Consider the following 57,671-nt stretch of genomic DNA (forward strand, 5'->3'; position numbering starts at 1 on the left):
GATATTCGATGCTTTAGGCGTACGAAACCTTTCACCACAACGCCCTTAAAAGTTACCCATCAGTAACAAAAAAGTTAAATCAACCTACTGATTTTAAAAAACATCCCCTCCTGACAGTTCTTTACCCACCAGCCCTTGTTCACACTTGGCGCTAAACGCTACACTGGAAGCCGATTATTTTTGAGTGACTGACCATTTCCATGTCTATCAGCAGCAAACTTCAGCAACGAATGCATAACCTACGCGTGAGAAACGTGTGGGCGACTGTGTTAGTTGCTTGTTGGGCGTTACTGAATGCGCAGTTGGCTATTGCGGGTCACCAATGCAATATGAATGTCGATGGCCCGGCACCGATGATCCAGCATGTGACCCATATGCAAGGTGCCCCTGCCGTAGTGGCGCATCACATGCAAGTATCGGAAACCATGTGCGAGAAGCACTGTTCTCCGGACAGCATGAAGCAAGATCATGCTGAAGCGCAGTTAACGCTACATGCAATCCCCGTGAGTACTGAAATCGCGGCGATAGATCTTGCTGCCGTTGAGCTACCTGCCGATGTCGAATGGCGTCAGCCCCCTTCCATCGGCCCTCCAGCCGAAATACGCTTTTGTCGCTTTAGAGAATAACTCCTGACGTAAAACCTCAATCTGGTTTTGCTGTGCTGTTTTTACCAACGCACAGCGGGTTTTCGTCTTTTTTACAGGAGTTATTTTTATGTCTTATATCATCAATATCCGCGCCCTATGCGTGACAACCGCTGTTCTGTCTGCACTGACACTGTCTACACCGCTGCTTGCCAATACCCAACATCATGACATGAGCAATATGCATGACGGCATGCAGCATCATGACACTAACGCTACCGTCTATCATTCTTCTGGCACCGTGAAAAGCTGGAGCCAAGAGAACGGCGTCTCGCTAACCCATGCTCCTATCCCAGCACTGCATTGGCCAGCGATGACCATGACATTTTCTCTGCCGTCCACCTCCGCCATTAAGCCTGTCGAACCAGATAGCAAGGTGAATTTCAGCTTTATTCAAACCGAATCTGGTTATCAATTAACTGAAATCCGTCCAGTTCAGTAACGGGGAAACATCATGCAAAACCGAAAGCAGCGCCGTATTGCGGCGTGGCTGGCGGCGATGTTTTTCCTGCCTGCCGCTTCTCAAGCGGCAAACCTGAGCTTGGATGAAGCCCTGAATGCCGCCCAAAAATACTCGGCAGCGCTCTCGGCTAACCAGCATCAGGTTAATGCACTGGAAAACATGGCTGACTCTGCCACTCAACTTCCCGATCCAAAATTAAAGTTTGGTATCGAAAACGTCCCCGTTGGCGGGGATAACGGACGACGATTAACGCGTGAAGGGATGACCATGCAGCGCGTTGGCATTATGCAAGACTACGTCAGCAGCGAAAAACGAGAGCGTAAAGCCGATACCCTGCGCGCAGAAGCGGCTAAAACAGCGGCTAATTCGCTTGCCATTCAAGCTCAGCTACAGCGAGACACCGCACAAGCATGGCTCGATTTAGCATTAGCTCAGCGTAGCGAAGAGCAAGCCAAAAAACTGGTCAGCGAAGGGCAACGCCAACTCCCACTGCAAAATGCTAGCGTCGCCAACGGTAGCGCACCGAGCAGTGCCATTGACGCCAAACTCACCTTAGCCGCGATGCAAGATCGGGTCACCGATGCCAGCCGCGATGTACAGGTCGCGCAGGCACGCCTGATGCAGCTAACGGGCGAAAGCGACGTTCGCACGGCGGGTTCTCTGCCCCGCTATCAACGCTTGCCAGCCGATCGTGATGTGCTCATTCAAGCCATCGACCGCCATCCCGAAGTGCTACAGGCCAAACGTGAATCAGACGTCGCACATGCCCGATCGGAGCAAACTGCGCTCGCCGCCGTGCCCGATGTGGGAGTAGAGGTCTATTACGCTAAACGTGGGGATGATTATGAGGACATGGCCGGCGTTATGTTTACCGTCGATCTGCCGCTGTTTAAATCCAAACGTCAGGATAAAGACTATGCCGCTGATGTGTCTCGCAGCATGGAGGCTAACGATCAGCTCACGCTCATTCAGCGAGATCATCGCGCTCAGCTAGATACTCTCATTGCTCAATATCAGGCGGCGCAAAGCCGTTGGCAGCGCCAACAGCAAGAAGTCGTACCGCTACAGCAACAAAAAATTCGTCTGCTAGAAGCCCAATACCGCACAGGTAGCAGTTCCTTAGCCGAAGTGATGAGTGGTCGACGCGACCTCTTGGAAAGCGAATTAGCCTCCGTGGCTGCAGAACGTGAAATGGCCAAAATCTGGGCCTCAATCCGCTATCTCATTCCGCAAGGGGCTGCACTATGAAAAATAAATTTACGTTAAGCGCTATTGTTGCTGCCTTGTTCATCGCGGGCTGGGGAGGCTATACGCTAGGCTCACAATCCCACAGTTCTAATGAATTAGAGCCGACTAAACAGGCTTCAGACGATGGGCGGAAAGTGCTGTATTGGTACGATCCCATGGTTCCTGGCCAGCGATTCGATAAGCCAGGAAAATCCCCGTTTATGGATATGGAGCTGGTGCCGCGTTACGCCAATGAGTCAGGACAAGAATCCGACAATGGCGTCAGCATCAGTGCACGTCAGCAGCAAAATCTAGGCATAAAAACTGCCGTTGCCGAACGCCATACGTTTACCAGTAATTTGAAAGCCTATGGCACCGTCGCGGTCAATGAGCGCACGTTAAGCACTCTCTCCGCTCCCAGCGCGGGAGTTATCGAGCAGTTAAAAGTGAGAGCCTTGCAGCAAAGCGTTAAGGCTGGTGAAACGTTAGCCGTCATCTGGAATCCGAGTTGGAGCAGCGCTCAGCAAGAATATCTGGCGATCCGAGCAATGGGTGATAGCGCGCTCACTCAGGCTGCTCGCCAACGTTTAGCACTGCAGTTTATGCCTGAAAGCGTTATCCGTGCGGTAGAACGCAGCGGCAAAGTACAACCTCGCATGACGATTACGGCTCCGCGCAGAGGCTATGTTTCCAAGCTAGAAGTTCGTGAAGGGCAGCAGGTTGCAACCGCTCAACCACTATTTGAACTCGCCAGTCTCGATCCGGTATGGGTTGTCATTGATTACCCGCAGTCACAGGCCGATAGACTTCGCTTGGGCGATAGCGTCACGGCCACCAGCAGCGCATGGCCGGGCGTTAGTTTCTCTGGACGCGTTAGCGAGCTGTTGCCCGAACTTGATGCAACTACCCGTAATCTAAAAGCGCGCATTGAACTCAGCAATCCTAAGCAGCAATTAAAACCCGGCATGTATTTAAACGTTGCCAGCGTCAGCAGCCGTGAACGCAGCGCATTGGCCGTTCCACAGTCTGCACTCATTACTACCGGTGAAAATACTCACCTACTGCTAAGCGACGGCAATGGGCACTTTACGCCGGTTGCCGTGCGTACCGGTGAATCACAGGGTGAGTGGGTTGAAATCAAGGATGGCATCACTGACGGGCAATCTGTCGTGACCTCTGGCCAGTTCATGCTCGACTCCGAAGCCAGTCTACGTAACGCGTTGCCTCAATTTAGTGATGACAAACCCGCTACAGATACGACATCAGCCGAAATATCACAAACCCCCCAGTACACGACAACCGGCGTGATTAAAGCGGTGGATGGCGAAAATGTGACCATCAGCCATGAAGCTATACCCGCCCTGAAATGGGGTCCCATGACCATGGACTTCACCTTGCCAGAAGGAAAACTGCCCGAAGGCGTGCAAATCGGCTCCCATATCAACTTCAGCTTCAGCATGGATGAAAATGGCATTGTTATCCGCCACATCATGCCAGCAGAGATGAAAATGGACATGTCGGGAGGCCAATCATGATCGCCTCCGTAATACGCTGGTCGCTCAAAAATCGCCTGCTGGTGCTGCTCGCGGCTATCGGCCTAGCGGTGTGGGGGTTGTGGGCAGTACAGAAAGCACCGCTGGATGCTCTGCCCGATCTCTCAGATACGCAGGTCATTATTCGCGTTAGCTACCCAGGCAAAGCACCACAGGTGGTTGAAAATCTAGTGACCTATCAGCTCACGACCACCATGCTCTCTGTGCCCGGAGCTAAAACCGTACGCGGTTTTTCCATGTTTGGCGACTCTTACGTTTATGTGCTGTTTGATGACGGCACTGACCCTTACTGGGCACGCTCACGCGTGTTGGAGTACCTGAGTCAGGCGCAGTCTACGCTGCCCCCAGAGGCCAAGGCATCATTAGGCCCCGATGCCACTGGGGTGGGCTGGGTTTATGAATATGCGCTAACCGATACCACAGGAAAATATAGCCTAGCCGATTTGCGGGCATTGCAGGACTGGACGCTGAAATATGAGCTAAAAACGGTGCCTAACGTTTCCGAAGTTGCCAGCGTTGGCGGGATGGTTCGTCAGTATCAGGTTGTCTTACAGCCGGAAAAAATGCGCGCGCTTAACGTTACCCATGAGCAAATCTCCACCGCGATTAAATCCGCGAATCAGGAAGGCGGCGGTTCGGTTCTCGAACTGGGCGAAGCGGAATATATGGTGCGAACCTCTGGTTACCTGCAATCGCTAGACGACTTCCGTAACGTCGTCATCGCTAACCGTAACGGCGTGCCAGTGATGCTATCTGACGTCGCAACATTACGTTTAGGGCCGGAGATGCGCCGTGGCGTAGCCGAACTCAACGGTGAAGGTGAGGTCGCGGGTGGGATCATCGTGATGCGCTCGGGTAAAAACGCCCTTGAAACCATCAATGCCGTCAAAGACAAACTGCAGGAGTTGCAAAAAAGTCTGCCTCCCGGCGTGAAAATCGTAACAACCTACGATCGCTCTCAGCTCATTGAACGCGCCATTGAAACCCTGTCGCATAAATTGCTGGAAGAGTTCATCGTGGTTGCCGTAATTTGTGCGCTATTCCTGTTCCATTTCCGTTCGGCATTGGTGGCCATTATCAGTCTGCCGTTAGGGATTTTGGGAGCGTTCGTCATCATGCATTATCAGGGGGTGAACGCTAATATCATGTCGCTGGGAGGTATCGCGATCGCCATTGGGGCTATGGTCGATGCCGCGATCGTGATGATCGAAAACATGCATAAGGTGCTCGAGCAGTGGCGACACGAGAATGAAAATCGCACGCCAAGCAATGCGGAGTATTGGCAAATTGCCGAAAAAGCCGCCGTCGAAGTGGGCCCCGCGCTGTTTTGCAGTTTACTGATTATTACTTTGTCGTTTATTCCAGTATTCGCTCTGGAAGCGCAGGAGGGAAAAATGTTCTCTCCACTCGCCTTCACAAAAACGTATGCCATGGCGGTATCCGCGGGTTTAGGTATTACTCTCGTGCCCGTTCTGATGGGCTATTTCATTCGAGGAAAAATCCCTGATGAAAATGCGAATCCAATCAACCGTTGGCTGATTAAAGCCTATCATCCTTTATTAGATTGGGTGCTGGCGCGCCCTAAAACCACGTTGGTGATAGCCGCCGCATTGCTGTTAGCCACTGCGTATCCGCTAAGTCGATTAGGCAGTGAGTTTATGCCATCACTCGACGAAGGTGATTTGTTGTACATGCCTTCATCGCTGCCCGGTATTTCTGCCCGTGAAGCCAGCCGCCTGTTACAACTGACCGATCGCTTAATCAAAACCGTACCCGAAGTCGAAAGCGTCTTTGGTAAAGCTGGCCGCGCGGAGAGCGCCACCGATCCCGCCCCGCTCACCATGCTGGAAACAACCATTCGCTTTAAACCTCGCGAACAGTGGCGCGAAGGCATGACCATGGACAAGCTGATTGCCGAACTCGACGCTCGCGTTCAGGTACCGGGGATTGCCAATGTCTGGGTGCCTCCAATTCGTAACCGTCTGGATATGCTATCTACCGGCATAAAAAGCCCCGTGGGTATCAAGGTTAACGGTAATAATCTACAGCAGATTGGGGACGTCGCCGAACAGATTGAACGCGTAGTACAAAAGGTACCCGGCGTTACGTCTGCGCTGGCTGAGCGCATGACCGGCGGGCGCTATATCGATATTGATATTAATCGTATCGCAGCAGCTCGCTACGGAGTGACCGTCAAAGAACTGCAATCGTTGGTATCAAGCGTTATCGGCGGTGAAAATATTGGCGAAACTATCGAAGGACGAGAACGTTTCCCCATCAATATCCGCTACCCACGTGAAATTCGCGATTCCGTTGAGAAACTGAAGGCGTTACCGGTGGTTACCGCGAGCGGGGCTCAGGTCGCGCTGGGGGATTTAGCTCAGGTTCGTATTAGCGAAGGGCCACCTATGTTGAAAAGCGAAAACGCGCGTCTTTCTGATTGGGTGTACGTTGACCTCCGTGGCCGCGATCTGAAGTCAGCAGTCGAAGAAATGCAGAGCGTGGTAGCAGAACAGGTGAAATTGCCTGAAGGCGTTTCGTTAAGCTGGTCTGGACAATTTGAGTATATGGAACGCGCCAGTGCCAAGCTGCAAATGGTATTACCGCTTACGTTGATGATCATCTTTGTCCTGCTCTACATCACCTTTGGCAAGATCCGTGATGCCCTGCTGATCATGTGCACCCTGCCCTTCGCCCTAATCGGCGGCGTATGGTTGCTTTATCTGCTAGGTTATAACCTGTCGGTTGCCGGTGCCGTGGGCTTTATCGCTTTGGCAGGTGTGTCAGCCGAGTTTGGGGTAATTATGCTGCTTTATCTCAATCATGCCGTTGCAAAACATCAGCAAGGTGACCAGCCATTAACTCATCGACAAATGTTGGCGGCGTTACACGAAGGAGCCGTGCTGCGAGTACGGCCAAAAGTGATGACGGTAGCCACGATTATGGCGGGTTTACTGCCTATAATGTGGGGCGGCGGCACGGGCTCTGAGGTCATGCAACGAATTGCAGCCCCGATGATTGGCGGTATGGTCAGCGCACCTCTGCTCTCAATGCTGGTGATCCCTGCGGTATATTTATTGCTACACCCAGCCAAAGCGGAACAGCCACCTAAAAACTGATGGTTCTCACTCGTCGAAGCACTGCCTTAAACGGCAGTGCTTTTTTGTTTCTACCAACTGAATTAGGAATGTAAGACGACTATATTCCCCTGAGATTTATCCGTTTCTCACTGTTTTCAAGACACTTTTATAAAAGTCTCATTCCTTTTCTTTGAATTGCCATCTACGCTTATTACGTAGCTGTATGTCTCAGCAATAATTAATCTAAAGCAACAAAACGACGGCAAAAATAAGGAATCATCTATGTTTATGCGCAAAGTTCTCCCTTTAATGGCAGGTCTACTGCTGGCTGGTAGTGCTCTGGCTGCCGATCCTGCATCCAAGGAGAGTAAAGCAGTTAAAGCCCCATCAGCGAAACAGCTCGCCCAGCAAAAGAAAATGACTGACTGTAGCCAGCAAGCGAGCAGCCAATCCCTGAGCGGCGATGCTCGAAAAAACTTTATGAGCACTTGCTTAAAAGCCGAAACCAACCCTACCGCAACCACCCTGACGCCTCAGCAACAAAAAATGAAAACCTGTAACGCCGAAGCGAAAACCAAAACCTTCAAAGAAGGCGAACGTCAAACCTTCATGAGCGATTGCTTGAAGAAAAAATAATGCCCAAAACGCCTCGCACTTTTAGTGGGCATCATTCGCGAGGCGTTTTCACTGTTTCTCCTTTGTTTCTCTATTCCATCAATAACTTTTTGTGCATACCCATCCCTCCCGAAATTAGCTATGTTTAAACTCAGCTATTGCTGTTTGCCCGATGATGGCAATATAATGATAATAGTTATCATTTAACAAATTACTCTAAGGAGTTTCCCCATGGCTGTAACGAAATTAGTTTTGGTACGACACGGTGAAAGCGAGTGGAACAAAGAAAACCGCTTTACTGGCTGGACTGACGTAGAGCTGTCTGACAAAGGGCGTGCAGAGGCAAAATCTGCAGGTAAGCTTTTAAAAGAACAGGGCTTCTCCTTTGACTTCGCTTACACATCTGTGCTGAAACGCGCCATTCACACGCTGTGGAACGTACTTGATGAGCTAGAGCAACAGTGGCTGCCGGTTGAGAAATCATGGAAATTGAATGAACGTCATTACGGTGCTTTGCAAGGTTTAAACAAAGCCGAAACTGCCCAAAAATATGGCGATGAACAAGTGAAACTGTGGCGCCGTGGTTTTGCGGTCACACCACCAGAATTGACGAAAGAAGATGAGCGCTATCCTGGGCACGATCCGCGCTACGCTAAACTGAGCGAGCAAGAATTGCCAGTGACTGAAAGCTTGGCCACCACGATAGACCGAGTGATCCCTTACTGGACCGATGTGATTAAGCCACGCATCGCCAGCGGCGAACGTGTGATTATCGCTGCACATGGCAACTCACTGCGTGCGCTGGTGAAATATTTAGATAACCTAAGCGAAGATGAAATTCTTGAGCTTAATATCCCTACCGGCGTGCCGTTGGTGTATGAGTTTGATGAAAATCTGAAACCATTAAAGCGTTATTATCTTGGTGATGCCGCTGAGATTGCCGCTAAAGCTGCTGCCGTTGCAAATCAGGGTAAAGCGAAATAATCTCGCCTTTTCTGGACAATAAAAAAGCGCCTCATGGCGCTTTTTTATTGTCTGCTATTATTTAGCCATTCAGATTAAATTTAAATAAGCGCATTCACCATAATGATGGACTTGATAAATTCATAATTTGAACAACTCATTAACGCTAGGCTATTTACGAGTTAACACAATTCATTACAACACAAACTTGTTAATATATTACAGTATTGCCTACTCTCTTTTTCGACCACACTTGGAATTATATCAATGAACAAATTTTCTAAAACCGCAATTGCAGTATCCGCGCTCGTTTTTTCTAGCTTAGCATTGGCATCAAGTAACACTGGCGGAAACTCGCAACCGGAAGCACAGCAAGATCCGATGATTCAGCACCTGCATTTAACCCCCTCTCAGGTTGAGAAGATTAAGACCCTTCGTGCCGAAACCGATAAAAAAATGGCATCTATTGATACTAAAGATATCCAGAATGGTCTGCTGATTAATATTATTGATTCAGGGAAATGGGACGAAGCTGCAGTTAAAAAACAAATCGCCGCATTTGGTAAAGCACAAGAGCAAGCACGCTACTATCGTATGCAGTATTTCTTTAATCTGAGCAAAGTATTAACACCAGAACAGAAAGCGCAGGTCAAAAGCGATTTGGCTCAGGAAATGGAACAGCAACAATAACCACAGTTATCAGATTTTATTTAGTAAAAAGCCCACAGCGTGGGCTTTTATCGTCATGAAGGGCATTTAGCCACGACGCACTTTAACAGCCTGAGCCAGTTGACGCAGCACCGTTTCAGTATCGTTCCAACCAATGCAGGCATCGGTAACACTTTTGCCATAAACCAGTGGCTCAGAGCCTTCCAGATTCTGGTTTCCCTCTTCGAGATGGCTTTCAATCATCACGCCCATGATCGCTTTGTCGCCCGCTTTAATCTGGTCGCAAACATCGGTACAAACTTCAAGCTGTTTTTTAAACTGCTTGCTACTGTTCGCGTGGCTGAAATCAATCATGATCTGCTCGGCCAAGCCAGCTTTCTTCAGCCCTGCCTTTACTTCCTGCACGTGGGCGGCGCTATAGTTTGGCTCTTTACCACCACGTAAAATAATGTGGCAATCACCATTACCGCTAGTATTCACGATAGCCGAATGACCCCACTTGGTGACTGATAAGAAACAATGCGCGGCGCTTGCTGCGTTAATCGCATCTATAGCAACTTTAATTGTACCATCGGTGCCATTCTTGAACCCGACTGGACAGGAGAGGCCAGAAGCCAGCTCTCGATGGACCTGAGATTCGGTGGTACGTGCACCGATTGCGCCCCAGCTCATCAAATCAGCCAGATACTGTGGCGTGATCATATCGAGGAACTCGCCCGCAGTCGGTAAGCCAATATCATTGATATCGAGTAACAGCTTACGTGCGATACGTAGCCCATCATTAATCTGATAGCTGCTATCCATATGTGGGTCGTTGATAAGCCCCTTCCACCCTACCGTAGTACGCGGCTTTTCAAAGTAAACTCGCATCACGATTTCAAGCTCACCGTTCAACTCTTGGCGCAGGCTAAGCAAACGCTGAGCGTACTCTTTGGCGGCTTCAACATCATGAATAGAACATGGACCGATAATCACCAACAAACGATCGTCTTTACCTTTGAGGATCTGATGAATTGCACCGCGAGATTGCGACACCGTCTCTGCTGCAAACACTGTAGCCGGAAATTTTTCTAGCAGGGCAACAGGTGGCAGGAGTTCCTTAATTTCTTTAATACGTAAATCATCGTTCTGGTAATTCATAACTATTCCGTTGGTGTCGAAGGGGATTAATAGACGAATCTCCAATCTAGCCGTTTTACGCAGCGATTGTAAACGGCCTTTGTTCAACAATTTCTTGATTTAAGCCCACCCTAGCCAGCTAGCCACAGCCACCTCTTCATCATGAGCCACCATTGATGATGATTTTAAACACATTAATCAGCATAATTGGATATTGAACAGCTTGAGTAAAAGCACTTCCAACAACAAAATTTGTGTCTGACATAAAAATCTTTTCAGCATAAAATAGTTTCATTCGGTTACGAGCAATCAGTTGCACAAAGACTTTTAGTACACCCATTCATAATTATTATTTTTGATGGAATTATTAATTTATAATTTAGCCATGATTTAAGGTTGGATACTTGCTTAGTTTTCCCAGCCGCATTTATAATCAGATACAAACCTCATAGAGAAACATCGTGCAATGGACAGCAAGACACTTGATAAAATAATACAATCTTTTATATGCTTTAGCATTTTTATTCTTTGGTATTTCATTTCTTATATCGCACTCTTTCTTAATAATTATAAAGAACTCTATCAAAGTGGATATCTTATTTCATTTATGAGTTTTGCACTTTGGCTTCCTTTGTCATATATTGCCATAAGAAAATACTCCATTCACTATAAAGATATAAAAAAAGGCAGCATCGATACCAAAAGCACACTATTTTTTATAACAGCACTCATTATTCTAAGGGTAATATCTGCCTTTTATGACAAACCAGAAGCATGGATTGAATCGATTACGACTTATTCAAACTTATCTTTTTTCCTATTTTCTGTTTGCGTTTGTTTTTTAGCCCCAATCTATGAGGAGATCGTATTTCGCGGCTTTCTGCTAAATACTTTTCTTCTGTGGGGACCTAAAGCAAAAATATACGGAATCGTATTAACATCGATTTTATTCAGTCTCATGCATACTCAATATAGCTCTCCGACAACCTTCATCGAGTTATTCACTTTTTCTGTCATATTATGCTATGCAAGAATATACAAAAATGGATTACTACTTCCTATGCTGCTGCATTTTATTTTCAATTCATTTGCAACGCTATTGTTTATATTATATCGATAGATGGAAAATATTTTTGACGCACTTTTAGGTAAAAAACATCGGAGAATGTTCCGTATCACCCGTCCTATGCTTAAACTATAGTTAAAATCTGAAGTGCATTAAGGACAAAAGATGTCAGCTCATCAACATTCTCATTCGACTCAAGGCAGCGATAGTAAACGCTTGATACTGGCGCTAGCCGTCACCGCGATATTTATGGTCGTCGAAGTTATCGGCGGCCTCATTTCAGGCTCGCTGGCCTTACTCGCCGACGCAGGTCACATGCTCACCGACACCGCAGCCCTCTTCGTTGCGGTCATGGCGGTGCGCTTTGCCACTCGCTCTCCCACCCTGAGACACTCATTCGGTTTCTTACGTTTCACAACGCTTGCCGCTTTCATTAACGCAGCAGCACTTGTAGTCATTGTTTTCATCATTGTATGGGAAGCGGTAAAGCGTTTTATGTCGCCCGAGCCCGTGATGGGTGGAACTATGTTGGTCATTGCGGTTGCCGGTTTACTGGCCAACATTCTCTCCTTCTGGCTGCTGCATCACGGTTCTGAAGAGAAAAATATCAACGTACGTGCCGCAGCGCTGCATGTAATGGGCGATTTATTGGGCTCTGTCGGCGCGATTGTGGCGGCATTAGTTATCATGTGGACCGGATGGACGCCGATTGACCCAATCCTTTCCGTCGTCGTTTCCTGTCTGGTTTTACACAGCGCTTGGGGCTTGCTGAAAGAGAGTACGAATGAATTGCTAGAAGGTACGCCTGAAGATGTTGATGTCCCACAATTACAACGCGATTTATGTCGTGAATTTCCCGAAGTCCGCAATGTTCACCATGTGCATATCTGGCAAATAGGCGAACAACGTCTGATGACCTTGCACGTACGTGTTATTCCACCTCACGACCACGATGGGCTGTTAGATCAGATCCAACATTATCTCGCTGAGCACTATCAGATTGGACATGCGACCATTCAGATGGAGTTTAACGGCTGCGAAGAACATGATTGCGACCTTATGACCCACGTGAAAATGCCATCTGGGCATAGCCACTCTCACGGTCATACGCACGAACATAACGGATAAGTAAGCAGTTACTCGCTAATTCAATTGCAAAGAAAAAGGGAGCCTCATCATAGTGTGAGACTCCCTTTTTAGCGTTATATCATCCCTATCAGGCCACACTCATCGTTGGTTGATGGGTGGGACTCAATGCTCGCATCGCCTTTAACGCTTCCTCAGCGCGAGTCAGCACTTGCTTACATTGGTCAGCCGTAATCGTTAACGGTGGCTCAATACGAATCGATTTTGAGTTATTGAGCGTTCCTGCAACTAAAACATTGCGCTGGAACATTTCTCGTGAGAACGAATAGCCTACTTCACTCTTCACAAACTCAATGGCCTGCATCAACCCCTGACCGCGAACTTCCATTATAAACTCAGGATATTGCGCCGCCAGACGACGGAATCCATCCATCAATTGCTGACCACGTTCGGTGGCCTTAGCGGGCAGATTCTCCGTGAGTATTACGTTGAAGGTTGCAAGCGCCGCTGCACAGGACAAAGGGTTGCCGCCGAAGGTAGTGGTATGCAGGAAAGGATTATCAAACAGAACCGAGAATACCTTTTCTGTCGCCACCGTAGCGCCGATTGGCATAACGCCGCCGCCCAGTGCTTTCGCCAGACATAGAATATCAGGAGTAACATTCTCATGTTCACAGGCAAACATCTTGCCAGTGCGCCCCATACCCGTTTGTACTTCATCGAAAATCAGCAAAGCACCGTATTCGTCACAAAGAGCTCGAACAGCAGGTAGATAGCCTTTCGGTGGCAAAATGACCCCACCTTCGCCTTGAATCGGCTCCAGCAGTACTGCGGCCACATCATCACCGGTCTTCTTGCATTCGTGCAACTGAGTGCGCAATGCCTCTATATCCCCAAAAGGAACATGGTGGAAGCCTGGCAGCAGTGGCATGAAAGGACGACGGAAAATAGATTTCGCGGTAGCCGACAGTGCGCCCAAGGATTTACCATGGAATGCGCCAGTCGCTGCGACAAAGGTATATTTTCCATGCGGAGATTGGTAAGCCTTCGCCAGTTTCAGCGCAGCCTCAACAGACTCCGTTCCGCTATTGCAGAAGAAAGTATATTTGAGATCGCCCGGCGTAATGGCAGCCAGCGTTTTCGCCAACATAGAACGCAGTGGATCAAGGAGTTCTTGGCTGTGCAGAGGCTGTTTTGCCATCTGACTTTCTACGGCGGATATGACTTTTGGATTACGGTGCCCTACATTGAAAATACCGAATCCACCCAAGCAATCGATATACTCGTTCCCCTGAGTGTCGACAAGCGTGTTAAGGCCACTCGCTTGCCATTCTACGGCTCCGTAATCCCCGCCTGCCGTAACCGATTTCCGATATTCAAGGAAACCAGGATTAACGTACTCCTTAAAATTGCTTAATACTTCTTTGTTCAAAGCCACCATTTCATCATGCGTTAGCGACTTCTTTTCAATCCAGTTCAATGCCTGCTGAGTACACTCTAGCGGGTTAAGTACCACGTTTGTTCGAGACAAAATGTGCTCCTGAATTCGTCGACATCACATGACGTCAGTTTAAATATTGCACAAATTGCACCAAATGCAGCCCGCCACTGCATTTCGATAGAAAATAGTTATTTAATAGAACCAACAGGATTAACGCTGTTTAAGAAAATAATTGCTGGCAGAAAAAATCGAGGCTCTAAATAGTCGATTAGCGGGAAATCGCCAATCGGAGTGTGTGCTCACCATCACAGTGCAAGCATGAACTATAGCAGTGCATTCTATATCTTGCCCGTTTTGAACAAGCTTTAAACAAAAATTCATAAAAAAATGGCCTGAGGTTTCATTCTCAGGCAATCTTCAAAATAACAGTCGTTTATTCTGCCGTGACGGATAGTGGTTGCGAACCATTCTCTCGCGCGCTTTTGATCCACAGCCAAGAGCCATTCAGTGCGATAGCGGTGAGGATCACGTATTCCAAGGCCATCACGTAGACCCCCTGCAAAGCAAAAATCACTACGCTTATCACGTCAATGATGACCCAAAGGATCCAATTCTCAACATATTTACGTGTCATCAGCACCATTGCCACAATCGACAACACCAGTATGGCTGAATCCCAGAACGGGAATGCATCAGGCTGTAACACTGGCAAAACAACATTGAGCCCCAACGCCTGCATCAACGAGACACTGATTTTGGTCAAAAAGGCAAAAACAACGTCAATGTTATAAGTCATAAACAGCAGACAGACGATGGATACCGTCGCCCAAATAGCAGCCGTTGATCGAGATAACCAGCGGATTTTCAGCTCAGCTTGATTATCACTGGTTTGTCGGCTCCATGCATACCAGCCATAGATATTGGCCGCGAAAAAGAAAATCTGCAGCAACAGACTCGCATAGAGCTGAATCTGGAAGAAAATCACCGCAAACAGCGACACGTTAATCAGGCCAAACGCATAGTTAATGATTTTCTCTTGGCTGGCATACCAGATACACAGTAATCCGAACAACGTGCTGACAGCTTCGATCCACGACAGATCATAACCGCCTTGCCCCAACGGGATATGCATCATGATGTTGGAAGTGCTTAAGAAATCCATATGTTCCTCACCTTCCTGAGATCAATCAGGCGTTACCTTTAATTTTAAGCTTCAAATCGCTAGCAAACTGCAACATGCGATTCAGCGGGATCAGAGCGCGCTCACGCAACGCAGCGTCAATATGAATCTCATGAGTGGTCCCACCCTGTTCCAATCCCATAGCAATGGCGTGAAGGCCATTCATTGCCATCCAAGGACAGTGGGCACAAGTACGACATGTCGCCCCCTCGCCAGCAGTCGGCGCCTCCAGCAAAACTTTATCGGGACAGGCCTGCTGCATTTTGTAGAAAATCCCGCGATCGGTAGCCACTATCATTTGTGGATTAGGTAGCCGCTGGGCAGCCTGAATCAGCTGGCTGGTAGAACCAACGGCATCAGCCATATCAACAATGCTCTGCGGCGATTCGGGATGTACGAGAATTGCAGCCTCAGGATAGAGCCGCTTCATTTGCTCTAGCGCCTGTGTCTTGAATTCATCATGCACAATACACGCCCCTTGCCAGCAGAGAATATCGGCTCCCGTCTGGCGCTGAACATAACGCCCCAAATGGCGATCCGGAGCCCAAATGATTTTCTCACCAAGGCTATCAAGGTGCTCAATCAATTCGACAGCAATACTTGAGGTCACAACCCAATCGGCTCGGGCTTTCACCGCAGCCGACGTATTTGCATAAACCACAACGGTTCTGTCGGGATGAGCATCACAAAAAGCACTGAATTCATCGACTGGGCACCCAAGGTCAAGCGAGCATTCTGCTTGCAACGTCGGCATTAACACTCGTTTTTCAGGGCTGAGGATTTTAGCGGTTTCCCCCATAAATCGAACACCCGCTACCAGCAATGTCGTAGCCGGATGATCGCGCCCAAAGCGTGCCATCTCGAGCGAATCAGATACACATCCCCCAGTCTCTTCAGCCAAGGCCTGGATTTCAGGATCGGTATAGTAATGGGCAACTAATACCGCGTTATGCTGCTTCAGCAGTGTTTTGATCTTCTCGCGGTAAAAACGTTTTTCATCTGGAACCAGCGGAGCGGGCTTGGGTGGAAAAGGGTATACCGCAGCATTTGGGTCAAACATCGCGCTATAGCTCATATTGGAGGATTGATCGTTTGGCGAGTATACAACAAATGATTAACACTAGTGAGCATTAATTAGGCTTTTTGTTTTATATACTAAACATTGCTGGCAAACACGAGCTTACCTTAGGGGAAAAGAGACAAATTAACGATAGGATGTTTAGTATCGAGGATAGCAGGTAGTGCGGTGATCTCCGAGCGGATAACTCGGCTTCGCTTCGCCCTTCGGGTCTTCGCAAGCGTTGCTCAAAATTGTTCACGACAATTTTGTCACCCACACGGCAAGTGCACTATATTTTTTACTGGGAAATTTAAAACTAGGATGGTACTTGAGGAAATGGTGGGTCGTGCGGGATTCGAACCTGCGACCAATTGATTAAAAGTCAACTGCTCTACCAACTGAGCTAACGACCCATTCGAGAGTGCTACTTCAGCAGAAAAACCGTTTGATGTTCAAACATAATAAATAAATGGTGGGTCGTGCGGGATTCGAACCTGCGACCAATTGATTAAAAGTCAACTGCTCTACCAACTGAGCTAACGACCCATTTATTTATCTGGCTTTACTACTTTAAAACATTTTGAAATGGTGGGTCGTGCGGGATTCGAACCTGCGACCAATTGATTAAAAGTCAACTGCTCTACCAACTGAGCTAACGACCCATTTCAAAGTTTGTTGCCTGAATCACTCTGTTTCAGTTTGTCTGGGCAACGGCGGCATATATTACTCATTTATCAGGACAGCGCAACCAAAAATTTTAATAATCAGTTCAATTGATTGCACTTCGTACGTTCAGGCCCATAAATTAAACAGATCGTCTATTTCTGAGCCTGAAAATACGGTTATAACGCAGCAATACGTTTTTGTGCCTGTTTTGCAGAATCGCTGGTTGGATACTGCTTAATGACCTGCTGATAGACGGCCTTGGCTTTATCGGCCTGCCCTTTCTCTTGCATGATCACCCCAACCTTATACATTGCCTCAGGCGCTTTTGGTGATTTAGGGTAATTTTTAACGACTACAGCAAAATAATAAGCCGAATCGTCTTTTTTACCTTTGTTGTAAAACAGCTGACCTAGCCAATAGTTGGCATTTGGCTGATAGGTCGAATCTGGGTACTGCTTAACAAAACTTTGGAAGGCAGTAATCGCCTGATCGTTTTGTTTTTTCACCAGCACCAAATCTACAGCACGGTTATAGTCTGTGTTGGCATCACCGCTACTCGCAGGCGCTTCTGCCGCTGTAGAGGCCGTCGCCGCCGCAGGAGCTGCCGCTGCACTAGAGTCAGAGCCTGTTGAGGACGAAGCAGCCGGAGCGGCTGTAGCCCCCGTACTGGCACTGCCTTGGCTATCTAACTGCAAAAGGATCTGTTTTTGGCGCTCAACAACTTGATTCAGTTGATACTGACTTTCCTGAATTTGACCACGGAGGGAGTCAATATCACGCTGGTTATCAGAGAGTTGCTGCTGGAGTTGAGAAAATAGTTGACCCTGAGCATTCGTGATACGCTCAAGTGAGGTGACTCGATCTTCAACCGAGCCGGAGCCGACGCTACTGATTGGTGCTTGGGCAATAGCGGCCCAAGGGGCCGCTATTCCAACCAGTAACGACAGACTCAACAAGTGAAGTCTGAAGTTACTGCTCATGCGATACTCGTTTTACTAGCAATTAGTAAACCAGTACGGCACGACGGTTTTTAGCATAGGCTGCTTCGTCGTGGCCCAGTACTGCTGGTTTTTCTTTACCGTAAGAAACGATAGAGATCTGATCAGCACCTACGCCTTTACCTTGCAGGTACATCTTAACTGCGTTAGCACGACGTTCGCCCAGGGCGATGTTGTACTCAGGAGTACCGCGCTCATCCGCATGACCTTCTACAGTCACTTTGTAAGATGGGTTGTTACGCAGGAAAGCAGCGTGTGCGTCCAGCATCTGAGCGTAGTCAGAGCTTACATCGTACTTGTCCAGACCGAAGTAAACGATGTTGTTTTTCTGGAGTTCTTGCATCTGCAGACGAGCCTGTTCTTCAGAAGACAGGTTGCTGCTGCCGTTTTCCATACCGTTACCAGCGTTAGCACCCATCGCTGATTGATCGTCGTTCGCATTTTTATGTGAACTACAAGCAGCTACGGCCATAATAGGCAGTGCTAGCATCAGCCCCTTCAGAACTTTGTTCAGTTGCATCTCTTTGATCCTTTTATAATTTGCTATACATATCTTTTTATACATGCATCACAGATACGGCGACCAGGCAGGGAATTTCACCTGACCATCGGTTGCCGGAAGACGCGCTTTGAAACGCCCGTCGGTCGAGACTAGCTGCAACACGGAACCCAGTCCTTGAGTAGAACTATAGATAACCATGGTACCATTTGGCGCGATACTCGGCGTTTCGTCTAGGAACGTGCTGGTCAAAACTTGATTCGCATTCGATCCGAGATCCAGTTTAGTGATGTGCTGTGAGCCGCCGCTTGTGCCAACCATGACAAGGAACTTGCCGTCAGAACTTACGTCGCCATCCTGATTCTGAGAACCTTCCCAGGTCAGACGCTCAGGCGCACCACCATTAATATTGACTTTATAAATCTGTGGACGGCCACCCTGGTCAGAAGTAAATGCCAGGTTTTGACTATCCGGGAACCATGAAGGTTCAGTGTTATTGCTACGGCCATCAGTTACCTGACGAATGGCACCTGAGCCCAGATCCATAACATACAGGTTCAGACTACCGCTTTTCGACAATGCAAACGCCAGTTTGCTACCGTCTGGAGAAAACGCTGGGGCACCATTGTGGCGTGGGAACGACGCGACCTGACGGATAGCTCCGTTAGAAAGTGTCTGAATCACCAACGCTGATTTACCGCTTTCGAAGGTTACGTAAGCCAGTTTGCTACCGTCTGGAGACCATGCCGGAGACATCAACGGCTGCGGTGAACGGTGAACGACGAACTGGTTATAACCATCGTAGTCAGCAACGCGCAGTTCGTATGGGAATTGACCGCCGTTAGTCTGAACAACGTAGGCAATACGCGTGCGGAATGCGCCTTTTATACCGGTCAGCTTTTCGAACACTTCATCGCTGCTGGTATGAGCCGCATAACGCAACCACTGTTTGGTCACTTTATACTGGTTCTGAGACAGCACGCTGCCAGGGTTACCAGAGGTATCAACCATCTGATATGAAACCACATAGCCGCCGTCTGCACTTGGTTGAACCTGACCAACCACGACTGCATCAATACCTAATGCAGTCCAAGCGGCAGGGGTCACTTCAGCAACGGTCGTTGGCTGTTGTGGCATACGGTTAGTGTCAATCGGATTGAATTTGCCGCTGTTGCGTAAATCAGCAGCCACAATTCCACCAATATCTTCAGGAGCAGAACCCGGCCCCATCCATTTGAAAGGCACTACGCCAATTGGGCGAGCAGTATCCACACCCTGAGTAATCACTATTCGGACTTCCGCATGGAGCACACTGGCCCACAGGATTAACAGCCCCATCGCTACACGAAACGCCTGCTTCATCATATCTCCCTTATCTGACCCCGATGGCCACGATAATTTAGCAGAATTTTAACAAACCAACGCACACAAAACTACATATTGCCCAGTAGAACCATCATATAATTCCGAAACTTTACGTACATTATATATTGCTTTACTTGGGCTTTTTCTAATGCACTGTTATTCAAACAAAACCAGACAATCAGTTCGGTTTGAAATCAACAGGCGCATTTTTAAATATCTGGTAAATGGCGTCACTTGGCGGCTTAGGATATTTCGCCATTCTCGCTGCTGCAACTGCAGCCTGACAAAGCGCTGGGTCTCCACCTTCAGAAGCCACGCTTAGCAGCATGCCGTCTGACGCGAGCTTAATACGCAGGTTACATACTTTTCCGCTGAAACTTGGATCCGTATGAAACTTGCTTTCAATCGCCGCTTGGATCTGTCCAGCATAGTTACTAATATCCGCGCCGGAAGCTCCACTCGTTTTACTATTACCCTTACCTGCTGCGCCAGTTTTACCAGCATTTCCAGGTGCACCAGTCGCTCCACCGCCCTTCGGCGCATTTTTGCCGTCAGCGAGGCCATCAAACAGGTCGTCAACACCTTCTGCTGCCTTCGCTGCGGCAGCATCAGCCTTTTTCTTGGCATCTGCAGCTTTTTTCGCATCAGCTGCAGCTTTAGCTTCAGTATCTGCTTTAGCCTTAGCCTCTGCGGCAGCTTGTTTTTTCGCTTCAGCAGCAGCCTGTTTTTTGGCTTCCTCAGCGGCTTTTTTCGCATCAATGGCAGCTTGCTTTTTGGCTTCAGCTTCGGCCTGTTTTTTTGCCTCTGCTGCCGCTTTCTTAACTTCCTCTTCCGCCTGTTTCTTCGCTGCTGCGGCGGCGGCAGCTGCTTCTTTGGCTGCCTCCTGCTTCGCTTTAGCAGCAGCTAAAGCAGCCTCTTTCTTAGCGTCTTCTGCGGCTTTTTTTACTTCTTCAGCAGCTTGCTTTTGTGCGTCCTCTGCGGCCTTCTTGGCATCTTCGGCCGCTTTCTTAGCGTCTTCCTGAGCTTGAATTCTCTCTTTCTCCAACGCTTTTAAGCGCTGTTGTTCTTCAGCCTGCTTTTGTTGTAATTCTTCAGCCTGCTTGTCGGCTTGTTTCTTACGCTCTTGCTGTGCACGGCGAGCATCACTTTGCAGCTGTTGCTGACGATCATTATATTCTTTAACCATTGCACCGGAATCAACCATGACTGCGTCAATGGCAGATCCACCGCCACCACCGCCGCCAGCACTTATCGTTGAATCCTGCATCATTGAGCCCCAGACTAATAATGCTATCAGGACGATATGCAAAATGATTGAAACGATGACAGAGCGATTTAGCTTATCGTTTTTCTCAGATGCGTTTACCACGATTCAGTTTCCAAGAGCCAGTATCCCGGAGCCGGTTTCCAAAAGCTCAGTTAAACAAATTGAGTGTTAAAAACTCACTGCGCAAAACGCAACACGCAGCCTATAAACAGGCTGCATGCTAGCGCTTTCATACAGGAATTCCAACACGGATTTTATGCTTTTTTCGTGTATTTAAATCGGCTGCGTCATTAAGCCAACGGAGGCTACACCAGCCTGATGCAAAAGATTCAGCGCTTTTATGATTTCATCATAGGGCACATCTTTCGCACCACCGATCAAAAATACCGTTTTCGGGTTGGCTTTCAACTGGGATTGCGCTTCTGCAACCACCTGCTCTGCCGGAAGTTGCTCCATACGATTGTGATCGACAACAACCGCATACTGCCCTATCCCCGAAACCTCAACGATAACCGGAGGATTATCATTGGTGCTTACCGTTTTTGAATCCGTTGCGTCCGGTAGATCAACCTCAACGCTCTGAGTGATGATTGGCGCCGTTGCCATAAAAATCAGCACTAGAACTAACAACACGTCCAGTAATGGAACAATGTTGATCTCAGATTTGAGCTCGCGACGGCCACTTGATCTCGCCATGCTAACCTCCTACTTATTTAGATTCGGTAGCAAAAGCCTGACGGTGCAGAATGGCAATGAACTCTTCCATAAAATTGGTGTAATTCTGTTCAAGCTTATTCACACGCTGATTCAGACGGTTGTAGGCCATAACCGCAGGGATTGCAGCAAACAGACCGATTGCCGTTGCAATCAATGCTTCTGCGATACCCGGAGCAACCATTTGTAGGGTTGCCTGTTTTACAGCACCCAAACCGATAAAGGCATGCATAATCCCCCAAACGGTACCGAACAGACCGATATACGGGCTGATTGAGCCCACGGTACCCAAGAACGGGATATGCGTTTCCAAACCTTCAACTTCACGATTTAATGAAATACGCATTGCACGAGTCGCACCTTCAATCACGCCATCCGCTGCGTGGCTGTTAACACGGTGCAAGCGCGCAAACTCTTTAAAACCGGAATGGAAGATTTGCTCAGAGCCAGTCAAGCTATCACGACGAGTTTGGCTTTCCTGATAAAGGCGCGATAACTCGATCCCAGACCAGAATTTATCTTCGAAAGCTTCAGCATCACGCGTCGCCGCATTCAAAATGCGGGTACGCTGGATGATAATGGCCCAAGAGGCGATAGAGAAGCACACCAGAACCAGCATGATAAGCTTTACCAGCAGGCTCGCCTTCAAAAATAAATCGAACATGTTCATGTCAGTCACTGCTTAAACTCCGCGACAATAGACTTGGGAAGCGCAATAGGCTTCATTTGGTTTTGATCGATGCATGCTACCAACACATCTGCTTGGCTTAAAATTTTGCCTTGCGAATTAATGATACGTTGGGCAAACGTGAGAGAAGCCCCTCGTATGGCGGTAATTTCGGTTTCTACCTCCAGCATGTCATCCAGACGTGCAGGCGACAGATACTCAACCGTCATGCGACGGACAGCAAAAGCGACATGCTCACTCAGCAATTGTTGCTGACTGAAATTATGTTGGCGCAGCATCTCTGTGCGCGCTCTTTCATAAAAGGCGACGTATCGTGCGTGATAAACCACGCCCCCGGCGTCCGTGTCTTCGTAATATACACGCACCGGCCATCGGAACATCATAGTACTCACTCTACATCTCAGAAATGCAAATTAACGCGGTTACTATACGCACTTGAAAACAGGTTGGGAATGGGGGAGGTAGATGAGAACGAAAATAATTATGGATCCGCCGTGGACCCATAATTATTTTGCAGATTTACTAACCGTTCTTGACGTTAACTGAAGAAATGTAACAAACCGGCAAGCAAAATAATCACAGCAGGCAACGGAGAGAAAACCGCTTTCCATAGACTGCGGTGGGGACGAAAACCAACGCCGTGAATAACCCCGGCGCAAACCGCCCACATAATCAGAAGTCCCTGCCAGATCTCAAGTTCGCTGGTCTTTGCAGCAAAACGCGATGGGTCCCAAAAAACACAAAACGCCACCACTAATGCTAAGACCAGTGAAAGGGCCCGCAGTGGGCCCTTGTCCATGATCTGATAGAGCTTATCAGATAAGTTAGCCATTACTCGGCGTCTTTCGCCGTTGCCTTGGCTTCGCTGTTTTCAATCGCCATCGCAGTAATGATCGCGAAGAAACAAGCCAGAAGCGTTCCTAAAATCCAGGCAAAATACCACATGGTTGTCGCTCCTTAATAAAGTGTATGCGTGTTTTCTTCGATGTATTTTTTGTCCAGACGGCCAAACATCTTGTAGTAACACCAGATGGTGTACAGCAGCACAATCGGAACAAAAATAATCGCAACTACGGTCATCACTTGCAGAGTCAACAAGCTAGACGTCGCATCCCACATGGTCAGACTCATGCTTGGGTTGGTGATAGAAGGCATCACGAACGGGAACATGGTCACACCGGCAGTCAGAATCACACAGGCAATTGTCAGAGAGGAGAACAGGAATGCCCAGCCCCCTTTCTCAACGCGTGAACACAGCGTAGTCAACAACGGCAGCACCACACCCAAAGCAGGCAGAGCCCACAGGATCGGATACTTGTTGAAGTTCAACAGCCATGCACCAGCTTGATGAGCAACTTCCTTACGCAGTGGGTTGGACTGCGCTGCGGTATCAATCGCAGAGGTAATCACATAACCATCAATACCTTTAACCAGCCATACACCAGCCAGCAGGAAAGCAATCGCCATCACCAGAGAACAGATCTGCGCCGCAGCACGAGAACGTAAATGGATCTCGCCGGTGGTTTTCATCTGCAGATAGGTTGCGCCCTGCGCCAGCAGCATCGTCAAGCTCACTACACCCGCCAACAAACCAAACGGATTCAACAGCTGGAAGAAGTTACCGGTGTAATACAAACGCAGGTATTCATCGATATGGAACGGAACGCCCAACAACAGGTTACCGAAGGCCACACCGAAGACCAGTGCAGGCACGAAGCTACCGATAAAGATGCCCCAGTCCCACATGTTGCGCCAGCGAGTGCTCTCAATTTTAGAACGGTAATCAAAGCCAACCGGACGGAAGAACAATGAGGCCAGAACCAAAATCATCGCCACGTAGAAGCCGGAGAACGCTGCCGCGTACACCATTGGCCACGCAGCAAACAACGCACCACCAGCAGTCACCAGCCAGACTTGGTTACCTTCCCAGTGAGGGGCAACCGCGTTAATCATAATACGGCGTTCGGTATCAGTCTTACCGATGATACGGGAGAGCACACCTACCCCCATATCGAAACCGTCAGTGACTGCGAAGCCAATCAGCAGCACACCCACCAGCAGCCACCAGACAAATCGCAATACTTCATAATCAAACATAGCGTGGACTCCTGTTAGCGCGCTTCTACTGCATTCGTCTGTTCAAAATGATAACGACCGGTCTTCAGGCTGCTTGGGCCCAGACGAGCGAATTTGAACATCAAATACATTTCTGCGACTAAGAACAGCGTGTACAGACCGCAGATAAGAATAATGGAGAACAGCAGATCGCCCGTTGTCAGTGAAGAGTTCGCCACCGCAGTCGGCAATACTTCACCGATAGCCCATGGTTGACGACCATATTCAGCAACAAACCAGCCCGCTTCACAAGCAATCCAAGGCAATGGAATACCCAGCAGCGCCGCACGGTGCAACCAACGTTTTTTACCTACGTTGCCACGAATTACCGTCCAGAAGGACAGAGCAATAATCAGCAACAGCGCAAAGCCACATGCCACCATGATACGGAATGCGAAATACAGCGGAGCAACTTTAGGAATAGAATCTTTAGTTGCGGCCTGAATCTGCTCTTCGCTAGCCTGAGATGGATTGTCGGTATAGCGTTTCAGCAACATACCGTAGCCCAAATCCTGCTTGGCTTTATTGAATTCGTTACGCACAGCTGGATCGGTATTGCCAGTACGCAGCTCCTGCAGCAATTCATAGGCTTTCATACCGTTACGGATACGAACCTGATGCTGAGCCATCAGCTCTTTCAGGCCAGTCACTTGCTGATCGAGCGAACGGGTCGCGATCAGGCCAAGAGCGTAAGGGATATGAATGGCATATTCGTTCGTCATGGTTTCCTGATTAGGAATACCAAACAGAGTGAATGATGCTGGAGCCGGTTGAGTTTCCCACTCAGCTTCAATCGCTGCCAGTTTGGTTTTCTGCACGTCACCCATTTCGTAACCGGATTCGTCACCCAGCACGATAACAGACAGTGATGCAGCCAGACCAAACGCCGCCGCAATGGCAAAGGAGCGCTTAGCAAATGCAAAGTCACGGCCTTTCAGCAGATAGTAAGAGCTGATACCTAGAATAAACATGGCGCCAGTGACATAGCCCGCAGAAACGGTGTGCACAAATTTCACCTGAGCAACTGGGTTTAATACCAGCTCAGAGAAGCTCACCATTTCCATACGCATGGTTTCGAAGTTGAAATCCGAAGCGATTGGGTTCTGCATCCAGCCGTTAGCCACCAAGATCCACAGCGCGGACAGGTTAGAACCCAGCGCGACTAACCATGTTGTTGCCAAGTGCTGCACTTTGCCCAGACGATCCCAGCCAAAGAAGAACAGACCAACAAAGGTAGATTCAAGGAAGAACGCCATCAGACCCTCGATCGCCAGCGGCGCACCGAAGATGTCTCCAACGTAATGGGAATAGTATGACCAGTTAGTCCCGAATTGGAATTCCATGGTTAAACCCGTGGCAACCCCAAGTGCAAAGTTGATACCAAACAACTTGCCCCAGAACTTGGTCATATCTTTATAAACTTGCTTGCCAGTCAGGACGTATACCGTTTCCATGATGGCCAATAAGAACGCCATACCCAGCGTCAATGGCACAAATAGGAAGTGATACATCGCCGTTAAGGCAAACTGTAACCGTGACAGTTCGACAATATCCAACATCTTGACTCCTTGCTCCTCGCAGGAAGACTCCGACTTGCGGCAACACGGCTTCCGTTCGAGTACGGAAGTCACATAACTACCAGCAGTGAATGCCCTTCAACAACAAATTGGAACCTCCCCCAATTCCCAGCAGCCTACGCTTTCCAAAACTTCGCCATCGACGTTGAGCAAAATCCACTCCATCAGCATAGTTCAGAAAACGTTTGCAACGAAAAACCGAAGGAAGATAACAAATATAACAATAAAAACGACTCAGTATTACAGACGGGTAAATAGTACCCCGCCATTCCCACACAATAAATAGGTATTTTCGTGTTAGGAATTAGATTTGTGTAGTTAGGTCACGTTTTAGGCAAATGCTTATAATCACCCAAAATTGATCTACCGCAAGATTAGCAAAACACACTGTTTAAGGCACTATTTCTGGCATTTTTTTATAGTAATTTCATTGATCTATGTTAAGTAAAAGTATCATAAACGTATTCATGGTTACTTATTGTTAATTGATTGTTATTTATTCTGCACACTGTTTCTTTTACGTGATTTTTTATTTTCATACCCTCCCATTTTGAATAACAGAGTAATAAACCTGAGTGACAAATAGTCAGCATACAAGAACAAAAGGTTACGCAAATCGGAGAGACGTTAATGACAGAAGAGGAAAGATAGGTGGACAGATGCAGCATAAAATAGCGCACATAAAAAAGGGCCACCGAAGTGACCCAATATGTCGAAACAATATGTTTCATTTAATTATCGCAGGAGACAAACCATCAGGTTTGCTCAAGACTCAACGCAAAACTGTTTTTACCGCATTGCCAATTTCGGCCAAGCTACGAACGGTTTTCACACCAGCCGCTTCTAGTGCAGCAAATTTCTCGTCGGCAGTACCTTTACCACCAGCAATAATTGCACCAGCATGTCCCATACGTTTGCCTTTAGGCGCAGTCACACCAGCAATGTAGCCAACAACGGGCTTAGTCACGTGATCTTTGATATAAGCCGCGGCGTCTTCTTCTGCATTACCACCGATCTCACCAATCATCACGATAACTTCAGTTTGTGGATCCTCTTGGAACAGCTTCAGAATATCAATGAAGTTAGAGCCAGGGATGGGGTCGCCGCCGATACCGACACAGCTTGACTGACCAAAACCAATATCCGTTGTCTGCTTAACCGCTTCATAAGTCAGCGTACCAGAACGAGAAACGATCCCGACTTTGCCCGGCAAGTGGATATGGCCCGGCATGATACCGATTTTACATTCGCCTGGGGTGATGACGCCCGGACAGTTCGGCCCAATCATACGTGCGTCGCTTTGTTCCAGCTTCGCTTTCACAACCAGCATATCCAGCGTAGGGATACCTTCGGTGATACAGATGATCAGTTTAATCCCAGCATCAATCGCTTCCAGAATAGAATCTTTGCAGAAAGGTGCTGGAACATAAATGACCGATGCCGTTGCGCCAGTCGCTTCTACCGCTTCACGTACGGTGTTAAATACAGGCAGCCCCAAATGTTCGGTGCCTCCTTTGCCCGGCGTAACACCGCCAACCAATTTAGTCCCGTAGGCCAACGCCTGCTCAGAGTGGAAAGTGCCCTGACTGCCGGTAAAACCTTGGCAGATCACTTTGGTATCTTTATTAATTAAAATGGACATTATTTCCCCTCCACGGCAGCAACAACCTGCTGCGCAGCATCCGTTAAGCTTTTCGCTGCAATAATATTCAAACCACTGTCAGCCAGTTTCTTCGCACCCAGCTCGGCGTTATTACCTTCTAAACGCACCACCACAGGGACATTAACCCCAACTTCAGCTACCGCCCCGATGATACCGTCGGCAATCAGATCACAGCGCACGATACCACCGAAGATGTTGACCAGAACCGCTTTCACTTTCTCGTCAGACAGAATAATTTTAAACGCCTCAGTGACGCGCTCTTTCGTGGCACCGCCACCAACGTCGAGGAAGTTCGCCGGTTCGCCGCCGTGTAGTTTAACGATATCCATGGTGCCCATCGCCAGACCCGCGCCGTTAACCATACAACCGATGTTACCGTCCAGAGCTACGTAGTTCAGTTCCCACTGAGCCGCCTGAGACTCACGCGCATCTTCCTGAGAAGGGTCACGCATTTCACGCAGTTCCGCCTGACGGAACAACGCGTTACCATCAGCGCTCAGTTTACCGTCCAAGCAAATCAGATCGCCCTGCTTGGTGATCACCAGCGGGTTGATTTCAACTAAGGCCAGATCGCGCTCAAGGAACAGCGTCGCCAGACCCATAAAGATTTTGGTGAATTGACCCACTTGTTTGCCGGTAAGACCCAGTTTGAATGCCAGCTCACGGCCTTGATAAGGCTGTGGCCCCGTCAATGGATCTATCGCTGTCTTATGGATTAAGTGTGGCGTTTCATCGGCCACTTTCTCAATTTCCACACCACCTTCGGTCGATGCCATGAAGACAACGCGACGTGTTCCGCGATCGACAACCGCACCAAGATACAGTTCTTTATCAATATCCGTTGCGCCTTCAACCAGAATCTGATGCACCGGCTGACCCAGCGCATCTGTTTGGTAAGTCACTAAACGCTTACCTAACCAGTTTTCTGCAAAAGCACGGATCTCTTCTTTAGACTTAACCAGCTTAACGCCGCCCGCTTTACCGCGGCCACCAGCGTGAACCTGACATTTCACCACCCACGGACCGGAACCGATTTTGGATGCTGCTTCTTCTGCTTCGCGAGGTGTGGTGCAGGCATAACCGACCGGTGCCGGTAAACCATACCGAGCAAACAGTTGTTTGGCCTGATATTCGTGTAGATTCATGATGTTCTATCCATTTTGTCGCCGAGCCTGCTAGGCTATTACGCTTGTCATTTCGTGGTTGGACAGTGTTCGAAATCCACACGTACTTCATATACGCGCCGGTTTCTCCGCGCTGCCCGCCCGCAAACTGCTTACGCTCATCACGCCTATCATGACTGGCTCTTATTTTAGGTAAGAGGCCCACCGAAGCAGGCCATTGCATAGCAATGCCAAATATTTTATTACTTAGACGTCCAGCAGCAGACGAGCCGGATCTTCCAGCATCTCTTTCACCGTCACCAAGAAGCCGACGGATTCACGTCCGTCGATCAGGCGATGATCGTAAGACAGAGCCAGATACATCATTGGCAGGATCACTACCTGACCATTGACCGCCATAGGACGATCTTTGATAGCGTGCATGCCCAGAATCGCGCTCTGTGGTGGGTTGATGATCGGAGTAGACATCAGAGAGCCAAATACGCCGCCGTTGGTAATGGTGAAATTACCGCCGGTCAGTTCTTCAACTTTCAGTTTTCCGTCACGACCTTTCACCGCGAGTTCTTTAATATTTTTCTCAATGTCAGCCATGCCCAGCGTATCAACGTTACGCAGCACCGGAGTGACCAGACCACGAGGCGTAGAAACCGCAATGCTCACGTCGAAATAGTTGTGATACACCACGTCTTCGCCGTCGATAGAGGCGTTCACTTCTGGATAGCGTTTCAGGGCTTCCAATACCGCTTTGATGTAGAAGGACATGAAGCCCAGACGCACACCGTGGCGTTTTTCGAAAGCTTCGCCATACTGCTTACGCATGTCCATGATGGGTTTCATGTTCACTTCGTTAAACGTCGTCAGCATAGCGGTGCTGTTTTTCGCTTCCAGCAGACGTTCGGCCACACGCTTACGCAGGCGGGTCATCGGCACGCGTTTTTCGGTACGCGCACCCAGCGGTGCGGCAACAACTTCTGGCTCAGCAGCTTTGACTGCTTTTGGTGCCGCAGAAGCTAAATGCTTATCAACGTCTTCACGGGTGATGCGTCCACCAACGCCGGTGCCTTTAATATCGGCCGCATTCAACGAGTGTTCGGCCAACAGACGACGAATCGCTGGCCCCTGCGCATCGCTACTCCCTTCTTCCAGAGCCGCTGTGTGGCGAGACGAAGGAGTCGATTCAGAAGACTGTGCTTTATCGGTGGTAGGTTTGCCGGATACATCTGCAGGGCGCAGGCGTCCCAACAGCTGGCGAGAAAGTACGGTAGCACCCTCTTCTTCCAGAATCGCATCCATAATGCCGGCTTCCGGCGCTGGCACTTCCAGAACAACTTTGTCGGTTTCGATTTCAACGATAACTTCATCACGAGCGACGGTATCGCCCGGTTTTTTGTGCCACGTTGCAACCGTAGCGTCGGCAACGGATTCAGGTAGGTCAGGGACCAGAATTTCTACGCTACTCATGCTATATCCTTTTTTATAACCAATTTTTTGCAGAACTGGGCGCTAATGCGCCCAGACTTTCTTTTGAGCTCTAGTTATTCCACGTTCAGCGCGTCGTTAACCAGATCCTGTTGCTGCTTCTGGTGAACCGACATATAACCCACAGCTGGCGAAGCCGATGCAGCACGCCCCGCATAACGCAACGATGCTCCAAAAGGAATCACTTCACGGAAGTTATGCTGGCTACAGTACCAAGCACCTTGGTTCAGTGGTTCTTCCTGACACCAAACAAAATCATGTACGTGAGCATAAGGTGCAAATGCATCCTGAATCGCCTGATGAGGGAATGGATACAACTGCTCGATACGCACAATCGCTACGTCTTTCTGTTCATTCTTGCGACGTTGTTCCAACAGATCGTAATAGACCTTACCGGAACACATCACCACACGTTTCACGTCTTTCGGATCGATATCATCAATCTCGCCGATGACCGGCTGGAAGCTGCCGTTTGCCAGTTCTTCCAGAGAAGAAACCGCCAACGGATGGCGCAGCAGAGACTTCGGCGACATCACGATAAGAGGACGACGCATTCCGCGTAGTGCTTGACGACGCAGCATGTGATAAACCTGAGCCGGTGTAGACGGAATACAGACCTGCATATTCTGATCTGCACACAGTTGCAGATAACGTTCTAGGCGCGCAGAGGAGTGCTCAGGGCCTTGGCCTTCATAGCCATGTGGCAGCAACATAACCAAGCCACACAGACGACCCCACTTCTGTTCGCCAGAGCTGATGAACTGGTCGATGACCACCTGAGCACCGTTGGCAAAGTCACCAAACTGCGCTTCCCAGATGGTCAACGTGCGCGGCTCTGCGGTGGCGTAGCCATATTCAAAAGCCAGAACAGCGGCTTCAGACAGCACCGAATCCCATACTTTGAAGTCGCCCTGCCCGTTATGTACATTTTCCAGAGGAATATATACCGAACCATCTTTCTGGTTATGAATCACTGAGTGACGGTGGAAGAACGTACCACGCCCACAGTCCTCGCCAGAAATACGCACCGGTACACCTTCATCAACCAGCGTGGCGTACGCCAAGTTTTCTGCGGCACCCCAGTCAAACGGCTTGTTGCCTTCTGCCATCTCGGCACGGTCACCATAAATCTTGGCAACACGAGACTGCATTTCAACCGATTCCGGCGCACGACTGATACGGCGAGCCAAATCCTGTAAACGTTTGAGCTCAACGGTGCTTGGATAAACCTCATCCCATTCATGGTTCAGATACGGAGACCATGTAAAGGTATGCATGTTCATTGGGCGCCATTCGTCCACCACGCACTCGCCGCGATCCAACGCATCACGATAAAGGTTAACCATTTCCGTGGCATCTTCGAGAGAGGCAACGCTCTGCTCGGTCAGCTTGTCAGCGTAGATTTTACGCGGGGTCGGATGTTTTTTGATTTTCTGGTACATCACTGGCTGGGTTGCACTTGGCTCATCAGCTTCGTTATGACCATGGCGGCGGTAGCACACCAGATCGATCATCACATCACGTTTAAAGGTGTTACGGAAATCGAGGGCCAGACGCGTCACAAAGGCAACGGCTTCAGGATCGTCCGCGTTCACATGGAAGATCGGCGCCTGAACCATTTTGGCAATGTCAGTACAATACTGAGTAGAGCGCGCATCTTTCGGGTTAGAGGTGGTAAAACCGATTTGGTTATTAATCACGATACGAACCGTACCGCCCACTTCATAGCCACGCGCCTGAGACATGTTCAGCGTCTCCTGCACGATGCCTTGACCTGCAATGGCTGCATCACCGTGGATGGTAATAGGCAGAACCATATTGCTACGCGCTTCATCCAAACGATCGCGACGGGCGCGAACAGAGCCCATAACCACCGGACTGACAATTTCCAGATGCGACGGGTTAAAGGCCAGTGCTAAATGCACTAAACCGCCTTCGGTTTCGACGTCTGACGAGAAGCCCATATGGTACTTAACGTCGCCTGCACCGAGGTGTTCTTTATGTTTACCGGCAAACTCGTCGAACAGATCCTGCGGTTTTTTACCCAGCACGTTAATCAGCACGTTCAGACGGCCGCGGTGCGCCATCCCCAGAACGGCTTCACGGGTGCCATTCTTACCGGCATGACGGATCAGTTCTTTGAGCATCGGTACCAACGCGTCGCCACCTTCCAGTGAGAAGCGTTTCGCGCCTGGGAACTTAGCGCCCAAATAACGCTCCAGTCCTTCCGCTGCGGTTAGTTCACGCAGGAAACGCTGTTTTTCTTCTTGAGTAAAGGAAGGCTGACCGACCACTGATTCCAAGCGCTGCTGAATCCAACGTTTTTCTTCAGTGTTGGTGATGTGCATATACTCTGCACCGATAGAACCACAATACGTTTGCTTAAGTGCCTGATACAGATCGGACAGCTTCATGGTCTCTTTGCCGATGGCAAAAGAACCCACGTTGAAAGTCTGATCAAAATCTTCTTCAGTCAGGTTGTGGAAAGAGGGCTCCAGATCTGGCACCGCATCCTGTTTCCACAAGCCTAATGGATCCAGATTGGCTTGTTGATGACCGCGGAAACGGAAGGCGTTGATCATCTGCAACACCTTGACCTGCTTAGCGTCCGTATCAGGGTCGTTTAGTGAGATATTAAACCGGGACGGGTCTTTCGCCAGACGGCGGAAGTAGTCTCGAGTTTGGGAGTGGAATTGTTCCGATTTCAGGCCGATCGTCGGCAACTGTTGGAAAATTTCCTTCCAGCTCAGATCCACCGAGTCAGGATCGGTGAGATAGTCTTCATAGAGCTGCTCTATGTAGGACTGGTTTGCGCCCGCCAGATAGGAGGAATCCAGCCAGGCCTTCATTGCGCCGTTCTGCATCATGATCCCTTAAGCTGTTTTCAGCTTTAGTTTTCGCCGTGATAAACATCATGCCTTTAACAATTTCTCGCATCCAACCGAGTGTTATTAAAAACATTTATCGTAATTACATACAACGTAATTACTTTACCGTAACCATCTTATAGTAATTGCACCTATCGTCAGATGACTCTATGTGCTTTTTGTGACGAAGATACATCACCTGTTGCAAAAATGTGTCTTACGTCTAGGTGCTACCTATTGCAACCCCTCTTCCCTCCTCTTTCGAGAAGAGAGAGGTTTGCACAAATCCAACGCTAACCGTTGGAATCTTAAACAATTTAAGTGCTATGCACTACGATGCAGCAGCATTGACTTAATATGACCAATTGCACGGGTCGGGTTCAAGCCTTTTGGACATACATTTACGCAGTTCATGATGCTATGGCAGCGGAATACGCTGAAAGCGTCGTCTAAATCGTCCAAACGGCTATCCGTTTCCGTATCGCGACTGTCAATCAGGAAGCGATATGAGGCCAGCAGCCCCGCTGGGCCGATAAACTTATCTGGGTTCCACCAGAAGGATGGGCACGACGTTGAGCAGCATGCACACAGAATACACTCGTACAAACCGTCCAACTTTTCGCGCTGTTCTGGCATCTGCAGATGTTCACGTGCAGGCGGATTCTTACCGTCATTGAGCAAATACGGCTTAATCTTTTCGTATTGGGTGTAGAACTGCCCCATATCAACAACCAAGTCACGCACCACCGGCAGCCCCGGTAATGGGCGGATCACAATTTTTTTGCCCGCGCGCTGCAAGGTTGAGACGGGGGTAATGCAGGCCAAGCCGTTCTTGCCGTTCATATTCACGCCGTCAGAACCGCACACACCTTCACGGCAGGAGCGACGGAATGCTAACGTTGGATCTTGCTCCTTAAGCAAAATCAGCGCATCTAGCAGCATCATGTCGCGGCCTTCTTCGGCCTCGAGGGTGTAATCTTGCATCCGCGGCGCGTTATCGACGTCCGGGTTATAGCGATAAACTGAAAACTCTACTTTCATGACCGTTTCTCCGCAAAAAAAGGGTAACTAACCGAGTAATTGATTAACCAATCAGTAAGTACGGATCTTCGGCGGGAACGCCGGACGTAACTTAGGTTCCATGTTCACGCTGCGGCGTGTCATGCTCTCGGTTTGCGGCAGATACAGGCTGTGGCACAGCCAGTTAGCGTCATCACGATCCGGGAAGTCAAAGCGGCTATGTGCCCCACGACTTTCGGTACGGAAATTCGCTGAAACTGCGGTCGCAAAAGCAGTTTCCATCAGGTTATCCAATTCCAGACACTCAACACGCTGGGTGTTGAAATCGCTAGAAGTATCATCCAGACGCGCATTTTTCAGGCGCTCACGGATCACTTTCAGCTCTTCCAAACCTTTCGCCATCGCATCGCCTTCACGGAATACCGAGAAGTTGTGCTGCATGCAGGATTGCAGGTCTTTACGGATTTGTACCGGATCTTCACCGCTGCGGGTGTTGTTCCAACGGTTCATACGTTCCAGAGAAGCTTCAATATCCGATTCGCTAGCATCGCGGCTTGGGCCTTGCTCCATCAAACACTCTTGCAGGTGTAGACCCGCTGAGCGACCGAACACCACCAAATCGAGCAGCGAGTTACCGCCTAAACGGTTAGCGCCGTGAACCGATACGCAGGCAATTTCGCCAACGGCAAACAGCCCCGGAATAACAACGTCTTCGCCCTTCTCATTGACCGTCAACGCCTGACCGGTCACTTTGGTCGGGATCCCGCCCATCATGTAGTGACAGGTTGGGATCACTGGGATCGGCTCTTTCACCGGATCGACATGAGCAAAGGTACGAGACAGTTCTAAGATCCCCGGCAGACGCGCTTCAAGCACATCTTTACCTAAGTGATCCAGCTTCAGTTTGGCGTGTGGACCCCAAGGGCCATCACAGCCACGCCCTTCACGAATCTCAATCATGATGGAACGCGCAACCACGTCACGGCCCGCGAGGTCTTTCGCGTTTGGCGCATAGCGCTCCATGAAACGCTCACCGTGTTTGTTCAGCAGATAACCGCCTTCACCACGGCATCCCTCTGTGACCAGAACCCCTGCACCGGCAATACCGGTTGGGTGGAACTGCCACATTTCCATGTCCTGAACCGGTACACCCGCACGCAACGCCATACCGACGCCGTCACCGGTATTAATGTGCGCATTGGTCGTTGACTGATAAATACGACCTGCGCCACCGGTAGCCAAAATGGTCGCTTTGGCTTTGAAATAAACGACTTCGCCCGTCTCGATACAGATGGCGGTGGTGCCTACAACCGCGCCGTCTTGGTTTTTCACCAGATCCAACGCATACCATTCAGAGAAGATAGTGGTGTGGTTTTTCAGGTTTTGCTGATACAAAGTATGTAACAGCGCGTGACCTGTACGGTCAGCGGCGGCAGCCGTACGCGCCGCCTGCTCACCGCCGAAATTTTTCGACTGGCCGCCAAACGGGCGCTGATAAATACGACCATCGTCCAAACGAGAGAACGGCAGCCCCATGTGCTCCAGTTCCAAAATCGCTTCCGGGCCGGTTTTACACATATATTCAATGGCGTCTTGGTCCCCGATATAGTCGGAACCTTTCACCGTGTCATACATGTGCCATTCCCAGTTATCTTCATGAGTATTACCTAGCGCAACCGTGATACCACCCTGAGCGGAAACGGTATGAGAACGGGTTGGGAATACCTTAGATAACAGAGCACAAGACAGCCCCATTTGGGAAATTTGCAGTGCTGCGCGCATACCTGCGCCACCCGCACCGATAACAACTGCATCAAATTCTCTGACTTCAAGACCACTAACTGACTGACTCATGTTAGGCACCCCACACAACTAATGTTCCATAAACCAAATAAACCACTAACGCGACAACGATAACCAGCTGCAAAATCAGCCGTAATGCCAGCGGTTTAATGTAATCCGTTAACACTTGCCACATACCAATCCAGGCGTGAGCCAAAATTGATACCAACGTGAGCACGGTAAAGACTTTAGTGATGTTTGAGGCGAAAAATCCGCGCCAGATTTCATACGTGAGAGAGTCTGCGGTAAAGATAAAACCGAGGATATAGAGGACATATAACGTAATAACGATGGCCGCCGCACGTAGCAGTAACCAATCATGAACACCATTACGCCCTAAGGCAGATGCACTGCTTTTTGAGTTTGGGGTTACCATACGAGGACTCCAGCTAAAATAGAAAGTACGACGGTGATCGCAAATGAAATGTAAGCTGTGCGACTACCTGCGGCGAAACTCTCTTCGATATAGCCAAAATCCATCAGCATGTGACGAATACCACCACAGATGTGGTACGCCAATGCGGTGAGGATCCCCCACACAATGAATTTAACGATGAAGCTATCCATGACCGCTGCGGCTTGAGCAAACCCTTCAGGAGAAGCAAGAGAAAGGCCCAGTAGCCAAAGCAGGATACCGATGGAAACAAAGGTAATCACACCTGAAGCGCGGTGTAATATGGAGGCTATCGCAGTAACGGGAAATCGGATCGTTTGCAGATCCAGATTGACAGGTCTTTGTTTTTTGACATTTTTTATCATTATAGCGCCCACACAGCTCTTATTATTTTCCTTCCTCCGGGCCTGGGCGGGGTCAAGCAGCGCATCCCCTTCCTACTTGGCATTGCTTCAACGTTAGCCGCGTTCGTTCCCCAGTTGCACCTATAGGTAGGTTTACTGAGATTCTCTCGCTTGCTGCCTTTGCGCAACCCCAATAAGTTTGGGTATAAAATCCTTTACGTTACACGCCAACAGCTTCCACTGTGCTAAAACGGCGCGCTCCATATTCACGCTGGGTGCTCCTACTTCAGGGCAGTTTCTTAGAGGGTACAACCCTAGAAAAACAGAAAGTCCCGGAGACCTGGCGGCAGTATAGAAGCATCACAATTTGATTACAATTCGAATACAACCTGAATAAAGACATTTGACCGAAACAGTGATACGAGTCACGAAATTAACAAATACGACAAAATTAATTACATGATTTGACAAGGAATCAACATTTCCGTTACAACAGAGTGGCGAATAGACCTACGTTGTACTATTGATGAGCAAACTCTTTCCCCCAGCGCAAAGTTATGCAACAGTGGGATATGTGAATACCCATAGGTTTAACGTAGGCAATAATTAATTATGTTATAAAGAATACCAACGAATCGTTAACATTCTAAACATCGACGAGCGTGTAGCAGTCGAACGACGAACTGGCCGTTAGCAGGATAAATTGCACTCTGTACCCTATAATTTAAGACCCCCACGAAAATCGACGGTGGTCAGCAGGGCGCGAAGAACCGCTAACAGGGAGGCTGGTACCCAATATCGGTGAGTCGGTCGTTAATGGTTCTTAAATCTAGAGGCGCTAAGGAGACTGTAATGGCTAACAAGAAAGCGACGCTAACGCTAAACGGTTCTGAAACGATTGAACTTGATGTGCTTTCCGGCACATTGGGCGGCGAAGAGATTGATATTCGCAGTTTGGGCTCAAAAGGCTACTTCACGTTTGACCCAGGATTTACATCCACGGCCTCTTGCGAATCAAAAATCACCTATATCGACGGTGATGAAGGCATTTTGCTGCACCGCGGCTTCCCTATCGACGAGTTGGCTAAAAACTCCAACTACCTCGAAGTTTGTTACATTCTGCTGTATGGCGAAGCGCCAACACCGGAAGAGTATGAAACGTTCAAAACCACCGTTACGCGCCACACCATGATCCATGAGCAGATTACTCGTCTGTTCCACGGTTTCCGTCGCGACTCTCACCCAATGGCGGTAATGTGCGGCGTCACCGCCTCTTTAGCAGCGTTCTATCACGACTCTCTGGACGTTAACAACGAGCGTCATCGTGAAATCGCAGCGTATCGCCTGTTATCAAAAATGCCGACGTTGGCGGCGATGTGCTACAAGTATTCACTCGGCCAACCGTTTGTTTATCCAAAAAATAACCTCTCCTATTCCGGCAACTTCCTGAATATGATGTTCTCAACGCCGTGTGAAGAGTATGTAGTGAATCCAGTTCTGGAACGCGCCATGGATCGCATTTTAATCCTGCACGCCGACCATGAGCAGAACGCATCGACCTCCACCGTGCGTACCGCCGGTTCTTCTGGCGCAAACCCATTTGCCTGTATCGCAGCCGGTATCGCATCTCTTTGGGGACCAGCGCACGGCGGAGCCAACGAAGCCGCGTTGAAAATGCTGGAAGAGATCAGCTCAGTCGATCACATCCCAGAATTTGTGCGCCGAGCTAAAGACAAGAACGATTCTTTCCGCCTGATGGGCTTTGGTCATCGTGTTTATAAAAACTATGACCCACGCGCTACCGTGATGCGTGAAACCTGTCATGAAGTGTTGAAAGAGCTGAATCTGCAAGATGACCTGCTGGAAGTGGCCATGGAGCTGGAGCACATCGCGCTGAACGACCCGTACTTCATTGAGAAGAAACTGTATCCAAACGTAGACTTCTACTCAGGTATTATCTTGAAAGCGATGGGTATTCCGTCTTCCATGTTTACCGTCATCTTCGCCATGGCTCGTACCGTAGGCTGGATCGCTCACTGGAACGAAATGCACGACGACGGCATCAAAATTGCTCGTCCTCGCCAGCTGTATACCGGTTATGACAAACGTACGTTTGAGTCTAAACTGAAGAAGTAATTTAAGAAATCGATACGCCATAACCCCACCGCATTTTACTGTTCGGTGGGGTTATTTTTTATATCAATTCTAACGCTGACAATTCGGGCACCAATAAAATGGCCGCGAAGATATCATTGTTTTTTCAATCATCTGCCCGCAGCGCAAACAAGGTTCACCGGCGCGGTGAAACACCTTGAACTGAAAAAGTGCGCCATGATGTACATCATCATCCATGGTTCCACGCGTGTTATAAGAAAGACGTGGAATATCCAGCAAAGCATGAGACAAATGCTCCAACTGTTCAGGACGCAATGATTGAGCATTATGGGTCGGCGCTAATTCGGCATCCCATAAAATCTCAACGCGTAGATAGTTACCTAGCCCCGCCAAGAAGCGCTGATCCAGCAATAACCCACCAAACTGACGACGACGAAATGCCGGCAGCATCAAACGCTCTTTTACCTGTTCAGCCGTCAGGCGTAAATCAAGAACATCGGGCCCAACGCGTTGTAAAAACGGATGCTGAGCAATCTCCTCTCGTGGCGCAATGGTGATATCAGAGGCGCTATAAAGCAGGATCGCTTGATCCTCAGTTTCAAGGCGTACACGCAGATCGCGCTTCGTATTCGGCGTTTCTCCAGCAGCAACAATTTTCCATACGCCGTACAGTTGATTGTGACTATACATGGTTAAACCATTAGAAAAGTGCGTCAGCAGCGCTTTACCCCGCGTTTCGATATCTTCGATTTTTTCGCCAATCAACTGAGGCTGATAATGTTTTAACTGAGGAAATGCGAACCACACTTCGGTTAACGGTTTACCCACCACGGCATCCGTTAACTTGTCCGCCGCACGACGAATTTCTGGCCCTTCAGGCATGGCTCCACTCTCTTACACCAGACGACAACATGTTGCCAGAATAGCGCGATTGGTTACGGAGTCAAAACTTCAGCCTGCCCCCACCTCGATACCCTGCAGCAAGAAATGCTGGCGAAGTAACTGAGCGAAAGCAAGAGCATGCACGCTATCACCGTGTAAACAAACCGTATCCGCCTGCACTGGTACTCTATCACCTTGCGGCGTCATAACCTGATTGTGCTGCACCATCATCAAAGTATGGCGTAACGCCTGCTGATCGTCAGTAATCAGCGCATCAGGCTGGCTACGCGGTACCAAAGTGCCATCGGCTTGATAGTTACGATCGGCAAAAACTTCCTGCCACGTGGTCAGCCCCAATAACTTTCCGGCGCGGATCATCTCACTGCCCGCTAACCCAACCAAACGCAAAGCAGGATCAAAATCAAACACTGCGTGGGCAATCGCGTAAGCCAGTTGAGGTTCGACAGCCGCCTGATTATAAAGCATGCCATGCGGCTTGACGTGCCGTAACCGAACCTCTAGCGCAAGGCAATGGCGGTTTAGCGCGTGCAGTTGCTCCGTCACCAGTTGATAGACCTCGTCTGGGGACAACGTCTGCCGACGCCGACCAAAGTTAGCCCGATCGAGAAAACTCGGATGCGCCCCCACCGCGACACCCAACTCTTTAGCCCAGAGTACGGATTGATGCATAGTGGCATCATCGCCAGCATGATATCCACAGGCGATATTTGCTGAGCTCACCAACGTTAACAGAGCGTAATCGTTGGCACCGCCTTCCCCCAAATCAGCATTGAGATCAATCACCCTGCAATCCTCTCTCAAGCTGACGCAGATAGATTTTTTGCTCTTTATAGGCCTGCTGTGCTTCGGCCAGCGTACAGCGAATGAAATGGATCGGTTCTCCCAAACGGATTTGGGCGAGATGATAGAGATCTGCCTCGATCACGCAGGCAATACGCGGATAACCACCGGTTGTCTGGGCATCGGCCATTAATACTATCGGCTGGCCACCGTGTGGAACCTGAATCACACCCGGTAACAGCCCATGCGCAAACATTTCACGTGAACTATTACGCCTGAGCGAATGGCCGTTTAAGCGATACCCCATGCGGTTACTCTGAGGACTAAGGTGCCACGGCGTACGCCAGAAAAACTCCTGCTCTTCTGGACTAAACTCTTGATATTCAGGACCAGGCAGCACGCGGATATAGTTATTGAACAGCAATTGTTTAATACCCTGCGATTTTTGCGGAACATGCCGTACCTCGCCAAGCGGCAAAACATCGCCATCTTTCAGCTTTCGCCCGTCTAAGCCACCAAAACCACCGGTCAGATCGGTACTCCGCGAACCGAGCACCTTGGGCACATCAATACCGCCACTCACCGCAAGATAGCTGCGCATTCCACGCTTCGGGCGATGCAAGACTAAACGCTGCCCCGCGCGAACCGGGTAGTTCCATCCCGTCCATATACGCTGTTTATCCAAATACGCGTCGCATCCTGCCCCTGTTAACGCCATCCAACCATCACGGGTGAATTCTACCGTGCACTCGCCGAGAGTGACTTCAAGCCCCGCATCAGTGCCTCTATTTCCCACCAATAAGTTAGCGGCGTATAGCGCAGGAGCATCAAGCGCGCCACCCAAGCTAACGCCCTGCCCACGTAAACCGTTACGCCCCTGATCCTGCACCGTTGTTTGTAATCCAGCGCGAATAATGTTCAGCATACTCCCTCCTTTTGCGGGACAAAGCGCACGCTATCGCCGGGACGTAATAACGTCGAAGGTGATGCATGGGGATCAAATAACGCCAGTGGCGTATTGCCGATAATCTGCCATCCCCCCGGCGAGGCCAGAGGATAAACGCCAGTATGGCTACCGCCGATACCCACCGATCCCTGCGGAACCTTCACTCGCGGCACCGCTCTTCTCGCGGTGTGTAAGGCTTCAGGCAAACCGCCAAGGTAGCCAAAGCCGGGCTGAAATCCGAGGAAATACACCACATATTCTGCACTGCTATGTAGCTCAACCACTTGGCGCTCGGTGAGTCCGTGAAACAGCGCGACCTCTTCCAAATCAGGCCCTTCTGCGCCGCCATAGATGACTGGAATATCAATATGACGCACTTCTGGCTGTACGGACTCGCTCTCTTCCCACCACTGTTGCAGTTTATCTAAAACCTCAACAGGCTCAGTCTCCGGCACAGAGAGCAGCAGCGTAATATTGTTCATTCCGGGAATCACTTCTGACACGTTGGGATATTCACGCAGCCGAGTTGCTAATGACCAAATACGCTTCTGGCTTTCTAACGATAATGGTGGCTCAAGTTCTAACACCGCCGCGCGTTCACCTAACAGATAACACCGTGCTTTTTGCAAGACAGCCTCCCTATGGACGTAACCCCAAATTATCAACGACTACGTTAACTTATGCGCAAAGACAGCACTGTCGTCAATGAGTGAGCCAGTGAGATTCAGATCACAGAACAGCAATTTGATTTGGCAACAAAAAACTTTGCTTCATACCGCCCGCACTCACAATCCTCTGAATCTGAAATATAAATTACGCTAAATTGCGATCAATACGATTTTCATATCAATCAAAGCATTTTTAAAATTGGATTGCCAATCGAAGCCATACACACAATGCGGGCATACCTTTCCTCTTGGAGTCGATTATGTCTTTCTCTCATTGTGACAATTTTCCCTTTCACGCCGCCGAAATCATCCGCGCAGCCAAGCCGAACTTTCAGCCACGTATCGCACTGATCCTCGGCTCCGGCTTAGGCGTATTTGCCGACCAGCTCGACAACAAAACCGCCATTTCGTATCAAGACCTGCCCGGTTTTCCGGTGAGCACCGTCGTCGGCCATGCTGGTGAACTCGTTTTAGGCTCTATCAACGGCGTAGACGTAGTTTGTATGAAAGGACGCGGCCATTTTTACGAAGGCAAAGGCATGGGCATCATGACCCCAGCGGTTCGCACCTTTAAACTCTTAGGCTGCGAGTTTCTGTTCTGCACTAACGCTGCGGGTTCATTGAACACGGGAATTCCAGCGGGCAGCTTGGTCGCACTGAACGATCACATTAACACGATGCCATCCACACCGCTGGTGGGGCCAAACGATGAACGCTTTGGCCCGCGGTTCTTCAGCCTAGCCAATGCGTATGACGCTGAGCTACGCGGTCGTCTACACCAGACGGCGTCTTCCTTGGATCTCAAACTTCACGAAGGCGTATTTGTTTCCTATCCAGGACCTAACTTCGAAACCGCCGCTGAAATCCGCATGATGCAGATGATTGGCGGCGACGTGGTTGGAATGTCAGTGGTACCGGAAGTAATTGCCGCTCGCCATTGTGGACTGAAAGTGCTGGCCGTTTCCGCCATCACCAATATGGCTGAAGGCCTCAGCGACGTCGAGCTATCTCATGAACAAACGCTGAAATGCGCGGCGATGGTGACAGACGATTTTGTTCGCCTGATCGGTACTTTCGTCGCGAGTTACGCTAATTAATACAGATAAATAGCGGGCAGTATAAGCGTAATACCCTCGTTTAAGAGATCGAGAGACACGGTGATTGGCATAGGGTTAGGCGTTCTGGCGGCTAAAGCGGCTATGGCCCATCCCTACCATTCACCGTAAATCGAGCTTCAACGAAAATGTTACAGCATAAGCCCGTATCATTTGCTCTCTATGTGGAGTTTCGCTATGACAGAGTCATCTTTCTCTCGCGTGAATATGAACGCGATTTCTTACCTCAGTTACTACTTTGTCGGTGCGCTGGTTTCGACGCTCGGCATCGTACTAGGCCCACTGTGCGACGCATTTCATAAAGACTACAGTTTCATTGGCCAAGTATTTACTCTGATGAATCTCGGGATGTTCCTGCCAATTATGCTTGGCGGCATTCTGATGAAGAAATGGGGACTGCAAAAACCGCTCATCGTGGCGTCGGTTATCACCATTCTTGTCAGCATATTGTTATTCATAAGCCCAACGCTGACCGTCTTCAGCGTTGCAGTCACGCTTATCGGGGCGTGCGGTGGTGTGTTTATGACCATCGGTAGCTATCTGGTTGTACGCATCAATCCCGAAGAAAAGAAACGCTCCTCCAGCCTGATTTTTACTGATTTTTTCTTCAGTTTAGCAGGCGCGACGCTCTCCATCGTTTTAGCATGGGTGTTTAAGCTCGGCGCAAACTGGTTAGCCATGTATGCCATTATGGGCGCGATTGGTGCACTGATGTTATCCATCACCCTGCGCAGTCGTTTCCCAACCACTGAAGCCCCAGTAGAAACCTCGAATCAGCACACGAAAGCGACTGCCGAATCATGGGGACCTGCCGTCTATTTATTATGTTTTGCGCTCTTTGCTTTCTTATTGGCTGAGCCGATTTTCACCATGTGGACACCAACCTACCTGCAAGATCGCTTCCACATGACACAACAAGACGCAGCATTGTTTACTGCATGTTACTGGTGGGCGAAAGCAACAGGACTGTTTGTGAATCAGTTCACGGTCAAGCTCATGAAGCTACGCACTTTCCTGCTAGCGTGTACGGTTGTTGGCATGGCATCAATTTTAGTCATCACGACCAGCGCAAATACCCAATTGATTATGGTGGCATGTGGTGTGTTTGGCTTCTTTAACTCGGGGCTTTTCTCAGGGCTAATGAGCTATGGTTCTCTTCAGGTTCGTCAGAGTCCACCAACGCTGATCTCTGCGCTACTGACCTGCGGTACCGTGGGCACATTGTTATTTGCAACCGTATCTTCACTAATGAATTCTTACCACGGACTTCATTGGGCACTGGGCACTGCGGCAATCTCTTATGCACTGCTGCTCATAGCGCTACTCGCCGCGATGGCATGCAGCCGAGCAGAAAAAATCGCTCAGACTAAGGCGATAGAATCTGCCAGCGGTAGCCTATAACATTAAGATCTAGCCTCCCCTTAACATCGAGGGGAGGTATTATTGGCTTGCAGATTGACTCCCTTTGCCGCTATCTGCATTATGCGGCTATCCTCCTTTTATCTACTCAGGCTCGTGATGCCCAATACCCCAATCGCTCAGCTTGCCAGTAACGTGCATAGCAATGGCCGCATCAGCCTGCGGATGCTGCGTTATTTTCAAGTGCTCGCCGATGAACTGCATTTTGGTCGCGCAGCCGCACAGCTCAATATATCTCAGCCGCCGCTCAGTACTCAGATCAAAGAGTTAGAGGATATTCTTGAGATCAAACTCCTTGAGCGCAACAGCAGAAAAGTCGCATTAACCCATGCAGGACGGGTGCTTAAAACCGAGGTCGATCGCATTCTGAGTGCTACCGAAACCTCACTAAACTATGTCCGCCAGATAGGACGAAATGAAAACCAGCATTTAAACATCGGCATTATCGGCACCGCACTGTGGGGAGCGCTACTGCCCGCCTTGAAAGCATTCCGCGTTGACTACCCACACGCGACATGGACGCTGCACGAACTTCCACAACAGCGCCAAATTGAACAAATCATGCAGTACACGATCGATATTGGCATCAATCGCAACGTAGCGATTCAATCGACGCCGAACATCAGCTATCAACATATCTCTCGTGAATCGGTGATGGTGGCTCTGCTAGAACACGATCCGTTATGCCAGTTTGAAAGCCTCGATCTGATGCAACTCGCCGAGCGCCCTTTTATTTCCCTTTCGTTCAGTCACAGCGATTTTGCCCAGCAACTTTACGATTATTGCGTGCAAGCAGGGTTCTACCCGCTGATCGCTCAGCAGGCGATGGAACCGCAGACAGTACTGGCCTTGGTCAGCGCAGGACTTGGCATCGCTTTGCTGCCCGAAACCTGCTCACTGATTCACTGGCCAGGCGTCAAGTTTATGCCGCTTAATCAGCAAATTCCCGCAGATCTCTACGCGCTTTATCATCGGGAGCACCAGTCCCCCATCGCTCATGCATTTTTACAAGCACTAGGCAAAATTACCGAATAGCGACCATAAACTGCGCAGGATGCTATATTTACGTTATAAGAAAGCACCTAATCGCGATCTTTTTAACATAAATCATTTTCGATACTGGTCAAAAGTTGTATGATCGCGCGCTTTGCAGATCCGCCCTGCGGACCTCCTGCTAGCTCCCTACGTGGCTTAAGAAACGCCAATAAGTTTGGGGATCAATCATCACGATAGCAGTGCTGCATTTTTTAATTTTTGTTTAAGGCGACATTATCATGCAATTACCAAGCTGCCCGAAGTGCAACTCTGAATACACCTACCAGGACAACGATATGTACATCTGCCCTGAGTGTGCCTATGAGTGGAATGACAGCGCTCCCGCAGAGGAAAGCGATGAGCTTGTCGTAAAGGATGCTAACGGCAACCTGCTGGTTGATGGCGACTCCGTCACCGTTATCAAAGATCTAAAAGTGAAAGGCAGTTCTTCTATGCTGAAAATCGGCACCAAAGTGAAGAACATCCGTTTGGTTGAAGGTGACCATAACATCGATTGCAAAATCGATGGTTTCGGTCAAATGAAGCTGAAATCTGAGTTCGTTAAAAAGAACTAAAATCGTCTCCGTTGCTGCTCATGGGCGTCAGCAGCAACGGAGCATCCTCCCGCCGATTTACGCGGGGTTAGGAATATCGATAAACTTCACGTCTAGCCCATGTTCGGTCGCTAACCACTCACCTAATGCACGAATTCCGCCACGCTCGGTCGCATGATGACCTGCCGCAAAGAAATGCAGCCCCATTTCACGCGCAATATGAATGGTTTTCTCTGAAACCTCACCGCTGATAAAGGCATCTACGCCAAACTCAGCCGCCTGTTCGATATAGCTCTGCCCCCCACCGGTACACCAAGCAACGCGACGGATCTCCTGCGGAGCATTATCACCGCTGTGCAATACGCTGTGCTGGAGCTTACGCTCCAAGCGACCAATGACTTCACCAGCGCTCATTGGTTGTTCAAATTCGCCATAGGGCAGCAACGGATCGATCAAGCCTAGCGGTTTGATTTTCATCACCCGCGCCAGCTGAGCGTTATTTCCCAGCTCCGGATGTGCATCCAACGGCAGATGATAGCCATACAGATTGATATCGTTGATTAACAGCGTTTTCAAACGATGACGGCGCATACCGCGCACCGTTGGGGCATCATTTTTCCAGAAATAACCGTGATGCACTAAAATGGCATCGGCCTGTTCCGCAACGGCCGCATCTAGCAACGCCTGACAGGCCGTTACTCCGGTGACCACTTTCTTGATCTCCTGACGGCCCTCAACCTGTAAACCGTTAGGTGCATAATCACGGAACTCATTGGCGCTCAGATGCCGATCGAGCAATTTTTCCAGTTCAATATTGTTCATAACGTCTATTCACGAATATTTGATTAAAGAATTAGAACTCAGCTTTATCGCCTTGTTGCATAAAGATAAAATTAACCCCGAGCGAATTTCCTTCGCTCAGCTGTTGTTGAATCAGCGCCTGTGGATCTCTCCCCGCCACCATCGTGGATTTTATATGGCTAACCACGACGGGAAAACCTTTGAGTGCACCTTCTCCACCGCTGTATTTCTCAAGATTCGTCAGCTCAGAAAGCAGCAGCTTAGGCGTTAAATGCCCAAAGAGTTTGTTGTCAGGCTGCTGATTATCGTAAGAGGTTTCGATAATCATGCCCTTGAGGGATTTTTGCTGAATCCGTGGTCCTAAAACCCGCCAAACAGCATCAAGGTTTTTAGACTTCTCCTGAGCATCCGCACCGGTATCACCAAAATAAGCGAACGATTCACCACGAGGTGAATGAATGAGCAGCATCGATGATACGGTTCCATCATGGCTTAGCGGATAGATGACGCCCCGCATCGACGTAGTCCCTAGCGTAAATATCTGCCCCACACGCGGTGCATTAATACGATAGGTTCCTAATCGCTCACCGTTGCCCGAATCACTAAAGTTTGGCCAACTTTTCCAGTTAAAATAGTGGTTATGCAGCGTATTGGCACTATCGGCTAAGCTATAAACCGTTTTTTTCTTGTCATCTGGGGAGCCAAGAACTAAACCAGACACATGATCGAGATGCGGATGGCTTATGAAATAAGCATTAATCTGCTCACGGAAAACGTAGCCCTGCGGAGTGAGCGGAGCCGCTTTTTCCGCCGTGACATCAGGGAAACTGCCTTTCTCAACGCCCTTAGCAATGCCAGTGAGCACGCTGCCTGCGTCCAATGCAATATAACGCGCATCGCCATCAGTGCGAATAAGGTAAGACGTTAAGTTATCGCCAGACGCTCCCCCTTGAGTTCCCAAGGCGACAACGTCAAAACCAGCCCAGGTAAATGCGGAATAACCCGCTAGCAACACCGCTATCAGTGTCTTTCGCATGTGGTATATGCTCCTTGCAGTGAAGCTGGAAATATCAGCCTGCGCGCCGCTTAGCGTCCTCAAAAGCCTGAAGAGTCTGCTTACGCGCCAGAGCGTGATCCACCAGCGGTTGAGGGTAGTCTAACACGCGGCATTGTTTCATCGCCCATTGATGCGGGTGATGGATATCACTGTCTGGCACATCCGCTAACTCAGGGATCCAGCGACGGATGAAATCGCCTTTTTTATCAAAGCGCTCCCCCTGAGTCGTGGGGTTAAAAATGCGAAAATAAGGTGCGGCATCCGTTCCCGACGAAGCGGCCCATTGCCATCCACCATTGTTGGCCGCCAGATCGCCGTCTATCAACTGCGACATAAAATAACACTCACCAGCTCGCCAATTAATCAACAGATCCTTAACCAAAAAACTGGCCACAATCATGCGCAGACGGTTATGCATCCAGCCGGTATGATTCAATTGCCGCATGGCGGCATCCACAATCGGATAACCCGTTTTTCCCTGTTGCCACGCCGTCAAGTGTTCAATATCACCGCCCCAACGGACATGATCGGTCCACGCGATAAACGGCTTATGACGGCACAACTTTGGATAAGCAACCAATAAATGACGATAAAACTCTCGCCAAACCAATTCATTGAGCCAAACAAAAGCACCGCTCTCTCTATCTTCCAACGTATCTGGGCACTCGGCTAACAAACGATTCAAGCACTGACGCGGTGACAAAACACCAACGGCTAGATAGGGGGAAAGAACACTGGTTCCATCAACAGCCGGAATATCTCGCTGCTGGGCGTAATCTTGAACATGCTCGCGACAAAAAACACGCAGTCGCTGTAACGCCGCCTCTTCCCCAGTTGGAAATAGCACAGAATCTAGGTCCTGCTGGGGATAATCAAACGGCTTGATTTCACTCATTTCACAGGCTTGATCTCTTGTTTTCGGCGCAGGTAAAGATCGCATATCCGAATGAGTCAAACGTTGCAAAAAAGCGTTACGAAAGGGAGTAAATACTTTGTACATCTCTCCGCTACCGGTCACAACGCTACCCGGCGGAAGTAATAAAGCATCATCAAATGAGTGAATCCCACAGGTTCCTGCTAACAGCTCAGCCACTGCATCATCGCGACGCCGCTCATTAAGCTCATACTGGCGGTTGTAAAATAGATCGGTCGCTTCGTTTTTTTGGCAGAAATCGACCAACCATTTAGCGCTGGCGGTGAAGTCAGTAGACTGATGATAAAACAGCGGAATATTTTTCCCTGCGAGCGCATGTACCAAACACTGCAGATTCTGATGAATAAACGCCGCCTGACGCGGCGCCATATCATGCTGCTTCCACTGTTCAGGCGTTGCGATATACACGGCAATCACCTTAGCCTGCGGATTTTGGCAGGCCGCATGCAGAGCTCGGTTATCGGTTATCCTCAAATCATTACGAAACCAGACAACATGTGTGGTAGTCATTACGTTTCCTTGCCGGTGTGTATCCAAAATAATCCGTGCAGCATTGAGATAAGCCTAATGCCCGTAACGCAGACGCAGCACTTCAGGATACGGATCAAAATAACGCTGCCCCGCAAGGTAGCTGTCAGGATATTCATTCAGATAGTGACGCAGAAGCGTAATCGGCGCTAATAAGGGCTGAGTACCTTGACGATAACGCAGGATTAAATCAGCCAGCTCCTGTCGCTGGCTGCTGGTAAGCTGGCGACGGAAGTAACCCTGAACGTGTTGTAAAACGTTGGTATGGTTGCGGCGCGAAGCTTTGTGCTTCAGCAACGCCATAAAGCGGTTACGGTATTCATACGCATATTCGTCTAAAGACGCCCACTGCTCCATGGCTGCAACAAAACGCCCCAGCTCACGATATTCAGGCTGTGAATGCGCCAGCAACGAGAGTTTATAACGGCTGTGGAAGGCAACCAGAGCCCCGCGCGTTAGCCCTTGTTGCCAAAGCTGGTTGAACTCATGCAGGGCATAAATACGCTCGACAAAATTCTCACGCAAATCGGGATCGTAGAGTCGCCCATCCTCTTCCACCGGTAGCCACGGCAGCCGTTCCATCAATTGCTGCGTAAAGATCCCCACCCCGCTTTTACGCGCATCGTGCTCGGTGTAAACCTTAACTCGCTCCATGCCACAGCTTGGTGATTTAGCACACACGATATATCCACACAGATGCTCAAGGCTGGCCACTTTCTGCTTTGAAAACTCACGCATTTTCTGCGTCACATCCCCTTCCCCATCACGGCTGTTGACCAAAGCCACATCCTCTCCCTGTTTAATCAAACGCAGAGTGGGTCTTGGCGAAGGTAAACCTATTGCCATCTCAGGGCAGATCGCTTCGAAGCGTACAAACGGCGCAAGTTCATCAACCGCAAAAGGCAGGCGTTTATGCCCACCATCGAAGCGAACATTCTCACCGAGTAAACAGGCGCTCACACCTACTGGAATTTTTTCTGACATCGCGCACCTCTGTTATCAATGTTTTATGGATTGTGCTCTTTCAGTGTAGGCGCTAGCAGAGATGAATTACACCAAGGAAAAGTAGGGATATGAACAATCAACGCTAAACCAAACAGAGAAAGTCTTTTGTCGATCCCAGATAACAAAAAACCACCTACGATGAGGTGGTTTTTTCACGTTAGAAGCTGACCTAGCTGTAATTAATAAAAATCAGCCGTTACCTGCTCAGACTGCGCCAGCCAGACTGGTTTGTCGCTGGTTTTTGACCAGACACGGTGTAGGTAGCTGTAAAAACGTGCGCGATCGCTACGGAATAACATGACCGGAAGAGCCAAAACACCGGCAATAACCACTCCACAACGACGCAGGAGAATTCGAGATAATGAATACTGTTGGTACATATACTCCTCCTTAAAACGTAGCTGTTTCCCTGAAGGAAGGTGAAGCAAACAAAAGCAGCGAACGTTATAAATTAAAATGTTTCGTAAACAGGCTAGCCTGTAATCTGAACAAAATATTACCTCAATCGCTGAAAGTTTACTACTCATCCGACCACTATATTTGATGTTTTTTTCGCCTTCATTGTTACCTCGTGTAATTTTGTTACCACATGGTTAAATATTAACTTAACATTAGTTATTTTATGGATACATTAAATTAACAAAAACTGAGAAAAATAGGCATCCAGCACTTCTTCGCTGAACAGTGACGATTCTATCAAGCACAACAGGCACACTTCATACCCATTAAATAAATACAGAACCAACCATGAAAAGCCTCTTAATACCCTAAGCTCTGCTCCCCCTAACCCCACAGCTAAATGCGTTAACCTTCTTTTCAGCTCAGGCTCATTGGTTTTTTCATTAAGTAAAAGTCGGCCTGAACTTGGAAACTGCCTTAATGGCAAGCATAGCGTTTTCCAAACCAGCGCCGCTTGCTCACTTTCATTGGCTTTCAGCCGATTCATCTGGCGATTAAACAGTAATGCCGAAAGCAATTGCGGCGTAGGCGCTCTGTCTAACATCAACTGCTGGGCTGTAGAATGAGATGAGGTACAAATAAATTTCTGAATTTCCTGCTGTTGAAGCGCAATTTGCGCCTGCTGTAGTAACGCATATAAAAAAGTATGTATCTGATAAACCGCCAGCATGACTTATCTCCTTTAGGTCTCAAACGGGCTGACGTCACCATAATGCGCGGAAAAAAGGCGTTCCACTGACTATCGTGAAATTTGCGAAAAGCATTCCACTCATTTTTTCTGATTACAGTGCGCTTGCAAAACGCCCAGATACAGACTGTTTTTTCATCATTTTTATACTTTTTTTACACCCCGCCCCGCCCTTTTTACGTTATTTATTTACTTGATTATCTAGGCTAAGCAGTATCAAAAATGCCTTGGGAGAGGTTGTATGAATATCGGGGTGATCGCCTGCGCCATACTCGTTGTATTGCTGCTGGCCTATCTAATCTACGCACTGTTTAACGCGGAGGAGTTCTAATGGCTGCTTCTGCGTTTCTGCTCATCGCCGTGTTTCTTGTGGTGCTTTTTGCCTTGGCGCTGCCTTTGGGACGCCTGTTAGCGCGTTTGATTGATGGCGAACCTTTTGTTGCGATGCGCCGTTTCGAAAATGGCCTATGGCGCTGCTGCGGGATCCTTCCGCAAGAAATGACGTGGTTACAGTATCTGTTAGCCGTCATGGCGTTTAACCTGCTCGGCCTATTCGTTCTGTTTATTCTGTTGATGACACAAGGCGTACTACCACTGAATCCACAGCACATGCAAGGGCTCTCTTGGGACCTAGCGCTGAATACCGCCGTGAGCTTCGTCACCAACACTAACTGGCAAGCATACAGCGGCGAAAACACACTCAGCTACTTTAGCCAAATGGCCGGTTTAAGCGTACAAAACTTTCTTTCCGCTGCGACAGGGATTGCCGTTGTATTTGCCCTTATCCGTGGTTTCGCGCGTCATTCAGCGACAACGCTAGGCAATGCTTGGGTTGATATATTCCGCATCACTGTTTATGTGCTGCTGCCAATCTCTATCATTGTTGCGTTATTTTTTGTCAGCCAAGGCGTACTGCAAAACCTGCACGGCTACCTAACAGTCCACACGCTTGAGGGAAGCACCCAGTTACTGCCTATGGGACCGGTTGCCTCACAAGAGGCCATAAAACTGATCGGCACCAACGGTGGCGGTTTCTTTGGCTCTAACTCATCTCATCCATTCGAAAACCCCACTGCACTCAGCAATATGGTTCAGATGCTGGCCATTTTCTTAATACCAGCAGCGCTCTGCTTTGCATTTGGACAGAGTGTGGGTGAAAACCGCCAAGGCCATACGCTGCTTTGGGCCATGAGCCTGATTTTTGTCGTTGCCGTGATCGTCGTGATGTACGCCGAATTGCAAGGGAATCCGCACTTATCAGCCTTAGGTGCAGACAGCAACTTCAATATGGAAGGTAAAGAGACTCGCTTCGGTATTTTGGCAACCGCGATGTATTCGGTAGTCACCACGGCAGCTTCGTGCGGCGCAGTTAATGCTATGCACGACTCCTTTACCGCTCTCGGTGGCATGGTGCCAATGTGGCTAATGCAGATCGGTGAAGTCGTCTTTGGCGGCGTCGGCTCAGGCCTTTATGGCATGCTTTTGTTCGTTCTCCTGACCGTCTTTATTGCGGGTTTGATGATTGGCCGTACACCGGAATACCTGGGTAAAAAAATCGAAGTTTTCGATATGAAGATGACCGCGGCTGCCATTTTGGTCACACCTGCGCTAGTGCTGATAGGTAGCGCGGTGGCATTGATGACCGATGCAGGACGGGCTGGCATTCTCAACCCCGGCGCGCACGGGTTTAGCGAGGTGCTTTACGCACTCTCCTCTGCCGCCAACAACAACGGTAGTGCTTTTGCTGGGTTAAGCGTCAACACACCGTTCTACAACGTACTGTTAGCCATTGCCATGTTCTTGGGTCGCTTTGGCGTCATCATTCCAGTTATGGCAATCGCAGGTTCTCTGGTAGCGAAAAAGCGCCAGCCGGCAGGTAACGGAACGCTTCCCACACAGGGAGCACTGTTCATCGGTTTGTTGGTAGGAACAATTTTGCTGGTCGGCGCACTGACGTTTATCCCGGCTCTGGCGTTAGGTCCGGTGGCTGAACACCTGCAAGTTTGGTTAACACGTTGAGAGATAAAATAATGACTCGTAAACAACGCGCGTTGTTCGAACCAAAACTGGTCCGTACCGCTATCAAAGATGCCTTTAAAAAATTAGATCCACGCATTCAGTGGCGCAATCCGGTGATGTTTGTGGTGTATTTGGGCAGCATTCTCACCACCATCATCTGGCTCTCTATTCTTATTGGGCAAAGCGAAGGCAGTGCCGCCTTTACCGGCAGCGTGGCTATTTGGCTTTGGTTTACCGTGCTGTTTGCCAACTTTGCCGAAGCACTGGCTGAAGGCCGCAGCAAAGCTCAGGCCGAAAGCTTGAAAGGTGTAAAAAAAACCAGTTGGGCGAAAAAGTTGGCTTCTAGCGAACACGACGCTGCGCAGGAAAAGGTTTCTGCCGATTCGTTGCGCAAAGGCGACATTGTGTTGGTTGAAGCAGGTGACACCATTCCATGCGATGGCGAAGTGATTGAAGGAGGGGCATCGGTCGATGAAAGCGCCATCACCGGTGAGTCTGCGCCTGTTATCCGCGAATCCGGCGGTGACTTCTCCTCTGTGACAGGCGGTACACGCATCCTATCTGACTGGCTGGTGATCCAATGCACGGTTAATCCAGGAGAGACATTCCTAGATCGCATGATTGCGATGGTTGAAGGCGCAAAACGCCGTAAAACTCCTAACGAAATAGCGCTCACCATTTTATTGATTGCTTTAACGTTGGTGTTCTTGCTGGCTACCGCGACGCTGTATCCGTTCTCCCTATTTAGCGCCGAAGCGAGTCAGGTTGGCGTTCCTGTGACGATCACCGTATTGGTGGCGCTGCTAGTCTGCTTAATTCCAACCACCATCGGCGGATTGCTATCAGCCATTGGCGTGGCAGGTATGAGCCGAATGCTAGGCGCTAACGTCATCGCCACCAGTGGGCGTGCGGTAGAAGCCGCCGGTGACGTGGATGTGTTGCTGCTGGACAAAACCGGCACGATTACGCTGGGTAACCGTCAAGCCACCGAATTTCTACCGGTACCCGGTGTAAGCGAAGAAGAGCTCGCCAGTGCAGCACAGTTGGCCTCTCTGGCCGATGAAACGCCTGAAGGCCGCAGCATCGTCGTTCTGGCCAAGCAACGCTTTAACTTACGTGAGCGCGATTTACATGCACTGGGCGCCACCTTTGTGCCCTTCTCTGCGCAAACCCGCATGAGCGGCGTAAACGTTCAGGGAAGAATGATCCGCAAAGGCTCGGTTGATGCTATTCGCCGCCACGTAGAATCCAATCAGGGGCAGTTCCCACGCGCCGTTGATGAACGCGTAGAAAGCGTGGCTCGCACCGGCGGTACGCCGCTGGTGGTGGCTGAAGATGGCCGCATTCTCGGCGTAGTCGCGCTGAAAGATATTGTGAAAGGCGGTATCAAAGAGCGCTTCTCTGAACTGCGCCGTATGGGGATCAAAACGGTGATGATCACCGGTGATAACCGTTTAACCGCCGCGGCTATCGCTGCGGAGGCGGGCGTCGATGACTTCTTGGCCGAAGCCACTCCCGAAGCCAAATTAGCCCTCATCCGCCAGTATCAAGCTGAGGGACGTTTGGTCGCCATGACCGGCGACGGCACCAACGATGCGCCAGCGCTGGCACAGGCTGATGTTGCGGTGGCAATGAACTCAGGGACTCAGGCGGCTAAAGAAGCCGGCAACATGGTTGATTTGGACTCCAACCCAACCAAACTGATTGAAGTGGTGCATATCGGTAAACAAATGCTGATGACGCGTGGCTCACTGACCACATTCAGTATTGCCAACGACGTAGCGAAGTATTTTGCCATTATTCCGGCAGCGTTCGCGGCTACCTATCCACAGTTAAATGCACTTAACGTTATGCATTTAACATCGCCAGCGTCTGCGATTATGTCAGCGGTTATTTTCAACGCCCTGATCATCGTATTCCTGATCCCGCTGGCGCTTAAAGGTGTGAGCTATAAACCCCTCAGCGCTAGCGCCCTGCTGCGCCGTAACCTGTGGGTTTACGGTGCGGGTGGATTACTGGTGCCATTCATCGGCATCAAGCTGATAGACATGCTGCTAACCGTCTGCGGTTTAGCTTAATACAGACTCGCTGATGCTAAGCGTTTAACAAATCAAGATACACGGGGATTTCACACCGAGGGGTACTCAGGCGGCGTTGCCACCGCGACCTCATCGATGTACTTCCCCCTAAAATCAGACTTCAGAAAGCGCGATTACGCTCTAAGGCTGTTTTAGCAAAGTCTATAATGTTAAGGAATCAATAATGTCTCTACTACGTCCATCCATCATGATGATGTTGATTTTAACCGCAATCACCGGGCTCGCTTATCCGTTGCTGACTACCGGTTTGGCTCAGGTGATGTTCAATTCGCAGGCTAACGGCTCCGTGATTGAACACGAAGGCGTTGCCGTCGGTTCCCGCTTGATTGGGCAAAACTTTACCCAAGCGAAATATTTTTGGGGGCGTCCATCAGCCACCGCTGACACCGCGTACAATCCACAGTCCTCTGGCGGCAGTAATCTGGCAGCATCTAATCCACTGTTGGATAAAAACCTGCAAGCACGTGCAGCATTGTTGCGTCAGGCTGATCCTCTAGCACCAGCCTCTATTCCTGTCGATCTCATGACCAGCTCAGGCAGCGGTTTAGATCCACATATCTCTCCACTGGCCGCCTATTATCAAGCAGAGCGCGTAGCTAAAGCGCGAGATCTGCCATTAGCCAGCGTTGAAAAATTAATTACTGTGAATACCAAACGCAGCATGCCGAATTTCATTGGCCAACCGGTTGTGAACGTGCTGGAACTGAATATGGCGCTGGATGCGTTATTACCCCACAATACCACTGGCAACCCATCGTAAGCCGCAAGTAAAAAGAGAATCACATGGTAGATGATGAAGAACTACGCCGCCCTGACCCTGATGCTTTATTGGCTCAGGTGTGTGAGAAACCTCGCGGCAAGCTGAAAGTCTTTTTCGGCGCCTGTGCTGGCGTGGGTAAAACCTACGCCATGCTACAAGAAGCGCAGCGTTTACGCGCCCAAGGGCTCGATGTATTGGTTGGCGTAGTGGAAACTCACGGACGCTCAGAAACGGCGGCTCAGCTTGACGGCTTAGAAGTTCTACCGCTCAAACGTATTCATCATCGCGGACGTCAGGTTCGAGAGTTTGCTCTCGATCAGGCGCTTGCCCGCCATCCTGCGCTCATCCTGATGGATGAGCTTGCACACAGCAATGCCGCGGGTTCTCGCCATCCTAAACGATGGCAAGATGTCGAAGAACTGTTGGACGCGGGCATTGACGTGCTGACCACGGTTAACGTTCAGCACTTAGAGAGCCTGAATGATATCGTGGGTTCCGTCACCGGTATTCGTGTGCGCGAAACCGTCCCTGACCGTATTTTCGATGACGCGAGTGAAATTGTTCTGGTCGATTTGCCCCCCGACGATTTACGCCAGCGTCTAAATGAAGGCAAAGTCTACATTCCCGGTCAGGCCGAACGCGCCATCGAACATTTTTTCCGCAAAGGCAATCTCATTGCGCTGCGTGAATTGGCACTGCGCCGCACCGCAGACCGCGTCGATGAACAGATGCGTGAATTTCGCAGTAGCCAAGATAAAGAGCGAGTTTGGCACACTCGTGATGCCATTCTGTTATGCATCGGACATCATGTTGATAACGATAAATTAGTGAGAACTGCATCAAGGCTAGCCGCTCGGCTTGGCTGTATCTGGCATGCGGTTTACGTGGAAACACCGCGCCTACATCGGCTGCCGGAAAATCAACGGCGCGCTATATTGCGTAGCGTTAAGCTTGCACAAGAACTTGGCGCAGAAACCACCACCCTATCCGATCCCAAC

53 protein-coding genes, 3 tRNA genes and 1 pseudogene (1 of these 57 cut by a window edge) are annotated in these 57,671 nt (G+C 49.4%); 20 read left to right on the plus strand and 37 right to left on the minus strand.

Annotation, left to right across the window (positions count from 1 at the left end):
- Nucleotides 1-200 precede the first annotated feature (200 nt).
- From HMPREF3091_RS12685 to HMPREF3091_RS12720, 8 genes are all read left to right on the plus strand, one after another.
- Nucleotides 201-626, plus strand: coding sequence for a hypothetical protein (locus HMPREF3091_RS12685; protein ID WP_008812799.1), 426 nt, complete (start codon nt 201-203; stop codon nt 624-626).
- An 88-nt stretch (nt 627-714) separates the two neighbouring features.
- Complete coding sequence (locus HMPREF3091_RS12690) at nt 715-1,086, plus strand: copper-binding protein (protein WP_070716254.1); 372 nt, start codon at nt 715-717, stop codon at nt 1,084-1,086.
- A 12-nt stretch (nt 1,087-1,098) separates the two neighbouring features.
- Entirely contained in the window at nt 1,099-2,355 is a 1,257-nt protein-coding gene (locus HMPREF3091_RS12695; RefSeq protein WP_070716256.1) for a TolC family protein, read from the plus strand.
- Nucleotides 2,352-3,869, plus strand: a complete 1,518-nt coding sequence (locus HMPREF3091_RS12700; protein WP_070716259.1) for an efflux RND transporter periplasmic adaptor subunit — start codon at nt 2,352-2,354, stop codon at nt 3,867-3,869. Before HMPREF3091_RS12695 ends, HMPREF3091_RS12700 begins: the two co-directional genes overlap by 4 nt.
- Nucleotides 3,866-7,006 (plus strand): efflux RND transporter permease subunit, encoded by a 3,141-nt coding sequence (locus HMPREF3091_RS12705; protein ID WP_070716261.1) that lies wholly within the window; start codon nt 3,866-3,868, stop codon nt 7,004-7,006. The genes HMPREF3091_RS12700 and HMPREF3091_RS12705 overlap by 4 nt, the downstream gene beginning before the upstream one ends.
- A gap of 243 nt (nt 7,007-7,249) precedes the next feature.
- Nucleotides 7,250-7,603, plus strand: a complete 354-nt coding sequence (locus tag HMPREF3091_RS12710; protein WP_070716262.1) for a PsiF family protein — start codon at nt 7,250-7,252, stop codon at nt 7,601-7,603.
- A gap of 210 nt (nt 7,604-7,813) precedes the next feature.
- Nucleotides 7,814-8,566, plus strand: coding sequence for a 2,3-diphosphoglycerate-dependent phosphoglycerate mutase (gene gpmA, locus HMPREF3091_RS12715; protein ID WP_004096635.1), 753 nt, complete (start codon nt 7,814-7,816; stop codon nt 8,564-8,566).
- A 246-nt stretch (nt 8,567-8,812) separates the two neighbouring features.
- A complete protein-coding gene (locus HMPREF3091_RS12720) occupies nt 8,813-9,235 on the plus strand; it encodes a Spy/CpxP family protein refolding chaperone (RefSeq protein WP_004096633.1) in 423 nt (140 codons plus the stop codon).
- A gap of 66 nt (nt 9,236-9,301) precedes the next feature.
- Here the strand turns inward: HMPREF3091_RS12720 and aroG are convergent, their stop codons facing one another.
- Nucleotides 9,302-10,354: a 3-deoxy-7-phosphoheptulonate synthase AroG gene (gene aroG, locus HMPREF3091_RS12725; RefSeq protein ID WP_004096631.1), complete on the minus strand. Its 1,053-nt coding sequence runs from the start codon at nt 10,352-10,354 to the stop codon at nt 9,302-9,304.
- A gap of 139 nt (nt 10,355-10,493) precedes the next feature.
- Nucleotides 10,494-10,652, minus strand: coding sequence for a hypothetical protein (locus HMPREF3091_RS22680; RefSeq protein ID WP_168168189.1), 159 nt, complete (start codon nt 10,650-10,652; stop codon nt 10,494-10,496).
- A gap of 288 nt (nt 10,653-10,940) precedes the next feature.
- Between HMPREF3091_RS22680 and HMPREF3091_RS12735 the strand changes: the two genes are divergently transcribed.
- The gene (locus HMPREF3091_RS12735; RefSeq protein WP_246839995.1) at nt 10,941-11,453 is read left to right on the plus strand and encodes a CPBP family intramembrane glutamic endopeptidase; all 513 of its coding nucleotides are present in this window, start codon (nt 10,941-10,943) and stop codon (nt 11,451-11,453) included.
- A 111-nt stretch (nt 11,454-11,564) separates the two neighbouring features.
- Nucleotides 11,565-12,527 carry a CDF family zinc transporter ZitB gene (zitB, locus tag HMPREF3091_RS12740; protein WP_070716267.1) on the plus strand — a complete coding sequence of 321 codons (963 nt, stop codon included), beginning with the start codon at nt 11,565-11,567 and terminating at the stop codon, nt 12,525-12,527.
- Nucleotides 12,528-12,615: 88 nt separating this feature from the next.
- Here the strand turns inward: zitB and ygjG are convergent, their stop codons facing one another.
- From ygjG to sdhC, 25 genes and pseudogenes are all read right to left on the minus strand, one after another.
- Complete coding sequence (gene ygjG / locus HMPREF3091_RS12745) at nt 12,616-14,016, minus strand: putrescine aminotransferase (protein WP_035504241.1); 1,401 nt, start codon at nt 14,014-14,016, stop codon at nt 12,616-12,618.
- A gap of 343 nt (nt 14,017-14,359) precedes the next feature.
- Nucleotides 14,360-15,088, minus strand: a complete 729-nt coding sequence (pnuC, locus tag HMPREF3091_RS12750) for a nicotinamide riboside transporter PnuC (protein WP_070716269.1) — start codon at nt 15,086-15,088, stop codon at nt 14,360-14,362.
- 25 nt (nt 15,089-15,113) lie between these two features.
- A complete protein-coding gene (nadA, locus tag HMPREF3091_RS12755; RefSeq protein ID WP_070716271.1) occupies nt 15,114-16,181 on the minus strand; it encodes a quinolinate synthase NadA in 1,068 nt (355 codons plus the stop codon).
- A 322-nt stretch (nt 16,182-16,503) separates the two neighbouring features.
- Nucleotides 16,504-16,579 (minus strand) — tRNA-Lys (locus tag HMPREF3091_RS12760).
- 57 nt (nt 16,580-16,636) lie between these two features.
- Nucleotides 16,637-16,712: transfer RNA gene (locus HMPREF3091_RS12765), tRNA-Lys, on the minus strand.
- 40 nt (nt 16,713-16,752) lie between these two features.
- A tRNA-Lys gene (locus HMPREF3091_RS12770) sits at nt 16,753-16,828 on the minus strand.
- A 180-nt stretch (nt 16,829-17,008) separates the two neighbouring features.
- Complete coding sequence (cpoB, locus tag HMPREF3091_RS12775) at nt 17,009-17,812, minus strand: cell division protein CpoB (protein ID WP_070716273.1); 804 nt, start codon at nt 17,810-17,812, stop codon at nt 17,009-17,011.
- 22 nt (nt 17,813-17,834) lie between these two features.
- On the minus strand, nt 17,835-18,350 hold the full coding sequence (pal, locus tag HMPREF3091_RS12780) for a peptidoglycan-associated lipoprotein Pal (protein WP_008812787.1): 516 nt from the start codon (nt 18,348-18,350) through the stop codon (nt 17,835-17,837).
- Between the two features lie 48 nt (nt 18,351-18,398).
- On the minus strand, nt 18,399-19,691 hold the full coding sequence (gene tolB, locus HMPREF3091_RS12785) for a Tol-Pal system beta propeller repeat protein TolB (protein WP_008812786.1): 1,293 nt from the start codon (nt 19,689-19,691) through the stop codon (nt 18,399-18,401).
- Nucleotides 19,692-19,872: 181 nt separating this feature from the next.
- Nucleotides 19,873-21,063 (minus strand): cell envelope integrity protein TolA, encoded by a 1,191-nt coding sequence (gene tolA / locus HMPREF3091_RS12790; protein WP_004096611.1) that lies wholly within the window; start codon nt 21,061-21,063, stop codon nt 19,873-19,875.
- Nucleotides 21,064-21,234: 171 nt separating this feature from the next.
- Nucleotides 21,235-21,657, minus strand: a complete 423-nt coding sequence (tolR, locus tag HMPREF3091_RS12795) for a colicin uptake protein TolR (RefSeq protein ID WP_004096609.1) — start codon at nt 21,655-21,657, stop codon at nt 21,235-21,237.
- 13 nt (nt 21,658-21,670) lie between these two features.
- Nucleotides 21,671-22,345 carry a Tol-Pal system protein TolQ gene (gene tolQ, locus HMPREF3091_RS12800; protein ID WP_202209954.1) on the minus strand — a complete coding sequence of 225 codons (675 nt, stop codon included), beginning with the start codon at nt 22,343-22,345 and terminating at the stop codon, nt 21,671-21,673.
- 5 nt (nt 22,346-22,350) lie between these two features.
- Nucleotides 22,351-22,755, minus strand: coding sequence for a tol-pal system-associated acyl-CoA thioesterase (gene ybgC, locus HMPREF3091_RS12805; protein ID WP_071603108.1), 405 nt, complete (start codon nt 22,753-22,755; stop codon nt 22,351-22,353).
- A 146-nt stretch (nt 22,756-22,901) separates the two neighbouring features.
- Complete coding sequence (ybgE, locus tag HMPREF3091_RS12810) at nt 22,902-23,195, minus strand: cyd operon protein YbgE (protein ID WP_004096604.1); 294 nt, start codon at nt 23,193-23,195, stop codon at nt 22,902-22,904.
- Entirely contained in the window at nt 23,195-23,308 is a 114-nt protein-coding gene (cydX, locus tag HMPREF3091_RS12815) for a cytochrome bd-I oxidase subunit CydX (protein ID WP_020303871.1), read from the minus strand. The genes ybgE and cydX overlap by 1 nt, the downstream gene beginning before the upstream one ends.
- A 12-nt stretch (nt 23,309-23,320) precedes the next feature.
- Entirely contained in the window at nt 23,321-24,460 is a 1,140-nt protein-coding gene (gene cydB, locus HMPREF3091_RS12820; RefSeq protein ID WP_004096601.1) for a cytochrome d ubiquinol oxidase subunit II, read from the minus strand.
- 14 nt (nt 24,461-24,474) lie between these two features.
- Nucleotides 24,475-26,037 (minus strand): cytochrome ubiquinol oxidase subunit I, encoded by a 1,563-nt coding sequence (cydA, locus tag HMPREF3091_RS12825; RefSeq protein WP_004096599.1) that lies wholly within the window; start codon nt 26,035-26,037, stop codon nt 24,475-24,477.
- Between the two features lie 790 nt (nt 26,038-26,827).
- Entirely contained in the window at nt 26,828-27,697 is an 870-nt protein-coding gene (sucD, locus tag HMPREF3091_RS12830) for a succinate--CoA ligase subunit alpha (protein WP_004096598.1), read from the minus strand.
- The gene (gene sucC / locus HMPREF3091_RS12835) at nt 27,697-28,863 is read right to left on the minus strand and encodes an ADP-forming succinate--CoA ligase subunit beta (protein ID WP_004096596.1); all 1,167 of its coding nucleotides are present in this window, start codon (nt 28,861-28,863) and stop codon (nt 27,697-27,699) included. Before sucC ends, sucD begins: the two co-directional genes overlap by 1 nt.
- Nucleotides 28,864-29,088: 225 nt before the next feature.
- Complete coding sequence (odhB, locus tag HMPREF3091_RS12840) at nt 29,089-30,303, minus strand: 2-oxoglutarate dehydrogenase complex dihydrolipoyllysine-residue succinyltransferase (RefSeq protein WP_070716275.1); 1,215 nt, start codon at nt 30,301-30,303, stop codon at nt 29,089-29,091.
- Between the two features lie 74 nt (nt 30,304-30,377).
- Nucleotides 30,378-33,185: a 2-oxoglutarate dehydrogenase E1 component gene (sucA, locus tag HMPREF3091_RS12845; protein ID WP_008812783.1), complete on the minus strand. Its 2,808-nt coding sequence runs from the start codon at nt 33,183-33,185 to the stop codon at nt 30,378-30,380.
- A 327-nt stretch (nt 33,186-33,512) separates the two neighbouring features.
- On the minus strand, nt 33,513-34,229 hold the full coding sequence (locus HMPREF3091_RS12850; RefSeq protein WP_004096588.1) for a succinate dehydrogenase iron-sulfur subunit: 717 nt from the start codon (nt 34,227-34,229) through the stop codon (nt 33,513-33,515).
- A gap of 51 nt (nt 34,230-34,280) precedes the next feature.
- A complete protein-coding gene (sdhA, locus tag HMPREF3091_RS12855; protein ID WP_070716277.1) occupies nt 34,281-36,062 on the minus strand; it encodes a succinate dehydrogenase flavoprotein subunit in 1,782 nt (593 codons plus the stop codon).
- Nucleotide 36,063: 1 nt separating this feature from the next.
- Nucleotides 36,064-36,426 carry a succinate dehydrogenase membrane anchor subunit gene (gene sdhD / locus HMPREF3091_RS12860; RefSeq protein ID WP_004096583.1) on the minus strand — a complete coding sequence of 121 codons (363 nt, stop codon included), beginning with the start codon at nt 36,424-36,426 and terminating at the stop codon, nt 36,064-36,066.
- Nucleotides 36,420-36,823, minus strand: a pseudogene (gene sdhC / locus HMPREF3091_RS12865) (succinate dehydrogenase cytochrome b556 subunit). Before sdhC ends, sdhD begins: the two are co-directional and overlap by 7 nt.
- Nucleotides 36,824-37,640: 817 nt before the next feature.
- On the opposite strand from sdhC, the gene HMPREF3091_RS12870 reads away from it, so the two are divergent.
- Nucleotides 37,641-38,924: a citrate synthase gene (locus HMPREF3091_RS12870; protein ID WP_035504236.1), complete on the plus strand. Its 1,284-nt coding sequence runs from the start codon at nt 37,641-37,643 to the stop codon at nt 38,922-38,924.
- Between the two features lie 69 nt (nt 38,925-38,993).
- Here the strand turns inward: HMPREF3091_RS12870 and nei are convergent, their stop codons facing one another.
- The 4 genes from nei to pxpB all read right to left on the minus strand — a co-directional run bounded on the left by nei (nt 38,994) and on the right by pxpB (nt 42,161).
- Nucleotides 38,994-39,785, minus strand: coding sequence for an endonuclease VIII (gene nei / locus HMPREF3091_RS12875; RefSeq protein WP_070716278.1), 792 nt, complete (start codon nt 39,783-39,785; stop codon nt 38,994-38,996).
- A 69-nt stretch (nt 39,786-39,854) separates the two neighbouring features.
- Nucleotides 39,855-40,589, minus strand: a complete 735-nt coding sequence (pxpA, locus tag HMPREF3091_RS12880) for a 5-oxoprolinase subunit PxpA (protein ID WP_004096576.1) — start codon at nt 40,587-40,589, stop codon at nt 39,855-39,857.
- Nucleotides 40,582-41,511, minus strand: coding sequence for a 5-oxoprolinase subunit PxpC (gene pxpC / locus HMPREF3091_RS12885; protein WP_004096574.1), 930 nt, complete (start codon nt 41,509-41,511; stop codon nt 40,582-40,584). The genes pxpA and pxpC overlap by 8 nt, the downstream gene beginning before the upstream one ends.
- On the minus strand, nt 41,505-42,161 hold the full coding sequence (gene pxpB / locus HMPREF3091_RS12890; protein ID WP_070716280.1) for a 5-oxoprolinase subunit PxpB: 657 nt from the start codon (nt 42,159-42,161) through the stop codon (nt 41,505-41,507). The genes pxpC and pxpB overlap by 7 nt, the downstream gene beginning before the upstream one ends.
- Nucleotides 42,162-42,460: 299 nt before the next feature.
- Between pxpB and xapA the strand changes: the two genes are divergently transcribed.
- From xapA to HMPREF3091_RS12910, 4 genes are all read left to right on the plus strand, one after another.
- Nucleotides 42,461-43,297, plus strand: a complete 837-nt coding sequence (gene xapA / locus HMPREF3091_RS12895; RefSeq protein ID WP_070716282.1) for a xanthosine phosphorylase — start codon at nt 42,461-42,463, stop codon at nt 43,295-43,297.
- Between the two features lie 195 nt (nt 43,298-43,492).
- The gene (gene tsgA, locus HMPREF3091_RS12900; RefSeq protein WP_070716284.1) at nt 43,493-44,716 is read left to right on the plus strand and encodes an MFS transporter TsgA; all 1,224 of its coding nucleotides are present in this window, start codon (nt 43,493-43,495) and stop codon (nt 44,714-44,716) included.
- 117 nt (nt 44,717-44,833) lie between these two features.
- The gene (locus HMPREF3091_RS12905; RefSeq protein ID WP_070716285.1) at nt 44,834-45,769 is read left to right on the plus strand and encodes a LysR family transcriptional regulator; all 936 of its coding nucleotides are present in this window, start codon (nt 44,834-44,836) and stop codon (nt 45,767-45,769) included.
- 239 nt (nt 45,770-46,008) lie between these two features.
- A complete protein-coding gene (locus HMPREF3091_RS12910) occupies nt 46,009-46,344 on the plus strand; it encodes a zinc ribbon domain-containing protein YjdM (protein WP_004096550.1) in 336 nt (111 codons plus the stop codon).
- Nucleotides 46,345-46,401: 57 nt separating this feature from the next.
- Here HMPREF3091_RS12910 and HMPREF3091_RS12915 read toward each other — a convergent pair whose 3' ends face one another.
- The 6 genes from HMPREF3091_RS12915 to HMPREF3091_RS12940 all read right to left on the minus strand — a co-directional run bounded on the left by HMPREF3091_RS12915 (nt 46,402) and on the right by HMPREF3091_RS12940 (nt 51,777).
- Nucleotides 46,402-47,145 carry a type 2 GTP cyclohydrolase I gene (locus HMPREF3091_RS12915; protein ID WP_004096548.1) on the minus strand — a complete coding sequence of 248 codons (744 nt, stop codon included), beginning with the start codon at nt 47,143-47,145 and terminating at the stop codon, nt 46,402-46,404.
- Nucleotides 47,146-47,176: 31 nt separating this feature from the next.
- Nucleotides 47,177-48,160: a 3',5'-cyclic-nucleotide phosphodiesterase gene (locus tag HMPREF3091_RS12920; protein ID WP_070716289.1), complete on the minus strand. Its 984-nt coding sequence runs from the start codon at nt 48,158-48,160 to the stop codon at nt 47,177-47,179.
- 34 nt (nt 48,161-48,194) lie between these two features.
- Nucleotides 48,195-49,625: a deoxyribodipyrimidine photo-lyase gene (gene phrB / locus HMPREF3091_RS12925; protein WP_070716290.1), complete on the minus strand. Its 1,431-nt coding sequence runs from the start codon at nt 49,623-49,625 to the stop codon at nt 48,195-48,197.
- 54 nt (nt 49,626-49,679) lie between these two features.
- Nucleotides 49,680-50,627 (minus strand): YbgA family protein, encoded by a 948-nt coding sequence (locus HMPREF3091_RS12930; protein WP_004096538.1) that lies wholly within the window; start codon nt 50,625-50,627, stop codon nt 49,680-49,682.
- A 200-nt stretch (nt 50,628-50,827) separates the two neighbouring features.
- Nucleotides 50,828-51,028, minus strand: a complete 201-nt coding sequence (locus tag HMPREF3091_RS12935) for a YbfA family protein (RefSeq protein ID WP_004096533.1) — start codon at nt 51,026-51,028, stop codon at nt 50,828-50,830.
- 251 nt (nt 51,029-51,279) lie between these two features.
- Nucleotides 51,280-51,777: a hypothetical protein gene (locus HMPREF3091_RS12940; protein ID WP_070716293.1), complete on the minus strand. Its 498-nt coding sequence runs from the start codon at nt 51,775-51,777 to the stop codon at nt 51,280-51,282.
- A 259-nt stretch (nt 51,778-52,036) separates the two neighbouring features.
- Between HMPREF3091_RS12940 and kdpF the strand changes: the two genes are divergently transcribed.
- The 5 genes from kdpF to kdpD form a co-directional block, all read left to right on the plus strand.
- A complete protein-coding gene (gene kdpF, locus HMPREF3091_RS12945; RefSeq protein ID WP_020303872.1) occupies nt 52,037-52,126 on the plus strand; it encodes a K(+)-transporting ATPase subunit F in 90 nt (29 codons plus the stop codon).
- A complete protein-coding gene (kdpA, locus tag HMPREF3091_RS12950) occupies nt 52,126-53,814 on the plus strand; it encodes a potassium-transporting ATPase subunit KdpA (protein ID WP_070716294.1) in 1,689 nt (562 codons plus the stop codon). Before kdpF ends, kdpA begins: the two co-directional genes overlap by 1 nt.
- An 11-nt stretch (nt 53,815-53,825) precedes the next feature.
- The gene (gene kdpB, locus HMPREF3091_RS12955) at nt 53,826-55,892 is read left to right on the plus strand and encodes a potassium-transporting ATPase subunit KdpB (RefSeq protein WP_004096507.1); all 2,067 of its coding nucleotides are present in this window, start codon (nt 53,826-53,828) and stop codon (nt 55,890-55,892) included.
- Between the two features lie 184 nt (nt 55,893-56,076).
- Nucleotides 56,077-56,673, plus strand: a complete 597-nt coding sequence (kdpC, locus tag HMPREF3091_RS12960; protein WP_070716296.1) for a potassium-transporting ATPase subunit KdpC — start codon at nt 56,077-56,079, stop codon at nt 56,671-56,673.
- Between the two features lie 23 nt (nt 56,674-56,696).
- A protein-coding gene (gene kdpD, locus HMPREF3091_RS12965) for a two-component system sensor histidine kinase KdpD (protein WP_070716297.1) crosses the window boundary here: on the plus strand, nt 56,697-57,671 show its 5' end (the start). The gene runs 1,716 nt beyond the window's last position; 975 of the gene's 2,691 nt are visible here — the first part of the coding sequence; its start codon is at nt 56,697-56,699; the stop codon falls past the right edge of the window.

The organism is Hafnia sp. HMSC23F03 (genome assembly GCF_001816025.1).
GTDB classification, from domain to species: Bacteria; Pseudomonadota; Gammaproteobacteria; order Enterobacterales; family Enterobacteriaceae; genus Hafnia; species Hafnia paralvei.

Coding starts and splice junctions, on each gene's coding strand:
- HMPREF3091_RS12685 (WP_008812799.1), top strand. CDS start 201: ATGTCTATCAGCAGCAAACTTCAGCAACGAATGCATAACCTACGCGTG.
- HMPREF3091_RS12690 (WP_070716254.1), top strand. CDS start 715: ATGTCTTATATCATCAATATCCGCGCCCTATGCGTGACAACCGCTGTT.
- HMPREF3091_RS12695 (WP_070716256.1), top strand. CDS start 1,099: ATGCAAAACCGAAAGCAGCGCCGTATTGCGGCGTGGCTGGCGGCGATG.
- HMPREF3091_RS12700 (WP_070716259.1), top strand. CDS start 2,352: ATGAAAAATAAATTTACGTTAAGCGCTATTGTTGCTGCCTTGTTCATC.
- HMPREF3091_RS12705 (WP_070716261.1), top strand. CDS start 3,866: ATGATCGCCTCCGTAATACGCTGGTCGCTCAAAAATCGCCTGCTGGTG.
- HMPREF3091_RS12710 (WP_070716262.1), top strand. CDS start 7,250: ATGTTTATGCGCAAAGTTCTCCCTTTAATGGCAGGTCTACTGCTGGCT.
- gpmA (WP_004096635.1), top strand. CDS start 7,814: ATGGCTGTAACGAAATTAGTTTTGGTACGACACGGTGAAAGCGAGTGG.
- HMPREF3091_RS12720 (WP_004096633.1), top strand. CDS start 8,813: ATGAACAAATTTTCTAAAACCGCAATTGCAGTATCCGCGCTCGTTTTT.
- aroG (WP_004096631.1), bottom strand. CDS start 10,354: ATGAATTACCAGAACGATGATTTACGTATTAAAGAAATTAAGGAACTC.
- HMPREF3091_RS12735 (WP_246839995.1), top strand. CDS start 10,941: ATGAGTTTTGCACTTTGGCTTCCTTTGTCATATATTGCCATAAGAAAA.
- zitB (WP_070716267.1), top strand. CDS start 11,565: ATGTCAGCTCATCAACATTCTCATTCGACTCAAGGCAGCGATAGTAAA.
- pnuC (WP_070716269.1), bottom strand. CDS start 15,088: ATGGATTTCTTAAGCACTTCCAACATCATGATGCATATCCCGTTGGGG.
- nadA (WP_070716271.1), bottom strand. CDS start 16,181: ATGAGCTATAGCGCGATGTTTGACCCAAATGCTGCGGTATACCCTTTT.
- cpoB (WP_070716273.1), bottom strand. CDS start 17,812: ATGAGCAGTAACTTCAGACTTCACTTGTTGAGTCTGTCGTTACTGGTT.
- pal (WP_008812787.1), bottom strand. CDS start 18,350: ATGCAACTGAACAAAGTTCTGAAGGGGCTGATGCTAGCACTGCCTATT.
- tolB (WP_008812786.1), bottom strand. CDS start 19,691: ATGAAGCAGGCGTTTCGTGTAGCGATGGGGCTGTTAATCCTGTGGGCC.
- tolR (WP_004096609.1), bottom strand. CDS start 21,657: ATGGCGAGATCAAGTGGCCGTCGCGAGCTCAAATCTGAGATCAACATT.
- tolQ (WP_202209954.1), bottom strand. CDS start 22,345: ATGAACATGTTCGATTTATTTTTGAAGGCGAGCCTGCTGGTAAAGCTT.
- ybgE (WP_004096604.1), bottom strand. CDS start 23,195: ATGGCTAACTTATCTGATAAGCTCTATCAGATCATGGACAAGGGCCCA.
- cydX (WP_020303871.1), bottom strand. CDS start 23,308: ATGTGGTATTTTGCCTGGATTTTAGGAACGCTTCTGGCTTGTTTCTTC.
- cydB (WP_004096601.1), bottom strand. CDS start 24,460: ATGTTTGATTATGAAGTATTGCGATTTGTCTGGTGGCTGCTGGTGGGT.
- cydA (WP_004096599.1), bottom strand. CDS start 26,037: ATGTTGGATATTGTCGAACTGTCACGGTTACAGTTTGCCTTAACGGCG.
- sucD (WP_004096598.1), bottom strand. CDS start 27,697: ATGTCCATTTTAATTAATAAAGATACCAAAGTGATCTGCCAAGGTTTT.
- sucC (WP_004096596.1), bottom strand. CDS start 28,863: ATGAATCTACACGAATATCAGGCCAAACAACTGTTTGCTCGGTATGGT.
- odhB (WP_070716275.1), bottom strand. CDS start 30,303: ATGAGTAGCGTAGAAATTCTGGTCCCTGACCTACCTGAATCCGTTGCC.
- sucA (WP_008812783.1), bottom strand. CDS start 33,185: ATGCAGAACGGCGCAATGAAGGCCTGGCTGGATTCCTCCTATCTGGCG.
- HMPREF3091_RS12850 (WP_004096588.1), bottom strand. CDS start 34,229: ATGAAAGTAGAGTTTTCAGTTTATCGCTATAACCCGGACGTCGATAAC.
- sdhA (WP_070716277.1), bottom strand. CDS start 36,062: ATGAGTCAGTCAGTTAGTGGTCTTGAAGTCAGAGAATTTGATGCAGTT.
- sdhD (WP_004096583.1), bottom strand. CDS start 36,426: ATGGTAACCCCAAACTCAAAAAGCAGTGCATCTGCCTTAGGGCGTAAT.
- HMPREF3091_RS12870 (WP_035504236.1), top strand. CDS start 37,641: ATGGCTAACAAGAAAGCGACGCTAACGCTAAACGGTTCTGAAACGATT.
- nei (WP_070716278.1), bottom strand. CDS start 39,785: ATGCCTGAAGGGCCAGAAATTCGTCGTGCGGCGGACAAGTTAACGGAT.
- pxpC (WP_004096574.1), bottom strand. CDS start 41,511: ATGCTGAACATTATTCGCGCTGGATTACAAACAACGGTGCAGGATCAG.
- xapA (WP_070716282.1), top strand. CDS start 42,461: ATGTCTTTCTCTCATTGTGACAATTTTCCCTTTCACGCCGCCGAAATC.
- tsgA (WP_070716284.1), top strand. CDS start 43,493: ATGACAGAGTCATCTTTCTCTCGCGTGAATATGAACGCGATTTCTTAC.
- HMPREF3091_RS12905 (WP_070716285.1), top strand. CDS start 44,834: ATGCCCAATACCCCAATCGCTCAGCTTGCCAGTAACGTGCATAGCAAT.
- HMPREF3091_RS12910 (WP_004096550.1), top strand. CDS start 46,009: ATGCAATTACCAAGCTGCCCGAAGTGCAACTCTGAATACACCTACCAG.
- HMPREF3091_RS12915 (WP_004096548.1), bottom strand. CDS start 47,145: ATGAACAATATTGAACTGGAAAAATTGCTCGATCGGCATCTGAGCGCC.
- HMPREF3091_RS12920 (WP_070716289.1), bottom strand. CDS start 48,160: ATGCGAAAGACACTGATAGCGGTGTTGCTAGCGGGTTATTCCGCATTT.
- phrB (WP_070716290.1), bottom strand. CDS start 49,625: ATGACTACCACACATGTTGTCTGGTTTCGTAATGATTTGAGGATAACC.
- HMPREF3091_RS12930 (WP_004096538.1), bottom strand. CDS start 50,627: ATGTCAGAAAAAATTCCAGTAGGTGTGAGCGCCTGTTTACTCGGTGAG.
- HMPREF3091_RS12935 (WP_004096533.1), bottom strand. CDS start 51,028: ATGTACCAACAGTATTCATTATCTCGAATTCTCCTGCGTCGTTGTGGA.
- HMPREF3091_RS12940 (WP_070716293.1), bottom strand. CDS start 51,777: ATGCTGGCGGTTTATCAGATACATACTTTTTTATATGCGTTACTACAG.
- kdpF (WP_020303872.1), top strand. CDS start 52,037: ATGAATATCGGGGTGATCGCCTGCGCCATACTCGTTGTATTGCTGCTG.
- kdpA (WP_070716294.1), top strand. CDS start 52,126: ATGGCTGCTTCTGCGTTTCTGCTCATCGCCGTGTTTCTTGTGGTGCTT.
- kdpB (WP_004096507.1), top strand. CDS start 53,826: ATGACTCGTAAACAACGCGCGTTGTTCGAACCAAAACTGGTCCGTACC.
- kdpC (WP_070716296.1), top strand. CDS start 56,077: ATGTCTCTACTACGTCCATCCATCATGATGATGTTGATTTTAACCGCA.